The sequence below is a fragment of the Butyrivibrio sp. M55 genome (genome assembly GCF_900116865.1).
GTDB lineage: Bacteria > Bacillota > Clostridia > Lachnospirales > Lachnospiraceae > Butyrivibrio.
On sequence record NZ_FPCD01000003.1, the window covers coordinates 1 to 57,671 of the forward strand.

The following is a 57,671-nucleotide window of genomic DNA, read 5'->3' on the forward strand; positions in this document are numbered from 1 at the left end:
ATACCACCGGAGTTTTTCACACTGTATCATGCGATACCGTGCGCTTATGCGGTATTAACAGTCGTTTCCAGCTGTTATCCCCCAGTATGAGGCAGGTTGCCCACGCGTTACTCACCCGTCCGCCACTAAGATTTAACAAGAATCCGCCGAAGCCTCATCAGCGTTAAATCTCCGTTCGACTTGCATGTGTTAGGCACGCCGCCAGCGTTCATCCTGAGCCAGGATCGAACTCTCACGTTTAAAAGTTTAATCCGGCTTAGAACTTAAGCTTGGCTTTTCGTTCTGTCCGTTAATTTACATTTTTCTGAATTATTCTCTTGGAATCTTTCAGGGTTGCATTACTGTTTATTTGTCAAAGTGCTTTGTTTGCGCTGTCCTCAGCGACAGCTTACTTAGAATATCACAGGGTATAGGCCGTGTCAACACCTTTTTTAAAAATTTTTGATTATTTTATAAAACTTTTTAAAAATTGGTCTTTAAAACTTCCAAAAACCTCTCCCCATGCGGCTTGGAGGGTTGTCAAGAGTTTTATATCAGTAATGTATTCTATCAGGTATAAAATCGCAATTGCTTCAATCAATCCAAGCACCGCTCCAAGAATCCTGTCAAAGCTTCCCAGCACAGGTATTTCCTTCATTTTCCGAAGGTTTTCACCGATCGCGGTCATTACTCTGTAAACAACGAACGCCACAATCAGATATCCAATCTTTGGAATTATGCCTCCAAAGCTCTTATCCAGGACATTTTCCGTTATGCCCATAATAAAATACACAGATGCAAATGTCGCCAAGACAGCAATTAAGCCTGCCGCTTCCGCAACCAGGCCAACATTTGATCCGTATGATATTCTCCATAAAATAATACAGACTACCGCAACTGTAATTACGATCTGTGAAATGTCTATGCTCATAATAATCCTCTGTCCGTGCTTCTTATAAAAGCACAACAATATAAACTCACTTAAGTACCAATGTATCAATGCTTTCTCTTGTTGCCAAAATGAAATTGCTCTTTGAACCTGTAGGTATCATTGTCCTTACCGGTTCTTCAAATGTTCCCTGATACTTGACTCTTCCGTTCATATCTTTTATCAGATAATCATTTTGATTATAGATAACAATCTGCTTATTACTAAAAATAATATCCGCACCGTCGATATCATAATATGTGGTCAGCACGTGATTTCCCGCCGTATTATATACCTGAAGCCTGTATGCTCCCTTATCGGAACCTTCGGCAAACACAAGTCCGACATAAGAATCACTGTAGCGCACAGATCTTATTTCATCGTTCTCTATTGCTTCCTCCGCCTGCTTCTCAGGTTTCTGCGAGCCCGAATAGAACATGATCCTGTCATTGGAAACCGAAAATGACTTATCAGAGTCAAAAAACTGAACAAAAGGAGCAACGGAATTACTATAATTGTACGAGCTGACCAGATGCTCATCTACATTTTTTCCAACATCGCCAAAATTATAAAAAGCGACTTTCGATATTATATTTCCATCTTCAGGTCCGAGGTACGATACGCACACAAGCTGACCGTTCGGAGAAATACTGATCTTCTGCGGATATCCATAATCTTTCATTGTTGTTCTGAATCTGGCAAGTTCTTCACCTTGCGCGCTGTAAAGATATATCCAGGCAACATCTTCGCCGTCAAGAACCGCAGCAACCACACCCTGCGATGACACGCAAAAATCTCTCATAGGCATGTTTATATCCACTTTTCCCAACAGACCGTTGATATCGCCCACATAGATCTCGTGGCCGTTATCATCTCCGATAGCTATGGTATTAGCGCATGTTCTGGCTTTTGGATTCTGCATCTGATACGGCTGAGTCCAAAGCGCCTTTCCGGATGAATCATAGCAACTCACACCATCCTTACTGCACCGTACCATGTGTCCGCCGAGACTAACTATCTTAGTATCATCTTCAATAGATATAGGCACGCCTTTTACCGTAATCGCTTCAGAATACACCTTGTCACGCCAGCTTATGTATATGACCGAGATCATAACCGTGCAAAATACGATAAGAACCACCGCTCTTATAAAAACTTTAAGCTTGTGGCTCCTGATTTTTTCTTTGTAAGAGGTCTGCCTGTCAGATGCACCGCTCTTTTTCCTGCTATTCAATTTACCAGCATATGTACTAAAGTCACGTACTTCTGCCAAGACAAACCTCCATAATATCAGCTTCGCAAAAAAGCTTTTTTCTAATTATCAGAATTATACGAACTGATAGATTGTTGTTGTATCATAAACCTTATCAGGGCCAAAAACAGGCTTAGGGAAGCCTTCCTGATTGATAGAGTTGGGATAGAACTGTGTCTCAAGACACACTCCTTCTCTGCTCTTATAGCTTACTCCACCCTTGCAATTTTCTCCGCTAAGGAAGTTTCCTGCATAGAGCTGAACACCCGGAAGATCGGTGAAGCACTTCATTGTGATACCAGTCTGAGCTGATGAAAGAACAGCAATCTCATTGATAGAACCGTCAGCATTATCAACAACGTAGTTGTGATCGTATCCGCCAACAGCCTTAAGCTGCTCGTTATCTGCATTGATATCTTTTCCGATAGTCTTCTCTACAAGGAAATCAAAAGGTGTTCCGACAACACTTGCAATCTCGCCTGTAGGAATAGCTGCAGAATCGATTACAGGTGTATAGTGTGACGCATTGAGCTTAAGTGTATGATCAAGGATCGATCCCTGACCGTTCAAGTTAAAGTATGCATGATTTGTCATGTTGATAAGTGTATTTGCATCACTTGTTGCATTGTAATGGATAGACAATGAATTGTCGTCTGAAAGAGAATATGTAACTTCAAATACTCTGTTTCCGGCAAATCCAAGGTCGCCATCCTCTGATTTAAGAGTAAATTTAACGCTGTCATCGCCTTCTACGGCATCCCATACTCTCTTATGGAATCCGTTATTCATATCTGTGTGAAGGTTATTGGGTCCGTCATTAACAGGAAGAGAGAATTCTTTTCCGTCAATCTTATACTTAGCTTCGCAGATTCTGTTAGCTGTAGGTCCTACAGTCGATCCAAGGAAGCATGAGTTCTCAAGATATCCGGCAAGATCGTCATATCCAAGAACAACGTCAACAACCTTTCCATCCTTATCAGGTACAAAAATATTCTTGATAGTAACTCCGAAGTTGATAACAACAACCTCAACATTGTTCTTGTTTGAGATATGATACTCAAACACCTGCTCCTTATTTGGTGTCTCTCCAAATAACACTTTTTTTACTGCCATTTTTTACATTACCTCCATAATTCGTGAACATTACAGTTCTGTTCTACCTTCCAAAGCCCTGAGCAAAGTAACTTCATCAATATATTCCAAGTCTCCGCCTACAGGAACACCACTGGCTATTCTCGTAACTTTAATGCCTGTGGGTTTGATCAGCTTACTTATATACATTGCTGTTGTTTCACCTTCAAGACTTGAATTGGTCGCTACAATAACTTCCTCAACATCTTCTGTCTGAAGCCTCTGCATAAGCTCAGCCAGTCTTATATCCCCCGGACCAATTCCCAACATCGGGGAAATCGCACCATGCAGTACATGATACACCCCTTCGTACTTCCCGGTTTTCTCATATGCCGCCAGATCTCTGGCATTTTCCACAACCATAATAATCTTGTGATTTCTGTTCTGATTACCGCATATAGGGCAGATGTCTTCATCGGTAAGAGTACAGCACACCTTGCAGTAATGCACATTTTCTCTCGCACTTGTTATTGAATCGGCAAGCTTTTTTACCCTGTCCTTAGGGAGATTGATTATATAAAAAGCAAGCCTCTGCGCCGATTTGCCACCTATTCCCGGCAGGGAAGCAAGTTCATCTATCAGCCGATTAATATGTCCGCTGTAAAGATCCATCAGAAAGGAAATCCTCCGCCTAATCCGCCTGTCATCTTGCCAATCATGGCTCCGCTTGCTTCGTCAGCCTGCTTCATAGCCTCGTTAACTGCGGCAACTATCATATCCTGAAGCATCTCAACATCATCGGGATCAACCGCATCAGGTGATATAACAACGCTCTTTAAAGTCTTATTTCCGTATACAGTCGCCTCTACAGCACCGCCGCCGGATTTGGCAGTGAACTCTTTGGTCTCAAGTTCTTTCTGACTCTCCTCCATCTGACGCTGCATTCTCTGCGCCTGTTTCATAAGATTGTTCATGTTTCCGGGCATTCCGCCTCCGGGGAAACCGCCTCTTTTAGCCATTTCTAGTTCTCCTTTTCATCATCTTCTGTAACTATATCAAAATTTATAGCTTGCAAATTTACGAAGTTTTCTTCAAAAGTCTGCTGAGGTTCCACGTAACGTGTCTCAAATGTCACATGTTTACCGATTGAATTGTCCAGAACATTTTGAAGATCCTCAGCCGATTGTCCCGAAGAATACTTATCGGCAAGTTGCTTGTTATCAAATACAATCTGCAGTGCATCGTTGTTTCCAAGGCTCAACTTCGCTCTCTGCAGGTAGGTCTTCATGGGATTTTCCATTCCCGCGATAACTCTCGGCCAATTCGAAACAATTCGCTTTATATCATCGGGAACCGCCCTGTCCAGCACCTTCTTTTCCCTTACAATATCAGGACTCCCGGAACCGGCCGCAGCACTCGTTGTAACAGCGATCTGTCCGCCCTGAATTCCCTTTAACAGCTTCGAATTCTCTTCGGCATTCTTCTCCAGGATCCTAAGCCTGTCCTCGAGCGAATCTTCGCCCGGCTCCATCTGCGGCTTACACATCTTGATAAGAGTTATTTCTATAAGTACCCTCTTCTGCGTAGCAAAGCGCAGCTGAGAAGAAAGTTCGGAAAAAATTCTGATATATCTAAGAAGAACGTCCACATCAACGCCTTCTGCCTGTTCCTTCAGCACTTTCAGGTTATCGGTGGAAATATCAACAACATCCTCCATCTGATCCGAAGCCTGAATAAGCATGAGATTTCGCAGATACCAGACAAAATCATTTACAAACTGCGAAAGCTCTCGTCCCTGAACGACTACATCTGCCAATATCTTGAGTGCTTCATCCGCGTTCTGACTATATATTGCGGAAAAGAGCTTGCTAAACACCTCAGTGTCAACGGCTCCGAGCACATTCAGCACCTTATCGTAGGTAAGCTCCTCACCATAATTAAACGCAACGCACTGATCAAGTAGACTCAAAGAATCTCTCATCGATCCGTCTGCAGTCTTTGCAATATATCTGAGTGCCCTCTCCTCAACCGTGATTCCTTCCGAATCAACAACTTCTCTGAGACGCTGCTCAATACTGTCCACTGTAATCCTATGGAAGTCATATCTCTGACATCTTGAAAGAATTGTGATAGGAATCTTATGAACTTCCGTTGTTGCCAGAATAAACATTACATATGACGGAGGTTCCTCCAGAGTTTTCAAAAGCGCGTTAAAAGCACCCGTAGACAACATGTGAACCTCGTCTATGATGTACACTTTGCGCTTTCCCTTTGTGGGCGAATAAGAAACCTCGTCTATGATCTCTCTTACGTTATCAACACCGTTATTCGACGCAGCATCGATTTCTATCACATTCATGCTGTTTCCGGCGGCAATTTCCCTGCACATCTCACATTCACCGCAAGGGCTTCCGTCTATCGGATGTTCACAATTTACGGCTTTTGCCAGAATCTTGGCAACAGAAGTCTTACCTGTTCCGCGTGTTCCGCAAAACAGGTAAGCGTGTCCGACTCTGTCAGATCTGATCTGATTTTTCAGCGTGGTTACTATATGATCCTGTCCTTTTACATCTTCAAAAACAGGTGGTCTGAATTTTCTGTATAATGCAACATAACTCATCTAAAATAATTGCTCCAAACAAAACTTTTTATTCCTTAATCTCCGAAGCAAACTCCCAAAGCCTTGGCCTCTTTGATTATTCCGGCATCAGGTGCCACAGATTTAAGCTTGCCCGCAATTTCCTTAAGCGGAACCTTAACTATCTCTCTGTTCTTGTAAGCCACCATATATCCGTACTGCTTCTTAAGCACAAGCCAGCCAGCTTCCGCACCGAGTCTCGATGCAAAAACTCTGTCATAAGGATCAGGCGCTCCACCTCTTTGCATGTGGCCGGGAACGGTAACTCTTACTTCATGTCCGGTCTTTTTCTGGATTGCATCGGCAATCTCATATGAAACAGAAGGATATTTGCGGTTTGCTACCTTCTCTTTATATTCTTTCTTGGAAAGTTTGGCGTCCTTCTTGGAAATCGCGCCCTCTGCAACAGCGATAATGGTAAATCTGCTACCGTGCTCATCACGAGCTCTTATCGCATTGCACACCTTGTCTATATCATAAGGAATCTCAGGTATAAGGACTACATCCGCTCCGCCCGCAATTCCTGCGTTAAGAGTAAGCCAGCCTACCTTATGTCCCATTACTTCAATGATAAATACTCGTCCGTGCGAATCGGCCGTAGTATGGATGTTATCAATTACGCCCGTCGCAATATCAACCGCACTCTGGAATCCGAATGTCATATCCGTTCCCCACAGATCGTTGTCGATAGTCTTAGGAAGAGAAACAATATTAAGTCCTTCTTCGCTCAAAAGATTCGCAGTCTTCTGTGAACCGTTTCCTCCGAGTATCACGAGACAATCCAGCTTTAACTTATAATAGTTCTGCTTCATTGCCTCAACTTTATCAAGTCCGTTCTCATCCGGATCCTTGATCGTCTTAAAAGGTGTTCTCGAACTTCCGAGTATTGTGCCACCTTTTGTAAGTATGCCCGAAAAATCCCTGGAAGTAAGCATACGAAAATCGCCGTATATAAGCCCTTTGTAGCCATTCAAAAAACCGTAGAACTCAACTTCTTCACCACTGTTGGCGATGCATTTAACAACGCCCCTCATAGCAGCATTCAAAGCCTGACAGTCACCGCCGCTGGTCAACATCCCGATTCTAATCATAATGAATAGGCCTCCTCCTATTTTTTATCGCATACTACCGTTAATTATACAAAATAATATTCCCAATGCCAAGTTAATACCGATTGACGAAGGCCTGTATAATAAGTATAATGTAAAACGTTCTGGAGTCGTATCAAAGTGGTCGTAATGAGGCGCACTCGAAATGCGTTTGTCCTTTTTGGGCACGAGGGTTCGAATCCCTCCGACTCCGCTAAATATTTATTTATGCAAAATGAGAGGCCTTGCAAAATCTGCAAGACCTCTCATTTTTATAATGGCAAAAGCACACGTCCCTTCGCATTCATGCGGACTACTTAAGGAATGCATCGGGAATGTACAATTTAACTGAATTAGAATAAATAACAAATAAAATGATAAGGAACATCAAGATTACTGCTGAGTAAAGATACAGCATAGCGTTCTTGTTTCTCTTATATTTCTCAAATACGATACCAAATACCATGCAGAGCACTACTATTCCAAAGATTAAGTAGATGCCGATTCCAAGCATTGCTTTTATCATTGTAAAGAATATCGCAAGTATTATGCAGGGAATCATAAATGCTGACTTGATACCCGCAATCGCAACAGCTTCCTTAAATTCGATATCAATATTCATTGCTCTTCCTGCGGCAAACATAAGAAGTGCAAATACTACCGCAAGCAAAGCAGAGAACAACATGGCAAGGATAAAAGATCCTCCTGCCGAAAATGTATATCCCGACAGATCCATGAACGGAAAAACCTGTTCCTGCATCTCATTGTTTATCTTACAAATAACTACAGCCACAAAAATTGATGAGAATATAATCTGAGCAACCATAAATATAAGTGCGGAAGTAAAATTCTTTCCTGCGGCAAAAGTTGCACCGTTGGTAACGGGCTTGCTGAACAAGTCAACAAATCTTGCAAATGCTTCAGATGCGTCCTCTTTGATCGCAACAAAATCAACCTCAGGCTTCTTTGCAGAACGCTCCTTTTTACTCTTTACTTCCTTCTTTGCAGGTTCTTCCTTAACTTCCGCATCCGGAACAACGCTGAATATCGGCTTGGTATTAACTAATCCTTCAGCCTTTGTTTCTATTGCCTCTTCAGCTTTTGCTTCGGCAGTCTCTTCTTTTACTTCAGAAGTTTCTTCTGTTGTTTCAGCTTTCATCTCAGCCTTCGGCTCTGCTTTAGCCCTTGCTCTTGTCTTTTTTACAGCCTTCTCTTCAAGTTTTTCCTCTGATGATTCGTCAAATGTCTTCATCTCTTCGGCAAATGTTTCGCTCTTCTTAGCACGTGTGGATTTTCTCTTAGGCTTAGCCTTACGCTCTTCCTCTCCGAATTCTCTTTTATCCATCATATCGAAAACTTTTCTAATCTCGTCATTGGCTTCACGTTTATTCTGCGCTTGCGCACATGTACAAAGTTCTCCGTCCGCAAGTTCTTTTCCACAGTATTCGCATACACCCATCTGTATTACCTCCTGCTATCCATCCCCCTCTATCGCATGCCTTGAATAAAGTGTCTGATAGCCTGTTTCTAAATTGATAATTATACTTTACTTGCAAATTAACATTCCAAGTATACTTATGTTACCATTCTTGTTACCATTACGTCAATATGTATTTGTAATAATCTACGAAAAATAATACCGATCACAAGTAAATTCGCTTATAATCGGTATTTTAATAAAATTTTATTCTGTTAAAAAAGTGTTATCTATGTTTCTTCCACATGTCGCTTATAAAATACATCAGCGCCGACCACGTATATACTGAATAGAAGTGTCCTCTGTCATCCATTCCTTTTTTCAAAAGATCTTTTGCCTTAGCTTTATCAACAAAAACAAATCCGTCAAAACACTCCTGTCCTTCAGCTCCCGACTGCGTAAGATCAGACAGATCGTGTCCCTTCAAAACGACTCCGACAAGAGCATTGCTCTCATCCGTCATTCCGGGAGTGCTGAACAAAAGCGGATTGATAACGAATACTTCATCCCTTGATTCATCGACAACAATTCCCGTCTCCTCGTGGATTTCCCTAATCGCGGTAGTGATAACCGGAGAACCGCCGTCCTTATCTTCGGGATCTACAAGTCCCGCAGGAACTCCGAGCAAAAATCTTCCGACAGGATATCTGTACTCATATGAAAGAAGGAGCTTTGGCTCATCGCCGTCTTCAATAACCACTACGCAGCTGACGGCATCGGGAACCATTTTCTTAAACTCTTCATCACTCTTAATAGAAGCAAGCTCATCAAGTGGCCTTCTTGTCGCATTAAAATAATGTCTTCCTTCATCGTACTGAAGATCAAAAACCCTGATAAACTTTTCATCGAATACGGGCTTAACTTTTTCTTTTGTAATCTTTGGTCCTTCCATAACTCTCCTCACATCTGATGTCTTACGACTTTATATTCATCATTGTCCTGATAATACGGACAGTCCTTGTTATTGCCGGACATAAGCCTATAGTAATCATCTTCGTCCATATTTACCATGCACGTATAACATTCCCAGTCTTCGTCATAGACATAATTTGCACAAGTATCACAGATCATACAAAATCCTCTCTCATTGGATTAAAGATATCAAGAAGAACACCCTTCTCAAGACACACGCATCCGTGCTCGACGCTGTCTGTCTTAAGCATGGAATCTCCTGCTTTAACCACTTTTTTTACACCCTCGATCTCAAATTCAAATTTACCGCTCACAACATAAGTTATCTGAGTGTGCGGATGATGATGAAGTGCGCCCACTGCGCCCTTTTCAAACGTATTCTCGACACACATAAGATCCTTACTGTACGCAAGCACCCTTCTCACTACGCCGTTCCCCTGATCCTCAGGCTTAACGTCATCATAAAAAACCCATCTATCGTCTAACATGAATATACCTCCAAGATATTTTTTCGTAACAGACCTATATTCTAAGATAATAAAATTTATAAATTTGTAAACTACTATCTATCTAGTTCTGCCAAGATTTCTAAATTAGCTTTCTCATATGAATTTAAAGCATTTAAATCAAATGCTTTTTCTCTATTAGGAACATACCATAATTGCATTTCAAAATAATCCTGCAACTTATCATCTTTAAAAACATATCCATGTCTGGCATATATTTCATTTTTGACAATATGTATCATCAATTTAGGCATTTCTTCAAATTGTTCCTTTGAATATACGATACTGTCTGTAGAAAGTAATGGTTCAAGAATCCACGAACCATCCGTAACCTGCTGACTTTCTTTATAATCATTTACAAATTCATAATATTCCTTATCATCAACTATACTCTCTCGCTTGCTCTTTTCCTCCATAATCTGCTCAGCAGACCAATAAGATTGATATTTTTCCGCCTCTTCAATCTCATGCTGTTTGCCAGCATTCAAATTAGCTGTGTTCATTCTTTTTAACGAAAAAGTACCATCTAACGCATATTCACTATTAACTTCATAATCTCTATCAATTTTCACAATTACTTCTTCTTGTGAAAGAAGCACTTCTATTGATCCATTATTCCCCCATCCATCATCTGTATAATCAAACAGAACTTTTCCATTCTCTATATCCCCGATTATATTTTCTATAGTAGCCACTCGCTTGCTCTCTGCTTGTTGATAAAAAATGTCCCCATCAAATCCTTCATCTCTGCTCATATCAATCGTGAATATCATTCCACCATTATCAATAATTTCTTCATAAGACTTTCCTTCTGTACTCCAAAGCCCCTCATACATAGCATATACATCATATATTTCAGTATTCTTTGACAATTCCGTTTCTTTATCATGTTGAGCAGTATAAATGCTCATTCTTTCTGAACATCCTGCCAAAAATAACAAACTCATACATCCAACTATCAATGCTTGTTTTCTCATGATTCTTTGTATGATGTCAATCAACATATATCAAGTACGCTTCACCTTTCTTTAAATAGCAAAACACTTACGGATTATACAGCTACATATCTTTGTTTACGCTATGATATTAAAAATTCATAGCCTCTACAAAAGAATCATCAAAGTCTTCTTTATTCGCAAGAACAAGTTCTGTTGCGCGTTCTCTTATCGTATTTAACTCGAATAACGCCTCATCTTTTTTTTCTAATAGAATCTCATCAAGCAGTTTTATCGCGCCCTTTAATGCACTGTTACCAATACTTTCAACCTTGTCCTCAAAGCCCTCAGGAAAAAGCCTGATATACCTTATCCTATCATAATCAAGATTTGTTCCAAAACCGCCTGCCACGTACACTTTATCGGGCTCATCATCCCCGACAAGTTCTCTAAGTCCCGTGTTCACTGCGCCCTTGGCGAGCTGGATATTTCTTATGTCCTGCTGTGAAACGCTGACTTTCCCGTCATCCGTAAGGGCAAAGTCCTCGTCAAAAAACTCATCTGCAAGAAGCCCGCTCTTATCGGTAATCCCGTTTCGCACAAGTTCTGAGACCGCCTCCATGACTCCTGTTCCGCAAAGACCTATCGGCGCCTTGTCTCCTATCGTCTTAACCTTTGTAAAAAAGCCGTTTTCAAAATTCCCTGTCACGTCAACGTGGCATACAGCTCCCGGAACGGATGCCACTCCGCACGATATGGTACCACCCTCGAATACAGGCCCTGCTGCAGTCGAAGTCACCTTAAGATTTTTCCCGTCAAAAAAGGCCATCTCTCCGTTGGTTCCAAGATCTAACAGAAGTTCTTTCCTGTTCTCTTTATTTATAATATCTGAATAGTAAATTCCCGAAACAATGTCCGCTCCGACAAATGCGGATATCCCCGGCATCATCACAAGCTGTGTGCCGAACATCTCAGTTTCATATATATCAATATCCACCGGAGTGTACGGATATTTCCCGAGGCTCTCAACATCAAGACCTCTGAATATATGAAGCATAGTGGTATTTCCCGTAACCACTATCATATCCACATCTCCGTCAATGCTCATCTCAAGTTCCTCAACAAGTGCCGAAACATCATTTATCACAAGCTCTCTTAGCTCTTCAAGCTTTGCTCTGTTTAAATCTCTGTCCGCTCCCGAAGCATACGCGATCCTTGATATCACATCCGCTCCGACGCGCCTTTGGTGATTCACGCAACTTGCGGTATCTATGATTTCTTTTTCACCATCGCCACAGATTCCAACCAGTGCCGCCGCAATCGTCGTTGTACCGATGTCGACAGCTATACCGTACTTATCATATTTTTTTCCGGAAAAAGAACTCTTTGCCGTCTCCGCCACAATATCCTCTTCGGCAAATCCAGCGCTATCGATGCACACCTTGCAATCCGTTTCAAGACTGCACCTGCACAAAAGTCTTACGCCCTGCGCAGTTTCTTTTTCACTTAAAAAACTCTTATCGAGTGTATTCGGAGAAGGCGCGCCCTCTGTGAATCGCACTTTGCACTTTCCGCACCTGCCCACTCCGCCGCACGGATAAGATGCCTCAAGCCCCGCATCTGCAAGAAGCCCTTTTAACTGCTTTCCTTTAAGGGCTTCAAGAGTAACATTATTATTTTTGTATTCAATGCTGACCCTGATTTTCTTCACTCTTACCACCGCGCAAACTGTTTTTCTACTTTAGAGTATCATACCATTATTTTCCCGATATTATAGTTTTTTAGGATTAAATGTGCGAAAATATTACTTGTAAACTCACAAAAAATCTAAAATGAACAGAGGTTTTCCACAATACACTCTGAATTTTAGTTATGAAAGGAGACAGTTATGGGGCTTATTCAAGCAGCAATGGCAGCCGGAGGCAGCGTACTCGCCGATCAGTGGAGAGAGTATTTTTACTGTCCTTCATTATCAAACGACACATTACTTACAAAAGGTGAAAAAAAGGCCGGAAGAGGCTCAAATAAAAAAGGATCCGACAACGTGATCTCAGACGGATCAATCATCGCTATCAACGAAGGTCAGTGCATGATCCTTGTTGATCAGGGACAGATTACCGAGATCTGCGCCGAGGCAGGCGAATTCGTATACGACGTTTCAACCGAATCTTCAATCTTTTACGGAAACTTAAGCGAATCTATCGTAAACAGTTTCAAGGAATTCGGAAAAAGAGTCGGATTCGGCGGAGTTGCTCCCAAAGACCAGCGCGTATATTTCATAAATACAAAAGAAATCCTCGGAAACAAATACGGCACGGTTAATCCCGTTCCATTCCGCGTAGTTGACACAAATATCGGCCTTGATATGGATGTAAGCATCAAATGTCACGGCGAATACAGCTACAGAGTTGTTGATCCCGTTCTTTTCTACAAGAACATCTGCGGAAATGTAGAGGGATCTTTCACCAAGGAAAAAATTGATTCTCAGCTTAAGAGCGAACTTCTAACAGCTCTTCAGCCCGCATTTGCAAAGATCTCCGAGATGGGCATAAGATACAGCGCACTTCCCGGTCACACAACCGAGATCGCAAACGCTCTCAACGAAGTTCTTTCAGATAAATGGGCAGGATTCTACGGAATCACCATTACAAGCTTTGGCGTAAGCTCTGTAATCGCAAACGAAGAAGATGAAAAGACAATAAAAGAGCTTCAGCGCGCAGGAGCACTCAGAAATCCCAACATGGCCGCTGCCACTATCGCAAGTGCACAGGCACAGGCTATGCAGGATGCAGCAAAAAACACCGCAGCCGGCCCTATGATGGCATTCGCAGGAATGAACATGGCTCAGCAGGCAGGTGGAATGAACGCAAACCAGCTCTTTGCAATGGGCGCACAGCAGCAGGCTCAGCCCGCTCAGACACCTGCAGGATCGTGGACATGTTCATGCGGTTCTGTAAATACAGGTAACTTCTGCTCTAACTGCGGTGCCAAGAAGCCTTCAACTTCATGGACCTGCTCTTGCGGAACTGTAAATGAAGGAAACTTCTGCACAAGCTGCGGTTCACCCAAAGCAAATTGATTTATTGAGGATAATATGGCTTTACAAGAATATGAATGCCCCGCCTGTGGCGGGGCTATGGAATTTAATCCCAAAACCCAGAAACTGAAATGTCCATATTGCGATTCTGAATTTGATGTAAAAGACTATGTGGCAAACCACAACTCAAGCAGCACCGGCACGCCGACAGAAAGCACTTCTTCCGAGACCGGCGAAAGCGAACCTCTTTTTATCTATTCATGCGGTTCCTGCGGCGGTGAGATCATCACTACAGAATCACTTGGCTCTACCAAATGCCCTTTTTGCAGCAATAACATCGTAGTAAAAGAGAAATTCACCGGAGAATTCAAGCCGGACTACATAATTCCTTTTGCCAAGACAAAAGAGGACGCGGTAAGCACCTACAAAAGCTATGTAGCTGAAAGAAAGCTGGTGCCGCCCGTTTTTGCGGAGAAAAATCACATCGATGAGATACGTGGAATCTATGTCCCTTTCTGGCTCTACGATGCTACCGAACATTTCAGCGGCGAATACAAAGCAACAAAGCACAGATCATGGTCCGATTCAAGATATTATTACACGGAGACCAAGTACTACAGTGTGCTTCGTGAAGGTACCGAAAGTTTCAAACAGGTTCCCGTTGATGCTTCAAAGGAAATGCCTGACGACCTCATGGATTCCCTTGAACCGTTTGACAGAAGCAAGATGCTCTCGTTTAACATGGGCTATCTCGCCGGTTTCCTTGCAAACAAATACAATGTAAGTTCCGAAGAATCAATATCCAGAGCCCTGTCACGAATGGAACATACGACTACCATCGACTTCCAGCAGACAGTTTCAGGATATGACTCTGTTACTCCCGTGAATGTTACATGTAGTACGGTTAACTCTTCCCACAAATATGCACTCTACCCCGTGTACATACTTAACACGAGCTGGAATGGCCAAAACTACCTTTTTGCCATGAACGGACAGACCGGTAAATTTGTAGGAAAACTTCCCTTTAGCTTCACACAGGCTTTGAAGTACTATATACCGTTTGCACTCGGATTTACCGCACTTGCATATATTGCCATGTTCTTTTTCATGTAACTTCGCTATATCAAAAGGTTATTACAGTAAAACAATATGAAAAAAATAATTTTTATAAACAAACATATACATATATTGGGACTTCTTGTTGCAGTATTTATCTGCTTTTTCACAAGTCTTCCTGTTCATGCCGACCAGACGCCTCTTTGGGACGATTACTCGATTCCCGCAACGAGGCAAAAAGAAAGGCTCCTTGACCAGGCCGAACTGCTTAGTTCATCCGAAAAAGCCACAATACTCAGCAAACTTAACGAGCTCAGCGAAAAACAGCGCTGCAACATAGTCATACTGACCGTAACTTCCCACTCGGGAAGCATTGAAGCTTTTGCTGACGATTACTTTGATTACAACGGATTTGGTGCCGATTACAACGATGCCGGAGTTCTTTTTGTTCTTTCCATGGATACAAGAGAATGGGCTATAAGCACATCAGGTGACGGAATTTCTGCTTTCACCGACTACGGCCAGGAAGAAATGACCGACGAAATGCTGCCCTATCTAAAAGACGGCGACTACTACGGCGCATTTGAGGTCTATATCGAGAAAGCCGATCATTACCTTGATCTGTTTCACGCAGGAACTCCGTATGACATCGAAGAGGGCTCGGGAACTTCGTATGATTCCGGAAGCACCTACGATCCTAAGAGCCACATTTTTTTGAGCATTATAATCGGACTTGCAACCGCGATCATCCCTATTGGCGTTATGGCTTCCAAGCTAAACACCGTTCACATCAACAACAGTGCATCGGAATATCGCACCCATGACGGAATTCATATGAAAGTTCATACCGACACTTTCATTACAAGCAGCGTATCAAGGGTAAGAAGATCCGAAGACAACGGCTCCAGAAGCCACTCCGGAGGCGGCAGCACCTTCCACACATCAAGTTCCGGACATTCTCACGGAGGAAGTCACGGACACTTCTGATATAATCTGTATATTTATTTTTTATCATTTCTTTATTAACTGTTTTGTGTAAATTAAGTCTTCTTTGAGCTATACTAGATATAAGTTCAAAGGAGGCTTTTTTTGAAAACAGGTGCAAGGATGCAGGCAGCCATTTTAGGTATATTGGCTATTGCCATAATGACTACTGCTATCTTATTTCTCGGATCACCAAAACTGAATACTCCGCCCAAAAAAGCCTTGGTTCAGCTGGATTCCGGTTGGACTATTTCGCATGGCCACAAATCTTTTACGGCCGTATCCCTAAAAGAAGCCAATCTCGGCATGGTCAATTACAAAGAAATTGTCACTCTGGAAAACACCCTTCCCGAGTCAAACATATATCCGGCATCAATCCACTTTCGTTCAATACTTGCAACGGTTGACGTATATATCGACAACGACCTTGTCTACACCTACGGCCATCTTCTTGCCGACGATAATAGGATGGTCCCAAAAATGCAGAACTTTATTTCTCTTCCCGAAGACTACTCCGGAAGAAAAATAAAGATAGTAATGGTATCCTGCGAAGATGAAGCCTTTTCAGGGTTTTCAGAAATATACTTCGGAACATTCGGCGACATATCAACATATCTCATTCAGAAAAACAGGCTGTCCCTCATAATAGGTGCCTTTCTGTGCATTTTTGGCTTTGTACTTGCCATACTGGCGCCAATCCTTATTTTCTCAGACTTTCATGATTACAGTATTATCTTCAGTGCCCTTATATCGCTTGCGATCGGCATATATGTCCTTTGCTACAACGATATATTCTGGTTTTTCACAGATCACGCCAGCATAGCCAACTTTTTGGAGTATTTTTCTCTCTTCACACTTCCCGCTTCTATCGCAGGATTTGTCATGTCCTCCAAACAGACCAAGCATATGTTGCTTTGCAAAATATTTTTGATAGTTGACACCATTTTCATTGTTGTGACTTCAACTCTACACATTTTAAATATTATTCACATATGCAAATTCATACTGTTTTTGCATATACTTGCCATATTTGAAGGCGTGACCATTATAAGTTCCGTGGTAATAACGGTAATATCAAGAGCCAAAGCCAGAAACGAGTTTGAAACAAGAATCTATTCCACCAATCTGCTCATTATCGGATTTATCCTTTTGCTCGGCTGTGCAATGATAGATATCATCAAATTTAATGTCCTTAAATACTTTAAGATGGGCGAGATAAATGCCACTATCAACTTCATGACAATAGGCTCGTTCTTCTTCATGCTCTGCCTTTTGGTCAACTACTTCTATCACTGTATCGAATATATCAATGAAGCAACCGTACAGAGCCAGCTTGAAGGTCTTGCATACACAGATTCCCTGACAAGACTGTCAAACAGGGCTAAATGCGAGCTGTCCCTTGCCAATACAAGAGGCCGCTACACAATAATAAGTGTTGACCTTGATTATCTCAAATACACAAATGATAACTACGGCCATTCCGCGGGCGATACCTTGCTTAGCGGTTTTGCAACCATGCTAAAAAGCAGTTTCATAGACGCTTCACTTGTCGGAAGAATGGGCGGCGACGAATTTATAGTCGTGCTTCCATATATTGATGCGCCAAGAAGAGACACCGATCTGGCAATCCTTGAAGACCTGATGAGCTACAGAAATGGCAAAAGCAGTAGAATACATTATTCTGCCTCCTGGGGATACGCCGAAAGTATAGATCCCTCGCTAAATAACCCTTCTGCTCAGCTTGTATACCTGCTTGCCGATAAGAGAATGTATTCCATGAAAAAGAAACATCACAACGAATCACTCGGCAGACTATACAATGACCTCATGAAAAACCAGGCCAAAAAGGAGGTGAGCACAAGTAATGCGTAAACGTCTTCTTTCAATCATTGCGCTCAGCGGCATAACCGTCGTCGTAATATTCCTTGCATGCTTTTGGTTTCTTGATATGACTCACGACTATCCTTCTGTTCAGTTCAACTCAAACTGGACCGTAAGAGTAGGCAATGAAGAATTTCCGCATGTAAAGCTCACAGAGATCAATACTCTTTTCTCCGTTCCTCCAAAACGTGGTGACACAGTCATCATGTCGCTTAACATGCCGTTTATAGGTGATATTCCGCTTCCCGCAATTGTTTTTAGAACCAATTATTCTGCGATTAAGTGCTACCTTGACGGCAAACTCATATACGAGTACGGAATGGATAAATTTGATAACAACAAATTTGTCGGAAGAAGATATCACTTCATAACAATTCCGCGCAACTATAGAAAAAGCTATTTAACTTTCAAGCTCACAGCGTGTGAAAAAGATGCATTCACCTTCTTTGACCCGGTATATTTCGGAAACTATCCCGACCTTTTGACATTCATTATCAGCAATAACCAGTTTGTCATTCTGATCGGAATGTTCCTGTTTACTTTCGGTCTCTTTTTGCTGACCCTGAGCCTTTTGTTTGTCACGTACCTGCCGGAATTAAAAATACAGATATTTGCATCACTCCTATGCATAAACATAGGCTTTTATCTCATGTGCTATTCAAATATGCTTTCGCTGTTTATAAACACCGACATTGAGACCGAGCTGGAGTATTTCACACTATTCCTCTTTGTTCCGCTATGCTACATAATCTTGTACTTCATGAATGAGATCAAACTGAAAAAGACAATGATCTGCCTGTTTATCGCAAGCATAGTAGTGCCTATTCTTCAGCAGTTTTTGTACTTCATGTTTTCCATTCACTTAAAGCGCACCCTTGTACTGTTCGACATTAATGCGCTTATAATCTACGTTTTGATTGTCTATTGCTTTGTAAGGACAATTGTAAAAAAGAAAGCTCTCTTTATAGAAAACCTGCAGATGATAGGCATGTTCGCGCTTTCAACTTCAGGCTTCATACACCTTATAGGATATACACTGACAACCATTCGCGTTTTGCCCGCGCAGACGGCAACCTTCCCGATGATAGGTCTGGGCGCGATTATTTTTGCAATGTCACAGCTTGCATACTACCTGCTGTACATCACCAAGACTTTTGCCCAGAAAAAAGAGCGTGAATCACTTGTCCACCTTGCTTATGCGGACGGACTAACAGATCTCCCCAACAGGGCAAGTGCCGACAGAGAAATGAAGGCACTCGACAGATCCCAGCGTGACTACTGCATAATCAGTATCGACTTAAACGGGCTTAAACCCGTAAATGACAAAATGGGTCACCCCGAAGGCGATAAATATATTTTGGATTTCTCAAAGATACTCACCGGCACCTTCGCCCAACATGGAATGTGCGCCAGAATAGGCGGAGACGAATTTCTTGTAATAATAAAAGACGCCGTTTCACTCGACATCGATGATCTGATAAGTCGAATGAACAGCGCCCTTGATGTTATGAATGCAATCTACCCTGATTACGTACGAAGCGTTGCAGCAGGTTACGCATACCGGCACGAATGCCCCGAAAAGGGCTCGCACGAGGTATACCTGCTGGCCGATCGCCGTATGTATGAAAACAAGAAGATCATGCATGAAAAACTTGGAATAGATGCCAGACTATGATTCACATAGTTTGGCATTTCTAAGTGTGCAATACTCATACTCACCCTCTTTATACAGGTCAAAGACTCCTTCTACCGTTATCGGGTCCTCTTCCTTCGGGTAATTATCGGGATATTTGTAATCACTTGTAAGTTCAAACTCAACTCCCTGCGAGCAGCACGCCGTGGCATCTTTTATAATGCAGGCAAAGTAGCGCTTCCCCGTATCCTCGGCAACATACTCAGTATAATTTCCGGTCATCTTAATTGTCTTTCCAACAAAATTTTCAGGATAATACATCATGTTATAGACTGTTGTATATATCATTGTAGCCGACTGTTTGGTCAGATCGACGTAATCTCCGTCCACCTTAATTTCTTCCGCGGTATGAAAACTTGTTGCAGCCGCCGAGTTGTCCGAAGCGCCCGAAGTCTCACCATAAGAAGCATCATCATCCTCTTCATATTCTCCGTACTCTGCAATCAAAGACGACATATCACTTGCCGCCATCTGCTCCGCGATCACATCATCAACAGTCTTTGCACCGCTTCCGGGCCTTGAGCTTACCGCCTTTGAATCATCTGCGCATCCCGAAGTAATAAGCACAACCAACGTCATCACTGCTATATATCTCATTTTTTTCATCATGCTTTTCCTCCTGTTCCTTTTCCGATAAAATAAGCCACCGCAAATACAAAAACATCAACCGCTACAATAGTAGATCCGACAGGTGTTCCGGCAAGCATCGATATGAGCATTCCTGATATTGCACATATAACGGATGAGATTGCCGAAAAAATCGTAACGCTTTTGAAATTCTTTAATATACTCATGGCAGAGAGCGCGGGGAATATCACAAGCGCCGATATAAGCAGCGAACCTACAAGATTCATGGAAAGCACTATTATCACTGCGATCATTACCGCAATGATAAAGTTATAGGCATCTGCTTTTACCCCGGTAGCCTTTGCAAAATCCTCATCAAAAGTAACCGCAAATATCTTGTTGTACATAAAAAGAAATAATGCCACAACAATGATCGACAACACCACACATACCATAACTTCCGACATCGTAAGTGTAAGTATCGACATCGAACCAAACAATGTACTGCACACATCTCCCGAAAGATTAGCGGAGGTTGAAAATTTATTTACGATAAGATAACCAAATGCCAGCGCCCCGACTGAGATCATCGCTATCGCGGCATCGCCCTTTATCTTTGCGTTATTTCCGCTCCTTAAGAGGAAAACAGCGCAGATAACGGTTATCGGCAAAATAACGGCGGTCTGGTTTGCAATCTTTAATACAGTTGCAATCGCCATCGCTCCGAAAGCAACGTGCGAAAGTCCGTCACCGATAAACGAATATCTCTTAAGAACAAGCGTCACTCCAAGAAGCGACGACGACAATGCTATAAGCGTTCCTACTATAAATGCATAGACAACAAACGGATATTGGAAGTATTCCACCAACTTATCTATCATGCAAGCTCGCCTCCTTCCATATTCATAAAGAACTTTCCGACATTACTCGATACATACTCATCCTTGGTTCCAAAAAACAAAGTTTTCCCGATATGAAGTATGTGGCTTGCATACTTAACGGCAGCGGCTATATCATGCGATACCATGATTATCGTAACTCCGCTGTCATTTAGTTCTTTTATCAGTTCGTACATCTCAAACGTAACTTTGGGATCAAGTCCGGAAACAGGCTCATCCAGAAGAAGAACTTTTGTGGTGGCACAAAGAGCCCTTGCCAAAAGAACTCTTTGCTGCTGCCCACCGGATAACTCTCTGTAACACCTGTTTTTAAGATCGGTAATGCCCATCCTCTCCATATTCTCACGGGCAATCTTCCTTTCTTTTTCCGTATAAAAAGGTCGTAGTCCCATATGAGACTGACATCCCGAAAGAACAATCTCAAATACGGATGCCGGAAAATCTCTTTGAACAACCGTCTGCTGAGGCAGATAGCCTATCTCATTCTTTTTAAGCCCATCACCGAACAGAATCTGTCCACCAATAGATGCCTGTAATCCCAGCATTGTTTTCATGAGAGTTGTCTTACCTGAACCATTCTCTCCAACAATACAAAGATAGTTTCCTTTTTCAACTATGAAATTCAAATTATCTACAACCACAGTTCTATCGTATCCAAGCGACAGATTCTGCGCGGAAATGAACGACATTATAACACCTCCCGCCTTATTTAAGCGCTTCCTTAAGTACTTCAAGATTTCCTTCCATTACAGAAATATAAGTTACTCCCTTTGCTACATCATCAGAAGTTGTTGACTGCAAAGAATCCATTGTAAGGATGTTCTGATCCTTCTTTGCTGTGTTCTGCTTTACAGTATCGGCAATCTTCTTGTCCTTTCCTTCAATGGTCAGGATGGAACCAAGTCCGAGTTCATCTACTTTCTTTGAAAGGAATGTTATTGTTTCAAAACTTGCTTCAGTCTCTGCTGAGCAACCTACAAATGCTGCATAATATTCAAGTCCGTAATCATCAACAAGGTAACGGAACGGGAAACGGTCTGCGAAAAGAACTGTCTTCTTGCTTCCTGCCTTAACCACATTCTCATATTCTGCATCAAGAGCTTCAAGCTTTGTAATGTAGTCGTTTGCGTTCTTCTCATAAACGTCTTTGTTAGCTTCATCAACAGAAACCATCCCGTCTTTTATGGCACTGCAAAGTTTAGCCGCATTCTTAAGTGAGAGCCATACGTGCTCGTCGTATTCTACTTCTTCACCTTCTTCGCCCTCTTCAGCCTCTTCCTCTTCGGCTTCCATTCCTTCAACAACCTCTTCTTCCTTGATGTCATCGCCAAGTACGTCGAGAAGGTTGATAACTACCATATCTTTATTGGTTGCTTCCTTGAGCGCATCATCTACCCATTCATCCGACTCTCCGCCAACATAAATGAACATGTCGCATTTTGAGATCTTAGCAATATCTTCTGCTGTGGGCTGATAGCTGTGAAGGTCTACACCGCTATCAAGAAGCATTGTGATGTCTGCATTTGCAGGGTTCTCTCCTGCTATATTCTTAACCCAGTCATATTCAGGGAAAATAGTTGTCACAATGCTTATATCACTGTCGCCTGCTACCTCAGATACAGCTTCCGAAGCATTTCCTGCTGATGTTCCTGCAGCTGATGCATCCTGAGCATTTCCATTTCCGCATGCGCAAATAATGCTGCTTGCCATTACGGCAGCAACCAAAACTGAAATATATTTCTTCATAATATTCCTCTTTCTTATTCATTTTTTATTATTGTATTGGATAAAAAATATGATCATGTAGCAGCAAAACGCTACACAAAAGAGGTTGCTTCAATTATCGAGACGTACCTTGAAGCTGACAAGTGTAGGATGAGAAATGTTCTCATTTTCTTTTGGCAAAATAATCGAGACGATCATTACTGCAACTACACTTATAGCAAGATGTATAAGACCTGTAGAAATCTGATTAAGAAACTGCTCGCACCTTGCGATATTGTGACATACGGGACACTCTACGCCATGGCACTCATGATGCTGTTCCTTAACTATATAAATTGTGGAAAAGAGCATGGTAAAGCTGAGTGCTACCGCTACAAATACCGCTATCACTCTGCGCACACTATTATGTTTCTCACCTGCGCCATTATAATTCATGCTTGCTTCTCCTAAAACTTCCTCAAGTTTAGTTCATTGTTTGCAAAAATGTCAAGCAGGAGTGACCGGAGGTATTGCAGGCGGAGGATTGTGCCTTTAATAAAGGGGATGGCAGGCTATAGGGCAGGGATTTTCAGTGGTTTCATACGTTGACATTCAAATACTGAAAATCCCTGTCCTATAGCCGATTATCTTTCTTACTTAAGGATCAAAGATCTGCCATACTAAGGCCGGTAGTATTAATTATCAGCGAAGTGGTATAGCACTATGAACCATATAATTACACAAAAGTAAAATAATTGATCCAGCATAGCATTAATCCTCGTTTTCTGTAACATTTTCTATAATCGCATCAAATTCAAGAATTACCTTAAAGAAATCACCGTCTATGAAGATGTTCATAGTTCCACCCATTGCCTCGGTGAGACTGTGAGCTATAGACAGGCCGAGTCCGTTTCCGTCTGTATATCTTGATTTATCTCCTCTGACAAATCTTTCCATCAGTTCTTCAGGTGAGATGTTTAATTGTTCACGTGATATATTTCTAAAAGTAAATCTAAGTTTATCGCCATCCTTTTCAAGGTCTACATAAGCTCTTGTATCTGCCTGAGCATATTTGACAATATTACTCATAATATTATCGAACACTCTCCACAAATACCTGTTGTCTGCCATAAGGCGCACTTCACTGTCACAGCTGTTAACAACGACTTCTATTTTCTTTTCCTTAAGTCGTTCCGCGAATTCTCCGATAGACTGGTCAAGCAAAACCTCCGCATTTACTTCCTCCATGTTCAATTCAATATTTCCGCTGGAGATTTTCGATGCTTCAATAATATCTTCAACAAGTTTTTTAAGTCGAAGCGACTGTCTGTTCAAAACTTCAAGATATTCTTTTGCATTCTCGTTTTCAAGGTTCTCTTTATTAAGAAGATCAACGTAATTTATTATGGATGTGATAGGCGTCTTAATATCATGAGATACATTTGTAATGAGCTCCGTCTTCATTCGCTCACTCTTTGTGCGCTCCGCCAAAGCAATCTCAATTCCCGCCTGAATATCGTTGAGGGCTGTTCCGGTTTCTTCCATAAACTGCGGCATTCCCCTTACATCAACATGTGCTGTCATATCTCCCGCCGCAAGTTTTTCTGCAGAGTCTTTTATCTTCGAATAGCTTCGAATTCCCCAGAATATAAAGGCTGCGAGTACAACCTTATCCATAAAATAAACACACAAACCATCAAACCATACACCTACATACATTTCTAAAGCTACATTTATCACTATCAAAATTAGAGGTATTAAAACATAAGCAATCCATATCCGCGTCTTCCATCCAACTTTCATCATTAGCTTTATAATAAACATGTTCTTGTGCAATCTATGAAGCTTGAAATTAACCGCAACTAATGAACAGAAGCAAAGCCCTACTGCCATTCCAAGTATAAAGCTTCCCCCTATACCAATTAGCACCTTATAATACGACCAATAATCCAATCTATTTTTCAGCTCAACTATTATTGTTAAAAATATAAGCTCCAAAGCTACTGTCGCAATAAATGCTAAATCTACCGGAATCCAATCAAACGGACCTGCCACAATTTTTTTGCTCTGTTTTGTATGGCCTGCTGCTTTAATAAATAACCCAAAACATACCCATATCATTACAAAAGAAATAATACTGACTATAGGAATAAAAGGCTTAATCGTATATGCTACGCTGACAATCTTCTTAGCTTTTGCATAATAATCGTTTGCATGACCTTTAGCGGAAAGTTTAGCTTCATTTGGAAAACAAATGAAAGTAAAGTGCTTATTTTGGGAATCTTCTACATTTGTTCTGATTTTCGGAAGATCATTTAAATAAGTAAAACGTGTTCCAACCGCATCAAAAGAGTCCATGTCTTTTAAAGTATCATGAATCGGAGACAGATCCGCCACATACTCCCCATCCAATATGCTTTTTTCGCCATTGGAATTTTCAGGATTCAAACACAATTTATAGTCTTCGATAGACTTTGAGATGGGATCATATGCATTTCCTGCAACATAAAGTTTATCATTTTCTTCAGGGCTGTCTTCTTCTCCCGGTTTATTCATAGACCAAAGTTTGCGAAAGGTGTTATCCACATTTTGGGCATTGGCAAAAGAAAAATCATCCCCTACTGTCTCATACCAAAATGAATCCAGCGCAATAAATCGATCATTGGCATATACATATGCTTTACTTCCCAAGGTATCGTATCCTATACCTTGAACTTCAAATACTTCCTCACGTCTGCTTGTATCTGTACGTATGTAATTCTGCTCCCCGAACATTTCTAAGAATTGTCCACTGCTATAAAAAGCTGTTTTGTCATTTACTGTATATGACTCAATAAATAATTCATTATTCCATGATGGCACGGAAACACCGTCAAAATTTCGATAAAGGTATATTCTGTTATCATTTAAATCTGCATCTACCGATATATCTCCGTCAATAACTCCATAGTAACAATTCATCCCGTTCAAAAGATCGGTATTGAAGCCGGAATCATATTTAGAAAGAGCTAGCACAGCATATGCTTTTCCCGCATCATCAAAAACTTCTTTTCTAAATGAGTATGTCGTTGCACCATCACTAAAATCTGTTTTTGCACCAATAATATAACTTGCAACTATACTCACTAAAAAACACACTGTAAAGAATATGCATGCTATTGCCAATAGTATTTTTGCTTTTATACTGTAAAATCGTTTCATCTTTTTTCCTCAATCCGTCACAAACGTGTCATAGCATTGTTTGAGTAAGTAATTGCTGTTACCACGCGATTTTTTTCATCTATGTCAAATGAAAGTGAGCAATTTTTATATTGATACATAATTTTTGATGCAACATCATCTGTACTTGTCGTAGCTATATCACCGTATGCGGCGATCAAGTCATCATAAGTGCTCCCTACTCCGATTCCTCTGGAAGTTTTTACATTTGAGTCATGGATTACCACTGACTGTGTTTTATCATTAATGGTTAATAGCTCTATTGAGTTCGGTTCACTTCCAAATACATATGATTTATCAATTTCATTATTTGGTGAAGTCTGTTCTTCACTTGGATTGCCGAGAGCTTCTATATTTTTCTCTGCATCATTTTTGACAGATACTTTCTTTCCGTTATAGTCAAAAGATAGATCTGATGACCTTAATTTGCCTGATGCACTTCCGCAGCCTGTCAATCCGCCCCCAACAAGTGTAAGCACCATAGCAGATATTATTAAAAAACCAGTTCTTTTTTTCATTACACTTTCCTTTCCCGAGGTGTTCCCTTATCAATCTTATATCCTCGTCCCCAGACAGCTATTAAATATCTGGGATCTGTACTGTCATATTCCAATTTCTCTCTTAGATGTCTGATATGAACAGCCACCGTACTTTCGGCGCCTATCATGTTTTCTTTCCAGACACTTGTATATATTTCTTTTGGAGAAAAAACTTCACCCGGATGAGTCATCAATAGTTTCAATATGTCATATTCCAATGGAGTGAGCGAAACAGGATTTCCATCCAGCGTTACTTCTTTTGCCTTATCATTTAATTCGATACCGCCGATAGTGATCATGTCTGTATTTGTTATTACTTCCGAAGTCCCTTTAGCCCCAAGCATTGTATAACGACGAATCTGGGATTTTACTCTCGCCATCAGCTCAACCTGATTAAACGGCTTGGTAACATAGTCATCTGCTCCGACCGTCAGCCCCACAACTTTATCTGCATCCTCACTTTTGGCAGTGAGCATGATTATAGGCACATTGGATATCTTTCTGATCTCTGCCATTGCAGTTATTCCGTCCATCTCAGGCATCATCACATCCATAAGGATAAGATGAATGTCATTTCCGATAGGACTCTGCATTATTTCAAGCGCTTCTTTTCCGTTATAAGCTGCCGTAACACTCATGCCTTCACTTTCAAGGTAGATTCTAAGCGCGGATACGATGTCCTTTTCATCATCACAAATAAGAATATTGTTCATTTTTTCTCCCGTATATTTTCAATGATTAATCATAGATACATTGTATTGAAAAAATTTTTAAGTTCCAATAGGGGAAATCTTTAAGAATTGTTTAAGATGGGGAATTACGCTTATTTGATCAAAAAAAGAAGGGATAATCAGCTATAAAACACTATAGCAAATTATCCCTTTCATAAATGGTCCACTATCCCCGTCCCTTTGGACCATATTGCTTTTCTCTTATGCTGCTTGAGTCTCATCTTGCTCCGCAGGCATAGACAGTTCTTTTACCTGTTTACTTCTTGAAAGCAACATGCAGCTTGCAAATCCTGTAATGCCGGTACACAAGAACATAATTGCCATTCCGGTTCCGTCTGTATTTCCAAGCAAACGTACAATCATAGAAGAAACTTCCGTTCCACTATTTACAAATGGTTCAAAGAGGTACTCAGACAGCGCGCCGCCCAGCAAGATTCCCATAGGGATTGCAGCAAACTTCATCGCATTCCTTACCGCAAACACTCTGCCCTGTATGTCTTCGCGCACATTGGTGTATATCAGTCTTGTTATTCATGTCGTCCCCCTGTTGTCTAAGATGCCTCACTATTGTAGCATCCGATATCTCATCATTCAATTACTGGGGAAATATCGACAAGTATCCGATTACGCTTTCCTAGCTTTTATGAACCATATCATATGAGTATGCTCAGATTTCACTTCTTAATATGTATTATGTTTCAAATTATTACCGAAATTTATCCATCTAAATACACTAATACATATTAAAGTATTGTATATCATATTCTTCATATGTCTTTTTATGCCGAATATAAATGCCCCCATTAAGAAAATAGCTTAAAATGCATATTAGAATTCCCAAAGCATCGCCTTTAATATGACTTTCATCCAGAAAAACACTCAACAAACTCAAAAACAGTTCCTTAAAGACATATTAAACACACTATCATAAAACATTTAATATGCTTTCTCATTCAACGTCTTCCCTGCAAGCCCTCATCTTGCTCTTATCTTCGCATTTCCACTCGAAGTGGCTCCATCTGCAACCTTCTTCGGCATTTTTTGCGCGAGTGAATACTTCCCATGATCTACCAACAGTTTTTCTCGCTCTATGCTAGGTCCGATAAATACTGATTGGAAGGGCTCTTCTCCGCCTGTGATCACGTATGAATTGTCGGCGATGTCGAAACGAAGGGCTTCATCGCCCACTTTAACAACGCCTTTGGCGCGAGCAATATCACCGTAATTCCCCGAAAGCAAGCTCTCGCAAAATCCCACAAATTCACCAATCGCAGGAAATTCGATACATCCAAATGTCATCTGCTCAAAAGCCTGCTGCCCACTATTATCTTCACCTTCATCCACGCCGGCACCAACTGCGTGCGCTTCCTCATCCGACATAACCTCTGTCCACCAATCCTCACTCTTGCCATCATGATAGGATTCCGTTATCTTCGCATCGGGATTTATCTCTCTTATCTGCTTCTTTACTTTTTCCAGCTCATCAGAATCCATTCCCTCAGTCTTTGAGAAAATGACATGACCGGCATTAAGAATCTGATCATTCATAAGCTCCCTGTACTCATGAAGATTTGTGGAAAAAGACTTCGCAGATACTATTACAATCGGACTTACGGGAATAATTTTCTCGTACCTGACTTTTTCAAGGCCGGCAAGAATATTGCTCAGTTTGGCAACGCCCGACGGTTCTACGATCAGATACTCGGGTGCGATTCCCGTTGATACTGTAAGGATTGAGTACAAAAAAGAATCTTTCTTGCTGCAGCAAACACAGCCTTCCATGAACTCAAGAACCTGCATATCCTTATTATCTGTCGAACCTGAAATTTCGCGGCTGTCCAGATTCGTATCGCCGAATTCATTCTCCAGAACCGCAGTATAGCGCTTAGTATGCTTTAACAACTCTTTTATAAATGTGGTCTTTCCGGCTCCCAAAAAGCCTGTAACTATCAGTACTTTCATATAATCATCGCCGACGCGTCGGCGTATTCTCCTTCTTAATAAGGGTGTAAGGAACTTCCGCTCTCACTTCGTTCGCCGGAAGACGTTCGAACCAGCCTCGAAAGGACCTCAACAGGTTCTCTCAGCAAGAGCAGTCGCAAACTCTAAAAATCTGCGACTGCCCTATATTTTTTAATAAAAAATAATCATTACTCTTTTACGAGCTTTACAACCGGCTTGATAAGATCTGCCGGCTTATCTTTCATAAGCTGCAATGCTTCGGGTATGTGTTCCCATCCTTCAAATACATGTGTTGAAAGCGGGCTTACATCAAGTCTTCCGGAAGATACCAGTGCTCCCAGTTTCTCCATACGAAGTCTTCCACCGGGCATAAGTCCTCCGCGGATCTGCTTGTGTCCCATTCCAACACCCCAGTCAGTTCTGGGAATGCTGATATAGTCACCGCTTCCGAGGTAGTTAACGTTACCGATAAGTCCGCCGGGCTTAACCGATTTAACTGCCGACTCAAAAGTATCGACATTACCGCCCGCGATAACTACTCTGTCTACACCTTTTCCGCCTGTCAATTCCATAACCTGATCTTCGATAGATCCGTTTTTATAATTGATAAAGTCGGTTGCACCGTACTTTTTAGCTGCTTCGACACATTTAGGACGTGTTCCTACAGCAATGATTCTTGATGCACCACGTAGTGACGCTCCCGCCACACTCATAAGTCCTACAGGTCCGATACCGATTACAAGAACGGTATCACCAAACTGAACGTCTGCAAGCTCTACTCCGTGGAATCCTGTGGGAACCATATCAGAAAGCATACATGCATCTACAATATTGATGTTTTCCGGCATATGTGCAAGGTTTCCGTCCGCATCATTAACGTGGAAAAACTCAGAATCCAAGCCATCCTTAAAGTTGGAGAACTTCCATCCTGCAAGCATTCCACCTGAATGCATGGAATATCCGGCCTGAGCCTCAAGCGAACTCCAATCGGGTGTGATAGCAGGTACCAAAACTCTGTCACCGGGCTTAAAGTCCTTAACAAGTTCACCTACTTCCACAACTTCCGCACAACCTTCATGACCAAGGATCATGTTATGACGATCACCAACAGCACCTTCCCATACTGTATGTACATCTGAAGTACATATTGCAATGGCAAGCGGTTTGCAGATTGCATCGAGCGGTCCACACTTCGGAACGTCTTTTGTAATCCATCCAACCTCACCGATCTTAAGCATTGCAAAACCCTTCATTGTCTTCTGCTCCATAAGATGTTCTCCTCCTTTATTAAATTATGCAAAATTGAGTGTTGATATCATCTTATATGAAAAATGCACATACAGTCAATCATTATCCGTATATTTATGTGCACTTTTCTGTATTTTTAAAAAAGAGCCCACAAAAAAAGGAAGCTCTTTTCACAAAGCTTCCTTCTACTACCATTTCTTTTTTATAAAAAAGTATAACCTCAGGCCGTCAGTTACCCAGCGCAGTGTTAAGCACATCAGCGACGCTCCTGTATTTCTTATTCGCCTTATCTCTGCCAAAGCCTGCATTATGCCCGCCGGCCAAATGCTTTATCATATCCGTCTTTATCTCTATATAGCTGCTGCCTGAATCGGCTGCCATCTCGGAATCTGACACTTCACCGGGCAAATAGATAAACTCCGTCTCATTCACTACGCTTTGGAGCTTCTCCCAGTCCTGTTCGGTTATCTGCTGCCTTTCGCTTGAAAATCCCCCTTCAGGGAATTTGCCTTCAAAGAGCTCCTTGATATCAAGATCATCGGTTGCTCTTATCAAATAATGTATCACCGAACAATCCGATGACACCACATACATATCGATATCCTGGCCGTCCACCGGGCAAACAACGTAGCTCACCTTGCTAAGATAAAGATCTTCCGCTCCGCCGTTCCCACATCCTGCGAACAAAAACGCGCATGCTACCGATATAAGAAGCATTGTAATGATATACTTCTTTTTTACTGTCCTATACATAATTTCACCCTTTCCATTAACCAATAAGCCGGTTCCCCTACCGTTATTCGCTTATTTTTTTACTATTCTGAACACCCATATATTTCGGCAATTATGTGACCATTCTGTATAGTTCTATTTTTCTCAAAAAATATTTTGCCAATATGTAAAGCGGCACACTAATAAAGAAAAATGCAACAATAAACGATAATACAAATACAAGATCCTGAGGCATAGTTATCCTTTTTATTACGAACAAAAGAAGCATATGGCCCACGTATATATCCAAAGTATAGCTTCCCATCCGGTACAGTATATCAAAAATTCTGAATCCGGCAATAAAACGGCTCACAAAGTATATCGTAGTCATACCCAAAAGTCCGCATGCCCAGACAGAAAGTTCAATCCCAAACGTCTTAAGCGAAAATGGCATATCGTCAAAGCCGTAGACCAGGTCCGTTGAATACCATCCGGAAGACAGAACCGTAACCGCTATCCATCCTACAAGGCAAAAGATAAATATCGCCCCCCGCATTTTCGGCTTGATCGTTCCAATCTTAGGGAGCACATCATATTCGCCGCATACATATCCCAGAAGTAAAAAGCCATACAGCCATTTAATTTTCCACATACAGAAAATTTCCGTAGTGCAAAAGACAATCAAAAGCGCCCATATACCTATATTCAAAGCCGCTCTCAGTGCCTTCTTGTCCGTCACTTTGTGAATCAGTATAAAAAGCATATGTGCAAAAAAGAGCTGAATAAAAAACCACACACTTCTTGCATATATAAATATCTGCACGGCGTCATCCATGAGAATGCCCATATCCATGCCTTTTCCCGCTACTGTTACCACAGCGTTTGCCATAAAGGCGACGAATGACCATGTAATATACGGAACGATCAATCGCAAGCACTTCTTTTTCACAAGCTCTTTTTCCGAATACTTCTTAAGTTCCTTATACAGGAAAAATCCGCTCACAAAATAGAAGATCGGCATGTGCACAAAGCTGATAAAACCCGAATACACTCCTACTGTATTTGAAGCTACATGACCATAAACAACCATGATGATCGCTATAGCTTTATATATATCCATTTCTCTTAATCTGTTTGTTGCTATCTGTTCTTTCATTGGTACTTCTTGTTACTTTTTTGTTGCACTATAATATGCAGATTATTCTATCACCCCCGCATCTCATATTCATTAAAATTTTTATGAACATTCTATCAAATATTATGCATATCTTGTTATTTCATAATGCGGATATCCGTAATTGCGACTTCATCACCCGTAAGTGCCACATAAACTTCATCATATTCACCATGGAAGGTGGTCGTATTTTCTATGGCAATACCAAGATTTTCCGTCTTCGTTGTAATCTTATTTCCATGTCTTTCAAAGAGCACAAAACAGTCTATGCCATCTTTCGTCGCTTCTTTCCACTCATCCCAGCCTTTGAAATTCTCATTTTTCTTCATAAATACTTTATTTTCCGCAATGTCTTCATCACCCGACACTTCGCCGTTTATCTTTATCATTGCGTATTCACGATATCCCTCGCCGCCAACTTTTCCGTCCGAGGAATAAAAAAGCAAAATATAAGGGCAATGCCACACAAGATTGGCTGACGGAAGGCTCATGGAATGGAAATAAAGCCTTACCTCGTCTTCAAGCTCTATTCCTTCCGTCGATGCAGACCTTGTCCTGTCAATCTGGATATTCGGAAGATCCGACTCGATACGATCTGTATATCTTATGACATCTGAAATTCGCTCTATATCACCTTCGCCGATTTTTTTGCCGGTCTCTTCAACAATAATATTTTTTATATGACAATTCTCACCCGTAATGCCGATATATGCCTCTTTGGTATTGTCGGGAAGAGAGATAACCGCCTTGACCTTGTGATTCATGTACTTCATCTCAAGCGTTATGTGATCGTCATATTTGGCCATTCCTATCTCATACTGCCCTTTTTTCTTATCTTTATTTACAGCCCTTCTCTTTTTCTTTTTTTCCGGAATCTCAACAATTTCAATCTTCATATTCCTGGCCGCAGTGGAAACATAATGTCCGTCCGGCCAGATTTCTCCGTACTCCAGATATCTGTATGCGTTTATTGCTTTTATGCTCTTATGAAATCGCTTGTCATAGGAATCAAACAAAATAATCGAAGGCGATGAATACTCCCCTTCCTTAAGTTCAAGCTGATCGCAGTCAAAATATATCTTTTTAACAACATCGGTTATATGAACCCCAAGCGTAACCTGCTCCTTGTATTCCTTGCAGACAATCTCCGATTCCATAACCCTTTCATCTTTTTTATTAGAGTTTTCTCTATCCATTATATGGAGCATTATCTTGGAAAAGACAGGATCGAACTGCGTTCCGGACATCTCAACAAATTCCTGCCTTACCATGATATACGGAAGCGGTTCACGATATCTTTTATTCGAGGTCATGGAGACATACGCATCCGCAACTGCAATGATCCTTGCAACATCGGGAATTTCTTCTCCCTTAAGCCCCTCGGGATAACCACTGCCGTCATACTTTTCATTACTGTAAAGAACTCCGTCCCGCAGATACGGATATTCCTTGATATCTGCCAAGATCTCGCCGCTTATTATCGGCTTCTTTTTAAGTATCTTTTGTTCATCCTCTGTAAGATTTTTCTGCTTCTCAATAATACTGTCAGGAATACCTACCATGCCTATATCGTGTAGAAGCGCTGCATAGTACACGCCTTCACACTTCTGTTCATCCATGCCCGAGCGCATTGCGATCTCTTTTGCAATATCGGCAACTCTCTGGGAATGGCCTTGTGCATATTCGTCTTTATTTTCTATTGCTTTTACAAGAGCTGATGTTGTCTGGTCAAACAGACGCTTCATGCGCTTCTCTCCGTCCTTCAGCTCTCCTATCTCGATCTTGTGTGCCCTTATTACCGCACGGTTTACATCAATATAGCTAAATACATACAAGAAGATCGCAACCAGAACCATGAAAATATCAACAATAGATATTCCAAACGCAAATATCTGAATAATTCCCGCTATGATAGGCGCAAATATGCAGGTCACGATAGAAACGCGTGCCAGTCTGCTTATAGCCTTTCTAAACTGCATTATGACCGTGAACTGTATAATCGGACAGGACACAGGCATAAGATAGCACAGCAAAAAGAGCGGACCTCTGTGATAAAAATTGTTCTCATCAAAGTAGTAATACATTTTGGTAAACTGCGAGATTACTACAAGCACTATCTCAACGACCGACGCTATATTTACAAATTTAAGCCTTTTGAGCACAGTTTTTTGATTTGCCTCAACCCTCAAAAGATCTGTAATGTAAAGATTCAGTCCCATAATAACCGCAGGAGTCATCGCAAACACAAGGAAATTACTTACTCTGACCATAACATATCCGGTCCTTGTCACATTCCCGGAATACACGTACGACAAACGATCGAAGAAAAGAAGAATTGCTGCACTGGCTTCTACCATAAAGATTATCAATCTTCTTTTTTTCTCCAGAAACTGCGTAAAGAACAACAGAAATGCAAATGCCATACACGTAGAGGAAAGGCCCAGCATAATATCCAGTTGATACTTCTCTATAATCTCAAACATTTCCACCTGCTCCTTGTACTATACTCCATGCAGAACAAAAAACTCTTTAAGCTTTTCCAAGAGCTCCTCTTTCTTTATATTCTTCAAAAAATATCCCTCAGGCCTAAGTTCGACAACCGCCATAACGCTTTCCTTATCGCTTTTTCCCGTAAGGAAAATAACAGGTATCGAAGATGTCTCCGGATCGCTCCTTAACATCTCAAGAACCTGCGGCCCGCTTGTTACCGGCATCTCATGATCCAGAAGTATCAGATCCACCTTGCTTTTGCCAAGATACTTGATAGCCTGAAGCCCTGAATTAGCCATAAATACTCTGTAGGTATCTTTCAGCCACTGTCTTACAAGAGAAAGATACTGCGGATCGTCATCAACGATCAGTATGCTCTTCCTGTACTCTCCCGATTCGGATTTATCAAAAAATTCCCTTATGGCTTTAATGAATTCATCATTATTGACGGGTCTTGAAAATGTCTTGTACAGCAGATCCCCGCTTAAATGCTTCGCTGTATTGTTAAGGTCTATCTGCTCGCCTATAAGGATCAGCTTACTGCCGTTTTCTTCCATGGTATCGATCAGGAAGTGCAGTGCATCTTCTCTGGGATTGACCTCTTCATCCATATAGAGGATGTACAGCGATATGTCTTCTCCCGAAGCATTGAGGGCATCGACGGTAAAAGGGACAAACGCGCACTCAAGCCCAATTGCCTGTACCTTCTCGATAATGGCTCTCAAAATAAATGTCTCTTTTTCTCCGGTGAATATGATTTTTTTGCCTGATATGATTTTTCCCATCTTGCTCCTTTACTTTGAAGCGTCGATCAGTGCTTCCATTCCATCCCAGTCAAACAGTTTGAATAGCCTTCCAAGTTCCTTGAAAAACTCTGCATCCTTATCGGGAAGCGAATACTTCGATATACTTTCCAAAATCATTTCAACAGAATCATAGTCCATCTGCGGTATAAGATCGGCCAGCGCTCCGTATGCATCTTTTAGCTCATCCTCAGGTATCATATCTTTCGAAGAATCTGATACATTGGCCTCCTTAATCCGTCCAAGCTTTTCTTTATAAGAAGCATACTCTTTCATGAGATCGTCTTTATAGCTGTCAATATAGACTCTATCGTTGTTATTGCCCGCCTCTTCCATCTTGGCGGCAAGTTCTTCAAGTCCGAGTGCGCCTATGATTCGTGCAGAACTCTTAAGTGCATGGACTTTGATCGTAAACAGTCTTATATTTCCCTCATCATATGCATCATTTAATATCCTTGAGTTCTCATCAATTGTTTCAAAGAAAAGATCCAGTCCGAAAAGATAACTCGAAATTCCTCCCGAGTTCTTTATTCCTTCGGGAACAGATATATCTTTTACATCATATATCCACAGCATATCCTTAGGCAGTTCGGTAAGTTCTTCGGTCGCATCCACAAGCTCCGACTTTTCCATCTTGTTCTCGGGAATGTGCTTCATAAGGGTTGTTTCCAAAGTCTCTATATCCACAGGCTTTGCAAGATATCCGTTAAATCCTTTCTCCTTATAATATTCCTCACCGGAAACGGAGTTCGCAGTAAGTGCATATACGGGAAGATCGGGCTTTATTTCTCTTATTTTTGCGAGCGTCTCTACTCCGTCAAGTCCCGGCATCATGTGATCCAAAAGAACTACATCAAAATCGCCGTCTTTTATCTTATCTATAGCATCCGCGCCGCTTTCAGAAGTTGTCACAAATACCTTGGTCGCCTTAAGAAGTCCCTTAATAACGCTCAGGTTCATAGGATTATCATCAACAACCAGAATGTCGGCATCGGGAGCAATAAACTTAGGTACATACGGTCCACCCGCCTTGCTTTCATCATGCTCGATAAATATGCCGATCGATGTGGCATCTACAATCTTCTGCGATATTATAAAGATAAATTCAGACCCTTCTCCATATACGCTGTCACAAAAGATAGTTCCTCCCATGAGCTCCGCGAATTTTCTCGAAATATCCAGTCCAAGGCCTGTTCCTTGTATACCACTGTTCTGTTCTTCATCAAGTCTTTCATATGCTGTAAAAAGTTTGTCCATATCTTCTTTTTTTATTCCTATTCCGGTATCTTTTACCGAAATGCGAATAACTGCCTCCCTGTCATTGCGCTCTTCCATCGACACGTTTAGTGAAAAGCCTCCGACTGCAGTATATTTCACGGCATTGGTAAGGAGGTTGAGTACTACCTGTTTTATTTTCTCGGCATCTCCATACATCCTCTTGGGAAGAATCTCATCAATAACCACGTCAAAGCTTAGCGCTTTTTCCGTAGCCCTTATTCTGATCATTGATACAATGGAACGCAGAAGTTCCTGTGTGTCATATTCGCGCTCCACAAGGTGCATCTTTCCCGACTCTATCTTGGATATATCAAGAAGGTCATTAATAAGACCAAGCAGCGATTCTGCAGCATTCCTGATATCAAAAGCATAGTTCATGACCGACATGAAATACCCTTTGGGCACACTTGTCGGATCTTCTCTCATTATCATTTCATTCATTCCCATGATGGTATTGATAGGAGTTCTGATCTCATGGGATATATTGGCAAGGAATCTGGACTTTGCCGTGTTCGCGTTCTCCGCCTCTTCCTTCGACTTCTTTATCTCTTCATACTGAGTCTTTATGACAGTAAGTCTCATTACCTGCCATACGATAAAACCGGCCAATGACGCAACAAGTATCAAAAGAATGAGTCTTACTACCACCAGCTCTAAAAGTCTCGGAGCCTTTCTTATATTGAATACATCTTCCTGAAGTACATCACTTCCTCCGGCTCTCAAGATCTGGACATGTAATTTATAATTCCCATACGGAAGTCCCGTATATTCAAGAGCTGACAACTTGCTCCTTTGAGTGACGATTCCATTATCGGGTCCGTCTTCCAGATACAGATGCACATCGGGATTCATCATGGAATAATCCATTACCGACGCAGCTATCTGTACACGACCGTCCGAAGCAGGTATCTGATAAACTCCGTTTTCATCCTGCTCTATTTTTTGGTTATCGCAATATATGGACTTTACATCCATCAAAACTTCGAGAGTTCCGTCATAATACTTATTGATATTTACTTTGGCCACGCCATTTCTTCCGGCCATATAAAGATTTCCGTCCTGATCCTTATATCCAAAAGAGTTACTTGTTATGGCATAGGGAAGTCCGTTGGCTATCGTATATATCTTAAAATCAGATATCGCATCTTTTTCCATATCATCGGCATTTACCACATAGACACCGTAAGATGACAATATCCATGCATTATCGCTGTTATCAAAATACATGTCATAATTGTTGTTATAAGGAAAAGATGTAACATTCGTCACCAATCCGTTTTTCATATATTCAATGGAATTAGACGTGACGATCCAAGCAATATCTCGCTTTTCATCCTTTACAATCCTCATGACGACATCACTTGTAAGACCGTTATCTCTTCCGATTTTTTTGATACGGTCTTCTTCAATTACATATATTCCATCGCCATCGGTACCTGCAAGGATTGCACCTTCATCATTTTCTACCAGGGTCAAAAAAACTGTATCCTTAGCGCCATCGGAAGCACCTACCGTACGCACAATCTCAAAATCTTTTATAACGGCGAGTCCGCCGTTCGTACCTACAAGAATACTTCCGTCTTTTCCGATGGTTATACACCTTACCTGATTGCTGGGCATTCCGTTTTCTGTCGTATATGAAATAATCTCTCCATTAGTTTCATAACACACAAGGCCGAGGTCATGCGTATATGTGGAAACCCACATATTTCCATCGTTATCCTCCGCAACACTTCGAATTCTTGCATCACCAAGATAAAAAGTCAGGTCATTCTCTATTGGTTCGCCGTTTCTTCCGATAATCACAAGCCCCGTCTCTGTACCGATGTAAATATCCCCGTCATGCAGAGCAACAGCGTTGGTAACTCCCGTCGTTACTCCAGCCACATGAGTTATGTCGATAAAGTTATTGGCAACAACTTTCATAACTCCGAGAGTAGACGAAGCTACCCACAGATTTCCCTGATAATCGGACGTAACCATCTCAATTCCGCTGTTGAAATCAACATTTGTAAGTTCTTTAAAAGAACTGTCCGTGTCAATGTAACCTATCATACTTGTCGATGAAACCCAGACTCTGTTGCAGTCATAATTAAGCCAGTGTACGTTGCTTAGCGGGTCCACCGATATTCTTTCCAAATTATTGGCCGGCTGTCCAAATCTTCCGTAATATATGACGCTTTCATCCGTTCCAAAGTATAGTTTTCCTGCATCATACGGATCGGCAAGGATAGTTGTTATCTTTCCGATTCCAAGATCTGAGCTTTGATACAGCTCTGTAATCTCGCAGTCATCTATCGCAAATACTATACCGTTTGTTGTCTGCCCGTATATTCTTCCAGAAGTATCTTTGTCCAGTTTAAGGACTCTCTCTTCAGATATTCTTTCATCGTTAAGAACGCGAAGCGTATTGGTCTGATCAACATAACATACTCCGGATGTCGTTCCGATAAAGACATTTCCGTTGTTATCTTCCTCAAATATTCTGATCGATGATGAAGACAGACCTTCTTGGTACGAATAATGTGTGCTCTCCGCACCATCAAGAACCACTACACCGTTATCGTTTGTTCCGACCCAGATTCTACCCTTACTGTCTTCAAAGAAACCTCTTGCACTCGTAAGATATGAATGCGCATCAATCCTGTCAAAAGTCGAACCGTCGTAGCGAATAACTCCGCTGTAGCCGCCAATCCATATATATCCATTTCTTGCACCCATGAGAAACATAGCATCGGAAGTCGGAAGACCATTCGATGCATCATATATTTCATAAGAATACGAGACACCCGGAATCTGTCCGGTTACCGCATATCCTCCGCCATAGTAAGAATGGGTGCCGACTACCGTGTCATACTTAGCATATACGTTTATATGCATCAGCATCATTAGGCAGCCTGCTACTATAGCCATGAATGCTATTTTTTTGTGTACATTCTTCACAGGCAACCTCCATCAAACCTTCTGATTATATTTATTAAGGATTACCTTTATCTCAGGGATTGAATCCATAAATACCTCTACACACTTGGGGTCAAACTGAGTTCCCGCACCCTCGCTTATGATAGCCAGCGCTTTATCCAAAGGGAATGCCTCCTTATATACACGCGGCGAAGAAAGCGCATCAAAAACATCTGCAACAGCCATGATCCTTGCAGACAGCGGTATAACTTCTCCGTGTAGTCCTTCGGGATAGCCTTTTCCATCCCAGCGCTCATGGTGGTATGCAGCCATATTTCTTGCTTCTTTAAGATATACCTCACCTTTTACCGTATTGATTGCCTTCTCGATTATCTCTCTACCTGCGGTGGTGTGAGTTTTCATTATTTCAAATTCTTCAGGTGTCAGTTTGCCGGGTTTATTAAGAATCTTGTCGGATATATTGATCTTACCTACATCATGAAGCGGCGCACTTCTGACAACGTCGGACTTAAACTTGGCACTGATCTTTTCGGGATAGTAGCCTTTCTTTTCAAGGCCTTCCACGATTATCTTTACATATTCGGAAGTTTTCTGAACATGCGCACCTGTATCGGAATCCCTGTTCTCGACAAGATCCGCCATTGTGATGATAAGTCCGTCCTGCATCTTCAGCGTTGCTTCTGAAAATCTTCTTACACTACGGATCTTCTCAGTCTGATTGAGCGCCATATCGCATATTATCCTGTACATTTTCTCAATCTCGTCGCCTGTCTGAATATCAATGGCTCTCATCTGTCTTACCGCTTCATCAAGTTCCACCTGGTTGTCCCCTGCCTTGATGAAGTTCTCAACACTCTTTTCTATGCTGTTTATCGGGTATACCATACCTGTTCCGGTACTCCACAGACCAAACGCTATTATCAGGATAAAGAAAGATGTCATTATGAATAACACACGTAGCAAAAATCCCTGCATATAGTCTGAAAGAAACGCAAGTGATGTCTCCGCTACCGCGTAACCCATGCAGATTCCATTCTTGTCTATGATCGGACAATATGCGCTCATAAACCAACCGGAACGCGACAGACTTTCAACAGGCGCAACCTCTTCTCCTTTAAACAGCGCTCCGACATACGGCTGCATATTCTCATCAAATTTCTCTTTTTCGCCCGGAATGTGCTTTCTTACGCCATCCGGAACTATATCAAATACGATGTACCAGCCGTCACTACTGAGCTTATTTATATAGATACGGTCAACTCCCGTAACTGCTTCTTTGATACTGATAAGTTCTCTTTCCGTCCCCTCATATGCATCCGCATATATGCCCTTGGCAATACATTCATCTATGATATTGGGATCGACTTTTTGAGCTGCGAAACGTGCCACATTTAAGGCAATTTCTGCCTTTTCCGCTTTTGCATTTTTAAAGTACAGAGTTATTCCAACGATTCCCATTATCACGGTAAGTGCCAATGAACATCCGACAAGCATCACTGTTATTCTTATCCTAAGAGAATGTATCGAAGAAAAACTAAGTGAACCTATCCTTTTTACTTCACTTATCGATAGCGGCTTCTGTTTCCACCCACTGTTCCTTATCTTTTCACATGTTCTGTCAGGAATAAAATGTAACAAAAGAAGCGCCACAAAAATTGAAACGCCCTTATCCAGAATATTCAGCAAAATATCGATGATGAAATAGGACCAAAAATCGCTGATTCCAAACTGTATCGTAAAAGCCTCGACCAAAGCTTCAAACGACTGGGTTTGCGGTCTCCCCATTGCGCCCCACTGAATAGCCGCGCCAAGAGCACCGCTTCCTATTCCAACGGTAAATACAAATATAAGTATCTTTTTTATATGATCGAACTTTTTTTCTCTTACAAACCACGCTGTATAAATTGCCACAAGCGCGCTTATAAAGCCAAAATAAATCGCCTCTCTGTTAAATATAGTGCTGACCGCATTCGTCAGTACCGCAGTTACTATTCCCGGAAAAAGACCTCCAACCAGCGATACAAATATAGTTCCGACAGCATCGAGGTAAATCGGCAGATCATACTTACGGGCAATAAATGACATAGCTACATTCATTGCGATTCCGAAAAAAATGGTCAACACGCGGAGTAATCTATTATGACTTGTTTTTTGTAAAGTAATTTTCAACCCCTATACCTCCAAAAAACGCAAAATGCCAAAAGATGGAACAAATGTCTTACATTCTCCATCTCTTGGCATATCATAATCATATATAACAAATCGCAAGATTCGACTCTGAAAAAACAACATAACTTCGTCACCCTAAAAAAATGCAACATAAAAAAACTGAAATAATCAACTTTTCGTAAATATTTTAGCACGTTTTGGGTTATACAACGAATACTTGCTGTATTCTTTATCGTTATTTAATATTTGTACATTGTCATCAATTACTCCACGACTCGATCCGAGACGCTTAGATGTCTCAATCCGCTCATTTACCCTGCATACGACTTCTAGCTTCTTCCATAGTGATACATTTTGCATATCTTTTCGGCCACATGAATTCGTTGTAGTAGCGGTAGCACGATGCCCTGTCCATAAACTCATTGTCATAGGTCGAATTGGTATATTCGGGAACCAGAACCTCAAATCCGTTGTCAAAACCTGTTCTGATCGTCGCATCTATGCAGAAGTTGGTCATGATGCCCACCATCATCACAGTCTTTACACCTTTTTTCTTAAGATAATCCAAAAGACCTGTCGACGGGTGAAGTGCACTGTTTACGTTCTTAGTAAATATCTTTTCCCCATCGTTTGGAGCAAATTCATCGAATATCTCAAAATCTTCGTCCCCTACGCTAAATCCCGTTCCGGGTCCGTCATCATGCTGAACAAAGATTACTTCTTTGTTGTTCTCTCTTGCAAGAGCGATAAGCTCCTTGATGTTGGATTTTAGCTTTTCAAACTCATAGAGCCTGTCATCTGTTATCCCTTTTTGCGTGTCGATTACAAGTAGTACCATGGTGTCCTCCCTTAAGGTTTATAATTTATATCAACTCCATCTCTGCATTCATAGGCACAAAGCCATACTTTTCATAAAGTGGCCTGCCCATGTCCGTTGCTTCCAGCGATATCTGCATGATTCCGCGTCTTTTGGCATCCTGTACAAGCATATCCAGGGTCTTAAATGCGATTCCCTGCCTGCGATATGCGGGATTGGTATACATATTCATAATATAGGCTTTCTTACCGCTTGGATTGTGATATGTCGGCATGACTTCATAGTAGCTTACCCCGCCTGCGCCGACAAAAGAGTTGCCGTCCATAACCAGGATTGCTGTGTGTGTGCCGTCCTGCAGTGCTCTTTTATAATATTCTCTTGAAGAAGTCTCTACTTCTGACATATCTACTGAATCATCAAGCTTATTTGCTGCACGCAACACATCAATTCGCGAAGAAGTCAAAAGCTCGATGTCATCAAGTTTCGCTATTTTATATTCCATGAAACAATCCTTTCTGTCGTATCTTTTATCTCTTTATAATTCTCCACGCCTCGACCAGCTTATCCACATTCCACGCCGCATTGGCAGGGCTTGTGGATGGCAGGCAGATTGCGGGTCTTTCTATATTTTTTTCGGTGTATTTCTTGTAATATTTCTCTGCAGTCTTACCGTTTACGTATATTGCTTCAATATCAGCGTTTTCAAGGATTATCTTAAGATCATTCGCCGTGACGTTCTTTATGCTGGAGTCCGAGGATCCCGTTATATCACACGAATGAATGACATCCCAGAGCGCTATGTTGTTTCGCTTAAGAAGCGCTTTCTTCTCATCTATTGTCTTCGGAACTTCCTCATCAAAAATAGCCGCAATGACTTTCCAAAATCTATTTTGCGGATGTCCGTAGAAAAACTGCGCTTCTCGCGATTTCACCGAAGGAAAGCTCCCAAGAATAAGCACTCTCGAATCCTTGTCAAAAAGAGGCTGTATCGGATGTACTATCATCTAAATTCCACCACCTCGTCAAAACTCTTCCTAGGTCTGGGATTCGGCGTCTCATCCGGAACCCCCACTATAACAGCACTGATAAGCTGCCCGTTAATTCCCAGATATTGTGCCAGTTCCTGATATGCATAGAAAGTATTAGCTATCCAAAGAGTTCCATATCCAAGTTCTGTTGCGGCAAGAAGCATATTCTGAATTGCCGCCCCTATGGAAAGTGAATCAATTATCTCCGTAATTCTGTCATTAACGTTGATATCCACAAAAGGAATTTTCCCGTTGGAGTTTTCCACAAAGATAACCACAGGAGCCTGCCTCATTATCCTCAAAGTGTTGAAAGCATCTGAAATAAGCGGTTCAATTCCGGGCACATCCTTAAGCTCTTCACGTGACCTTTCAAGCCCCTTCTCCATAACATCAAGCGCTTCCTCTTTTTTCTCACCTTCCATCACAATGAACTTCCACGGTTGTCTGTTCTTCGCAGAAGGCGCCAGAATACCCGCTTCGATTATCTTTTTTATATCATCCTTATTGACCGCATCAGCCTTGTATTTCCTGATGCTGTGTCTTGCCGCGATTTCTTTCATGTGTTTGTCCTCCCATACCGGTAATGTTTTGTCACCTACAATATTCTCACAAATCTATCTCACATTTAAAGTACTCATTTTCTTCAGCCGAGAACTTCACGGCGTATTTATATTTTTTTGCCACCTGCTTAACAACGCGGATTCCAAGGCCGTGCTCGGGAAGATATGCGTTCTTTATTCTTTCGTTAAGTGCCTTGATCTTCTGCTCAGGTGCACCCTGTCCGTTATCACATATAGTAAGTTTAGCCTTACCATTACCGCGCTCAGATAACGTAACTTTTATCTCACAACCTTTTTCGTTATGAACAATCGAGTTGGTAATAAGGTTCTCGATCATGCGCCTGATCAGCGTTACATCCGCCTGAATACCGTAATTCTCAAGCCGCTCGTCCACTTGCAGGTCAAAAGAATATTCCTCGTAGGTATTTATATAATCGCACAATATATCCCTAAGAAGCGATGTGAGATTTATCTTTTCATTACTCCACTTACCCGTTCCCGCTTCCAGCTTGTTCTCGGTGTTAAGATTCCCTATCAGGTCTCTTATCTTAAAACACTGCTTTTCCTCGATGCTTCCCTTTTCCACAGATCCCATAACTATGCTGAGCGGCGTCCTTATATCATGCGAAACTCCGGCAATCCACTCAGTCCTTGCTTTCTCTCTTGCAAGCATCCACTTTCGCGTTATCAGAACCGGCAACAGCATCAGGATAAGCATATTTGCAACAAGCATATACGGGCCAAATCTGATCATGCTGTCCATGGTTTCCATATTTATTTCCAAAATGTACTTCCATATGCTGCCCTTGGGATGTCCGACCACCAAAATGCCGTCGTCCCTTGCCCAGTTATAAATGGGATAATCATTCAGATACCAATGTGAAAAAGAAGCCACCTCTTTTATCCCATAGGAATCCGGAATTTCCGCCGGCTTGTTATAATTCCAGATCACATTCCCGGAATCATCGATTATCATAGCAAAAGAGCCTGTTCTGTCCAAACGGTCATATACGGATTGGTCTACATTATACACACCGCCTTCGTTAACGATCTTCTCCGATACCTTTTCTATTCGATACGTATCCAGGTATTCCTTCTCTTTCCGCACACATATAAAGAACATCACCAAAACATCGATCACTATAAGCGACACCAGAACCAGCATCATGGAAAAGATGTATCCGGATATTTTTTTCATTACTTTCTTCCTCTTATATTCAGCCTGTATCCAAGTCCACGAACCGTCTGAAGATACTCGGGGCTCGACGGATCTTCTTCAATTTTTTCCCTAAGTCTTCTGACGTGTACTATAAGCGAATTCTCAAGTCCATAGCTCCCATCCGGCCATAGTGTATCCATCAGGACATTCAGCGACACAATTTTCCCCTGATTATCATATAGTTTGGAAAAGAGCTGAAACTCTTTTGCGGTCAGCTCCGCCTCTCCGTCAGGTCTTATCACGATTCCCGAGGAAAGATCCACTCTCACTGCCCCGAGATTGACAATCTTATTCTCCGTCAGGTGATACGTCCTTCGCAAAACTGCTTTTATCCTAAGGAGCAGTTCCTCAGGCGTATAGGGCTTTGTCACATAATCATCGGCACCAAGTCCGAGTCCTTTTAACCTGCTTGTCTCCTCATCCCTCGCGGAAAGAAAAATCACAGGTATATTAAGTCCTCGCTTCGTCCACTGCTCATAGAGCGAAAGTCCGCTGATATCAGGCATCATTATATCCAGGACAACCAGATCCACCTGATTTTTTCCCATAATCTCATCTGCTTCTTTCCCGTTTGAAGCGCGCAATATATTCTTAAATCCATTCTCTGACAGGAGCCTATCGTTAATCTCCAATATCTGCTTTTCATCATCTACGAGAAGGATGCTGCAATCTGTTAAAACCATAGTTTTTCCCTCTTTTTATTTTCAATAATTAGTATACACACATATCTTTTGCAATGAAATAACCGCGCCCACTGCGTAATGTAATCGTAATGTAGCTGTCATGTTCAGGTAATCTAGCCTTTTTATACTGTATTCATCAACAATATGCGGAGGAAAAATCATGAAGAAATATATAATCGAAACCTACGATCTATGCAAAAAAGGCGGTCATAAATTCAGGGTAAAAGATGTAAATCTGGCGGTTCCAAAAGGATGTATATATGGGTTTCTCGGGCCCAACGGCGCGGGTAAAACCACAACAATGAAGCTCCTTCTCGGACTTATACAGCCCGATGGCGGCGCTGTAGAAATCCTTGGTCAAAAGATGTCTCCCAGAAGCAGGTTCGATATAAACATGCGAACGGGAAGCCTTATAGAAAGCCCCGGATTCTACGGGCATCTCACCGGACAGGAAAACCTTGAGATAATCGCTCGTTATAAGAATCTTGGCACCGCTGACATAAAAGAGGCGCTTAACACAGTCAGTCTCTATGACAGAAAAGATGACAAAGTAAAAAACTATTCGCTTGGAATGAAGCAAAGACTTGGCATCGCAATGGCTCTTATGGGAAAACCCGAGCTGATCATTCTGGATGAACCTACAAACGGTCTTGATCCTGCAGGAATAAACGAGATCAGAAATCTGGTAAAGAGCATTCCCGAAAAGTATGGTTCAACGGTTATCATCTCAAGTCACCTTCTCTCTGAAGTTGAGCAGATTGCCGATTATGTGGGCATTATAAATAAAGGAAAAATGATCTACCAGGGACTCTTATCAGAACTTGAAATCGGAGATGCTTCTCTTGAAGAAGTCTTCCTCGAAATGACAAAAGGAGCTTAAAAAATGGGTATTGTAGGAAATCTTTTTATCGAACTCAAAAAACATAAACGCCGCTGTAATCTACTGTTATTCATTGCGGTGATCGTTGCCGAGATGGCGTTTTTATACGGAAATTTCCATGGAAAAGAAGCTGCTTCCGCCGGATGGATGCTCCTCTTTTATAATATCCCCATCATAAACTGCGTGTTTTTCCCGGTCGCGATCGCTGGATTTGCTTCCAGACTAATGGACATTGAGCACAAGGGCGAGATGCTGAAATGCCTATACACCTTTTCCACACCGCAAAAGATCTTTTTCACAAAAAATCTTTATGGTGCGATATGCACACTTATCCTGGTCACAATGCAGTGCGGCTCAATCATACTCTGCTGCAGAATTCTTGGTTTTGACAGCAACTTCCCGCTTAAATATCTGCTTATACACGGAGTGATCACTTATATAACCTGCATGACTCTGCTAAGTATACACCTGCTTTTGTCGTTTTTTTACAGAAATCAGGCTCTTAGCATTTCAGTGGGAATTCTTGGTAGTTTCACTGCATTTTTCTCATTGGTCCTTCCCGAATCAATTATTCAGAAGTTCCTTCCCTGGGCAACTTTCGTGACATCAGGCTTTGTCACAATGGACTGGAATCGCGACACGAGAGAAGTAAAATACGCGCTTGGAACCCCCGACTACACATCAACAATCATATGCATTGGATGGATAGTTCTTTTAACCTGTATCACACTTATGATGCTCAAGAAATCCGGTGTTGAAGAGGCGGAAAAAATAAAGAGCAAGCGAAAGACAACGAAGATAGTGCTTCACAAACGTCCTGTTGAGATTCTGAAATTGAAGGGATCACCTGCATGGATTGCCTTTTTCATAGTTCCTGCAATATCGGCGGCAATCGGAACCGTGAACTATCTCGCCAATCTGAGCATCTTAAAAGAAGGCTGGTACTCATTGTGGACTCAGCACACGCTGTTCTTGTGCTATTTCTTCATGCCTGTCATCATTGGGATCTTTACAGGTTGTATCTGGCGAGTTGAACACAGCGGAACAAATATGAACATTATAATGAATCATCAAAGGCCTGCAATGATAGTACTCGGCAAATATACGGCTACTTGCTTTATCACTTCTGTTTCACTGATCTGGGTCGTTGCCTTGTATCTCATTGCCGGATCAATGATTCACATAGACGGAGAATTGCCTTCGGGAATCATTCAGTGGATGGGCTTGGGAATCCTCAGTTCGTGGGTCATTTGCGCCTTCCAGGTTCTTGTTTCGCTTGTTATTAGAAACTTTGTCCTTCCGATAATTGTCGCATTCCTTGGCGGTTTCGCAGGTCTTTCCTGTATTGCAAAGGATATGCCTTACCTGACACCGTTCTCCTTGTTCGACCTTGCCATGAATCAGCGGGAATTGGGAGATGCGAATATCGGCGCATTTACACTCTCGTCTGTGATATTTATTGCGGTGTTTATTATGATTTCTATTGTGTATCTGAGCCGTAGCGATGTCAGATCTAACGAATGAGTTTTATCCATAGCAATGAAAGATCCAATAAATAAAATTTGCTCGAGAAAAAAGAGTCGCTTGTGCCTCTTTCGTTCTCGAGCTTAACTGCAAAACAATTAACGTCCTCTCTGTACGGCGTCCGTTTGCGAAGCGTTTATTTTTCAAGAATTTCCAAAACGCTTTTTGCAATGCGTTCAGCACTGCTAATTATCGCATCAATACTCTCTTTGCTGTCTTCATCAGGGTCTTTTTCCAAGAGAAGATCTGCGTTTCCCCTGATAATAGTAAGCGGAGTTTTAAGGTCGTGTGCTATCTGTGCCATCTCCTGTTTTGTCTCATAATCTTTGCGCCACTTTTCCTCAGCCAAAGTATAAATGAGTCTTTTTAGCCTGTTTATCAGAACGACAGAAGGAACCAGGATAACCAGAATATATGCCAAAGCCGTAAGTCCAAACGCCGTCCACTCTCCCGAAACGCCAACGCTGTAGTGGATATAGATTATAGAATCGCCTATCTTTTTGGCCATATAAGCTTCCTGACCGTCAAGATATTTTTCTTTTCCATTCGATTTATACTGTGAAATGTACTTTCTTAGCTTCTCTTCATTTCCGTCATTGATCCCTGAAGCAATTTCTTCGCCGTCTTTTTCGGCAACATAATCCGCGTTTTCGGGAAAAGAATTTGTATCAATTTTGCCCGTAGCTTCAGCATTTTTAATCCATGTCTCAACCTTCTTTTCGGTATCGTCTGCCCTGACCGCCGTTATATTTTGAAAGACGATTACGGCAACTACCGTCACAACACATAATAAGCTTGAAATTATCAAAAAATATATTCCCAAAATTCCGCTGAATTTTACATCTGTTTTTTCCATCGATAACCAACACCCCACACCGTTTCTATAGGTTCAATTTCGTACTGTTTAAGCTTTCTTCTGAGGTTCTTGATATGTTCCGTAATGGCCGATTCATCGCCGTCCTTGTCATATCCGTAAATGATCTCATAAATCTGCCCCTTCGAAAAAACCTGCCCTTTGTTCTTAAACAGCAGTGTCACAATATCAAACTCACTTTTCGTAAGCTCCACGAGTTCGCCTCTAACCTTCAAGCGGCACTCATTTGGATATAGCAAAACATTCTCATCCCTTAGCACCACGCCTGCAGAATCCCTGTTGTCCCTTCTGATATGAGCCGCAATTCTGGCTCTAAGCTCTGCTATGGAAAAAGGCTTCCTGATATAATCATCCGCTCCTATCGAAAGCCCGTATACTATGTCTTCTTCCAGCGCCTTCGCACTAAGGAAAATAATCGGACAATCCACTACTGCTCTTATCTTCGCCAGCAGATCGTATCCGCTTTCGACGGGCATCATAACATCCATTATTATCAGACTATATACAGACAGATCCTGCGGAAGAGCCTGAGTCGGAGAAAGGACAGTATCTACCTGATACTGCCCTCTTAATGCTTTTTCTATAAGAATCAAAATTTCTTTTTCATCATCAATTGCTAAAATTCTCATTGCATCACCATGTAAAGAATAAATGATAGTCCATATAAAACATAGACATGTGCGGGATAAAACCAGTAGAACAACTTGGCATTTCCCTTTCCACGCTCACCATTGTAGCATAACATGAGTATTATTGAAAAAACGCTGAGCCATTCATATGCATCAAAAAACAGTGTCTGCACATTCAGCTGCATTCCCATTACCGCAAGAGCGCCCACGTTTATTAAAAGGCACATAACCGCCCATGCATAAATGCGAATTTTCTTATTCTTACAATAGCTGAAAAGAAGAAGTATTATTCCCTCAAGTACTGTGATAGTTCCGCCATCAGCAATTGCAGTATGCATAGGCAAAAATGAAAGTGCACACATATTTGCCAAAGCCAATCCGGTACTGTTATTCGCATTCATTAATGGCACAAACACGCAATAATATGCGATTATCGGCCATATCAAAGGCACTATCAAAGCTGTCAGGCCTTTTACCCATTTCTTTTCCCTGATCCACTCTATTCCCTGCATTACAACAAACAGTATCGCAAAGCTTGATAACATCCCGTTCTGCGGAAAGAATCCATCGCCTCTGACCGCAGGCGACAAGGCGAAATAAAATCCGGACTGAATCACTCCCATTACAACTGATATCAGATATATCTTCAAAAAATATTTCTTTCTATCGTGCGTGTGAATAAATCCTTCCACGAAGCAAAACAAGAACAGCGGCGCCGCCAATCGTCCTATCCATGAAAACGCGATCGGCACCTTTCCCGTAAATTCAAAAAAGTAATGAATATGATCCAGCACCATAAACACCAGCGCAAGATATTTCAAACCAAAACCTGTAAGACCTTTTTCCTTGATATTAAACATTTCCGTCATCCTCCTGTTGAATACAGGATAGATGGTAATTATAAGGAATTTATAAGGATGGGAAAAATTCAATTTAAAGCAGCATAAATCTCCTCTATCACAGGCGACTTATGCTCAATATATTTATCGATATCATCGGGATATAGCTTTGCAGCTTCAAGTTTTATATTTCCATATTTTTCCTTGTCATCCGGATGACTTCTCAAATAATCCCTAAACGCAAGATGTCTTTTAAGCTCTGCAGAATCTTCCGGACATACATATAAATGATGTGTCTGCAAATGCTCTTTTCCCTCGTATGCAAAGGCTTCGCGCCCTTCAATTCCGAGATTACCTTCATGTGTATATCCGATGGTTTCAAGCGCCGCGATAGCTCTGTCAACATCCTCCGCCTTTACAACTGCATCAATATCAATAACCGGTTTAGCCGCCAAACCTTCAACTGACGTGCTTCCAACATGCTCAATAGAGATTGCAACTTCGCCAAGCACCGCTGACAGCTCATTCTTTATATCTATAAAATCTTGCTTCCACTTCTCGTCATACGGAAGCACTACTACGTGTTTTGTTCTCATGGATGTCACCTCTCAATTGCTTAATCTTTACCATCTCTCCATATTCTTTTTGTACTTTTCGGAATATGACTGTTTCAGTTCTTCTGCAGAAATGCCATAACATAGCTGAAATTAAGTTCCTACCTCATTTTTTATAACCATAAGAAATCACATGACATCGCGCAGCAAAGTATACATTTGAATCAGCATATTTTTCATCTACTCCGTGGTCAATTATGAATCTTCTCTGCTCTGATTCAAAATCATCAGTACCTGCACTAATGAAATCAACATAATCATTGATTCTGACTCCGATATTCTTTAGCCCAAGTTTCTCCATGAAGCCCGGCGCTTTCATACCAATTTGATAATCTCTTCCACCGGATTGTTCCTCTGATAGCCACCTCTGTTTTAGAAAATCATCGTTTTCAAACGGATCATATGTCCTATTATCTATATAAATCCCAGCATTCTCCATACGCCTGCTTGGTTCGATACATATTACCAATCCGTTCTCTTTTACAGCCCCGATCATCTTCTTCATTATATCTTCCGGTTTTGTAACATGCCGAAGTACAGCCTGGCATATAGCTATATCATATTCAGCATCAGGCTCATACTCATTTAAGTCTGCAACTTCAAAGCATACCTCCTTGCTGCCAGAAAAGATTTCACGCGCTTCATCGATAAGATCTTCAGATATATCAACTCCCTTATATAAGCTTTCCTTCGGGACTAACGGCAACAGCATCTGCGCCAAGTATCCATATCCGCAGCCAAAATCAATTATTTTCACCGGCTTATCTATCTTCCATACGCATTTTACAAGGAACTCCAAATAATCATTATTCCACAGGTTCTGCCTTGTACTATGTAAATATACCTTTTCCAATCCCCAATCTCTGGAACCATCTATTCCTGATGCTTTTTTCATAAACTCCCCCGCAAATGATTTATAGCTTTTTCAATCCGTTCTTTCTAATGTTGTCCAATTCCTCTGCATTCAGGCAACCGCTCTGATAAAGTCTCAAATACTCCTTAGATACATCTGAATCAAAGATCAACACATCATCGGAATTAATTGTCACATCAACACCGCTACGGTAAAGTTCCGCAATTGGATGAGTTTTAAAGTCTTTAACTCTTCCAAGAAGATAGTTACTTGTAGGTGTAATGTTTAGCCTGATATGATTATCCGACAGAAAACGAATCACAGAAGGATCTTCCACCGCCGCAATTCCATGCTGTATCTCATCCATGGAATTAAGCGGCTTTGTGATTGGTTGTATATCTTTTCCTGTCTGTTCTTTTAAAAATCTTCTGCTTCCTCCAAGCACAAAGTGGTTGTGTAGATCAGCCTTTGGGCATTTGCGGATATCATCAAGTTTTTCTTGTTTCAATGCCGTCTGAAAGTCCATCGTTGCTCCTTAATCAAGCTTATTTCAAATATTGTTCAATCTTGCCCTTTATTATATTGGAATTTAGCGGAACCTGTGAAGACTCAAATGTCAAAATCATGTTTTTCCCCGCATGATAACCATTTTGTTCATAGCGGGAAATCTTTTTAATATTCTTATTTGCATATTCCGGATCATCCATCATTCCAAAATGTTCCCAGACATATTCATTTCTTGTCCTTGCGTTGAGGCATAAAAAATCAGGTCTTACACTCATTTTTCCCAAAGAAAGCGGATATTCATATTTATAAGGAATTCCATATTGTTCAAGCAAATTTGCTATTATCACTTCTGACTTAGATCTGACACGTATACCACTTGCCGAATATATTTCACTTGTATCATCATTAAATTCAAATATCGCATATTCCTCATTTTTCCAAAGCTCTATATATTTCTCATCTGAAATACTAATAGGATCGATTAGCTTTTTTCTACCTTCATTAAATAGTTCTAACGCTGTTTCAATCGATGTATTATTTAATAAGCACTCATAGGAACTTAAGATATTAAACTCCTCTTTTGCAATATCAAGAACTTTTTGCTCATAATCTCTCTGCGCAAGTCTACGTGCACTTCCAATATCACTTTTAGGAATGTAGACACCATTTACTTCTTGAGAATTTTGCCTCCAATAGTATTGAAAATAGTTTTTTCGCTTTAATACTCTAAGCCCGCCTTTAGGTGCTGAATCTAACTTTATTTCAAGCGCTTTAATTATTTTATTTATTGCAATCTTTCGCTTCTTAAGTGCATTAAGAACATCTCTGCTCGTTGATACTTCGTTATTATCTAACATCTTATTAAATCTTCCCTCCGTTATATTTATCACTCCTGCTATTTATTGATAATCATTAGGGTTCTTTTCCATATGCTTTCTTATCTTTTCATATGAACTTGTTATTTTTATCTATTCAATATGCCTTATTTTGTATGTTTCTTCTTTTTTCTGCTCACTAAAAAACTAATTTGCATATTAAACAATCATCACGCAATTCTTTAATATGCCTTTATTACGAAAAAAATCGAAGTCGCTCTTAAAACGAGCACGTAAACGCATATGAAAATTATCCTAAAGAAGTTTTAATATGCTTTTGACATATAGAAAGCTTGCAGATAGATAATCCCCTACGCAGAAGGCATATTCGCAAACCCCAATAAGCACTTTTCATATGCGCCTTCCTAAAAGGCAACACTAAAATCACAACACATCACATATCAAGGATTTTCGTGGTAAGACAAATATAACCACTTAAAGAAAATTTATAGAAATCCTGAAACTGAATAAGAATATACTCCAACATATACAAAAAAGCAACCACAAGTTTTCGGCCCCGCAACAAAAGCCACAACAAAAAGCCCGCAAATGCCGGTGTTTGCAGGCTTTGCTCCTTTACTCCTATAATAGAAATCGCTTGAAATACAGCGATTTCTATTATATAAATTGTCGACGGATGCTTCGATAATTTATATGAAAATCTCTTCGGAATTTCGCGCACAAAATAGGAGGCAGGACATAAATGCAAGCATTTGTCCTGCCTCCTATCTTATGCTAAAACACTACGTGTTTTTCATTTAAATTGTCTCGTGCTCGGCTCGTTATCACTCCAGTTCGCAAATACAAATTTGCTATGTGGTGTAAAACATGATGTTTTCGTTACTCATCAGTTCAATATTGAACGGTTCGAACAGATTCAATACCTTTTTCTTATTTTTTATTGTCATTTTATTGTCACGCTGACAATGTGATTGTAACATAGCTGGAGGCAAGTTCCCACCTCATTTTTTATAACCGTAAGAAATCACATGGCATCGCGCAGCCAAGTATCCATTTGAATCAGCATATTTTTCATCTACTCCGTGGTCAATTATGAATCTTCTCTGCTCTGCTTCAAAAGCATCCGTACCTGCACTAACGAAATCAACATAATCATTGATTCTGACTCCGATATTCTTTAATCCCATATTTTTCATGAATACCGGAACTCTCACTCCGACTTGAAAATCTCTACCGCCAGATTGTTCCTCTGATAACCATCTCTGCTTTAAAAACTCATCGTTTTCAAACGGATCATATGTCCTATTGTCTATATAAATACCCGCATTTTCCATGCGTCTGCTTGGTTCAATGCATATTACCAATCCATTCTCTTTTACAGCCCCAATCATCTTCTTCATTATATCTTCCGTTTTTGAAAGATGTCGAAGCACAGCCTGGCATATAGCTATATCATATTCATCATCAGGCTCATACCCATTTAAATCTGCAACTTCAAAGCAGACATCCTTGCTGTCTGAAAAGATTTCACGTGCTTCATCGATAAGATCTTCAGATATATCAACTCCCTTATATACGCTTCCCTTAGGAACTAACGGCAACAACAACTGCGCCAAGTATCCATATCCGCAGCCAAAATCAATTATTCTAACCGGCTTATCTATCTTCCATACGCCTTTCACAAGGAACTCAAAATAATCATTATTCCACAAATTCTTCCTTGTACTATGTAAGTATTCCTTTTTTAATCCCCAGTCTGTATTATTATCAGGCACTTTCCTTCAATCTCCTCTTTGAGAACTTTTTCACTATCCTAAGTGCCTTGTTTGGGGCATTTATAAGATGAGTTACTGTGTACCTGCTGCGTACAATAGAAAGCTAAGAGCTACTGTATGCGTCTGTTAGCAACTTTAAGTAATATTCTTCATATTTTTTATATACATAAGTTCCCTATAGTTTTTTGGAAATCCTATAAGGCTAAGATCTATATCCTTCTCATATTTCTTAACTATTCGATTAAGCTTATCTCTAAATTGCCTTCTTTCATCATCAGAAGGTAACCTCTTAATCAGCATAAGTATATACGCAAACAGAGAATCATTCCTTATTGCTGGGTTATTCCTCAAAAAATTCTTATTGAACTTTACTGGAGGATTCATTGTAGAATTATACAAACGCACTCCATGAGAGCACTTATTTCTGATTACAGATAGAGCATGTAAATGATTCTCCAGTGTTGCTGTACTTATGCCAACCTGCGTTGCTATCACATTTTTATCCGACAAATACAACGCATGATAGAATAATGAAACGCTTGAACAAGTCATCAATTCCAGCATAACCCATACAGGCATCTTATCGGCATATTTGTTGAAATGGTGCTTAACTATTGCACTGTCCTTATAATATGATTTTTCTTTGGTGAAGTTCTGCAATGTCTTTGTAATTCCAACTTTATCATAATAGTTCTTCACATCATAATGCTGATCATATGGTGGAGTCTGACATTTTAGCTCCGCAAATTTATTTCCTATCAAATCTTTGTAAAAGAATTCCGCTTTTTCAATGTACTGTCTAAGCAATAATCTGATTTCTTCATCAAAACAATAAACTGTGTAGATATTTTCAAAACGAATACCTTTAATCATCTCATGACTATCAGTTGACAACCTATATTGCAACATATATCCCGAAAGTCTATAATAGCTGACTTTCTGAAGTACATTTCTTGCAAATGCCTCATCAGATATTACTACTCCATGATCTTTTAGCTTTTTTATCTGTTCATCTAATGTATAAGGTTTCTTTAAATCCATATAATCTCCATAAAGTAAAAAAGCCAAGCTCAACGCTCGGCTTGGTCCCAAGTGTTATTCGCACCTGGCAACTCTGTTAATCATATAATATCATATTTTACCTTTTTTTCAAGTCAACTTTTGAAAACAAATGCGCCTTCGCACTTGTACCAAATATTAGTTACTTACAAACAACAAGACCAGCAAACCGATCAATCCCACCTCGATAATAGCGCCCATAATACTTACTATCTTAACCTCATGCCCTCTAGAAATTTTTCTAAGCAGGAAATATATTACTGTCCCCACAACACCGCCTGCAGTATTTGTAATCAAGTCTGTTATATCACTCGAACCAATCGCAAATACCCATTGTAGAACTTCAAAGCTCAGGCTCAGAATAAAGCATCCACCTATTCCCGAAATGATTTTCTTCTTTCCCAACGCAGCAAAATAAAATCCAGCAGGAACAAACACAAGCATGTTGTATAAAATATCAAATAGTTGAAACTGACTTCCATTAAACCCCCCATAGTAAAATGGAACAAGATTAATGCTTCTCCTAGAAGGTATCTTATCAAGAATATCAGCTATCTTAAAAAGAATTAACCAGCAAAGAAACAATAAATATATTCCCATTACAACATAAGCAAATACTTTTCCCTTTTTACTTTCTTTTTCCATCTGACCTTCCCCTACATTCATAGTTCATTTCAAAATAGAAACAGTTTCATTATACTTTACTAACCAAGTCACTTCAACAGAAAGCAAGGGCGCTTTCACGCCCCTGTCTACTGCTATCATGGTATTCATCTCTCCGGACCAAGATTATTTCTATTGAGATTTGGGCCCTGCTGTTCTTTCCTCTGATCTACGATTGTCTGGCTCTCTCTAAGTTTTTGTAAGAGACTTGTCCTAGCCTTTTCAGCTACCTCAGGCTTCTTGGTCTTATCCCACCATTCTTTGAATGTTTTAAAGGCTTTTGAGACCAGTTTTCCCAATGTAGTCTTGGGATTTTCAAGTGTTGCGTATCTCATGAATTCCTTCTTCATTTCCGAATTCACTACTGAGTCCACATATTGGTCGACCTTACTTTCGATATCCTGCTTCATTTCTTTAGCCGTATCATCCAAAGCTTCAATCTGTGTCTCCTTCTCCTG

54 protein-coding genes, 1 tRNA gene and 1 rRNA gene (1 of these 56 running past the window's edge) are annotated in these 57,671 nt (G+C 41.0%); 8 read left to right on the forward strand and 48 right to left on the reverse strand.

Annotated elements, in window-relative coordinates; all coding sequences use genetic code 11:
• From BM398_RS04255 to BM398_RS04290, 8 genes are all read right to left on the reverse strand, one after another.
• Nucleotides 1-240 (reverse strand): 16S ribosomal RNA (locus tag BM398_RS04255); the annotation flags it as partial.
• 205 nt (nt 241-445) lie between these two features.
• The gene (locus BM398_RS04260) at nt 446-910 is read right to left on the reverse strand and encodes a CvpA family protein (RefSeq protein WP_092336575.1); all 465 of its coding nucleotides are present in this window, start codon (nt 908-910) and stop codon (nt 446-448) included.
• A gap of 46 nt (nt 911-956) precedes the next feature.
• Nucleotides 957-2,180: a DUF5711 family protein gene (locus BM398_RS04265; RefSeq protein WP_092336576.1), complete on the reverse strand. Its 1,224-nt coding sequence runs from the start codon at nt 2,178-2,180 to the stop codon at nt 957-959.
• A 54-nt stretch (nt 2,181-2,234) separates the two neighbouring features.
• Entirely contained in the window at nt 2,235-3,272 is a 1,038-nt protein-coding gene (locus tag BM398_RS04270; RefSeq protein WP_092336577.1) for an aldose epimerase family protein, read from the reverse strand.
• Nucleotides 3,273-3,302: 30 nt separating this feature from the next.
• Nucleotides 3,303-3,902: a recombination mediator RecR gene (recR, locus tag BM398_RS04275; protein WP_026656492.1), complete on the reverse strand. Its 600-nt coding sequence runs from the start codon at nt 3,900-3,902 to the stop codon at nt 3,303-3,305.
• The gene (locus BM398_RS04280; protein WP_026656491.1) at nt 3,902-4,249 is read right to left on the reverse strand and encodes a YbaB/EbfC family nucleoid-associated protein; all 348 of its coding nucleotides are present in this window, start codon (nt 4,247-4,249) and stop codon (nt 3,902-3,904) included. Before BM398_RS04280 ends, recR begins: the two co-directional genes overlap by 1 nt.
• 2 nt (nt 4,250-4,251) lie before the next feature.
• Nucleotides 4,252-5,850, reverse strand: a complete 1,599-nt coding sequence (gene dnaX / locus BM398_RS04285; protein WP_092336578.1) for a DNA polymerase III subunit gamma/tau — start codon at nt 5,848-5,850, stop codon at nt 4,252-4,254.
• Between the two features lie 35 nt (nt 5,851-5,885).
• Nucleotides 5,886-6,959 carry a 6-phosphofructokinase gene (locus tag BM398_RS04290; protein ID WP_026656488.1) on the reverse strand — a complete coding sequence of 358 codons (1,074 nt, stop codon included), beginning with the start codon at nt 6,957-6,959 and terminating at the stop codon, nt 5,886-5,888.
• Between the two features lie 124 nt (nt 6,960-7,083).
• Between BM398_RS04290 and BM398_RS04295 the strand changes: the two genes are divergently transcribed.
• Nucleotides 7,084-7,170, forward strand: a tRNA-Ser gene (locus BM398_RS04295).
• A 99-nt stretch (nt 7,171-7,269) separates the two neighbouring features.
• Here the strand turns inward: BM398_RS04295 and BM398_RS04300 are convergent.
• The 6 genes from BM398_RS04300 to BM398_RS04320 form a co-directional block, all read right to left on the reverse strand.
• On the reverse strand, nt 7,270-8,415 hold the full coding sequence (locus BM398_RS04300) for a Yip1 family protein (protein WP_092336579.1): 1,146 nt from the start codon (nt 8,413-8,415) through the stop codon (nt 7,270-7,272).
• 244 nt (nt 8,416-8,659) lie between these two features.
• Nucleotides 8,660-9,325, reverse strand: coding sequence for an NUDIX hydrolase (locus tag BM398_RS04305; RefSeq protein WP_092336580.1), 666 nt, complete (start codon nt 9,323-9,325; stop codon nt 8,660-8,662).
• 8 nt (nt 9,326-9,333) lie between these two features.
• Nucleotides 9,334-9,504 carry a DUF6472 family protein gene (locus BM398_RS17095; RefSeq protein WP_175531841.1) on the reverse strand — a complete coding sequence of 57 codons (171 nt, stop codon included), beginning with the start codon at nt 9,502-9,504 and terminating at the stop codon, nt 9,334-9,336.
• The gene (locus tag BM398_RS04310) at nt 9,501-9,833 is read right to left on the reverse strand and encodes a cupin domain-containing protein (RefSeq protein ID WP_092336581.1); all 333 of its coding nucleotides are present in this window, start codon (nt 9,831-9,833) and stop codon (nt 9,501-9,503) included. The genes BM398_RS17095 and BM398_RS04310 overlap by 4 nt, the downstream gene beginning before the upstream one ends.
• A 74-nt stretch (nt 9,834-9,907) precedes the next feature.
• The gene (locus BM398_RS04315) at nt 9,908-10,855 is read right to left on the reverse strand and encodes a YARHG domain-containing protein (RefSeq protein WP_092336582.1); all 948 of its coding nucleotides are present in this window, start codon (nt 10,853-10,855) and stop codon (nt 9,908-9,910) included.
• A gap of 82 nt (nt 10,856-10,937) precedes the next feature.
• A complete protein-coding gene (locus BM398_RS04320) occupies nt 10,938-12,497 on the reverse strand; it encodes an ASKHA domain-containing protein (protein ID WP_175531842.1) in 1,560 nt (519 codons plus the stop codon).
• Nucleotides 12,498-12,674: 177 nt separating this feature from the next.
• On the opposite strand from BM398_RS04320, the gene BM398_RS04325 reads away from it, so the two are divergent.
• The 5 genes from BM398_RS04325 (at nt 12,675) to BM398_RS04345 (ending at nt 19,419) form a co-directional block, all read left to right on the forward strand.
• Complete coding sequence (locus BM398_RS04325; RefSeq protein ID WP_092336584.1) at nt 12,675-13,865, forward strand: SPFH domain-containing protein; 1,191 nt, start codon at nt 12,675-12,677, stop codon at nt 13,863-13,865.
• A 15-nt stretch (nt 13,866-13,880) separates the two neighbouring features.
• The gene (locus BM398_RS04330) at nt 13,881-14,936 is read left to right on the forward strand and encodes a TFIIB-type zinc ribbon-containing protein (RefSeq protein WP_092336585.1); all 1,056 of its coding nucleotides are present in this window, start codon (nt 13,881-13,883) and stop codon (nt 14,934-14,936) included.
• Between the two features lie 36 nt (nt 14,937-14,972).
• On the forward strand, nt 14,973-15,866 hold the full coding sequence (locus tag BM398_RS04335) for a TPM domain-containing protein (RefSeq protein WP_092336586.1): 894 nt from the start codon (nt 14,973-14,975) through the stop codon (nt 15,864-15,866).
• 102 nt (nt 15,867-15,968) lie between these two features.
• Nucleotides 15,969-17,735, forward strand: a complete 1,767-nt coding sequence (locus tag BM398_RS04340; RefSeq protein WP_092336587.1) for a GGDEF domain-containing protein — start codon at nt 15,969-15,971, stop codon at nt 17,733-17,735.
• Entirely contained in the window at nt 17,728-19,419 is a 1,692-nt protein-coding gene (locus BM398_RS04345) for a GGDEF domain-containing protein (RefSeq protein WP_092336588.1), read from the forward strand. Before BM398_RS04340 ends, BM398_RS04345 begins: the two co-directional genes overlap by 8 nt.
• On the opposite strand, the gene BM398_RS04350 is transcribed toward BM398_RS04345, so the two are convergent.
• The 23 genes from BM398_RS04350 to BM398_RS04460 form a co-directional block, all read right to left on the reverse strand.
• Complete coding sequence (locus BM398_RS04350; RefSeq protein ID WP_092336589.1) at nt 19,414-20,046, reverse strand: hypothetical protein; 633 nt, start codon at nt 20,044-20,046, stop codon at nt 19,414-19,416. The genes BM398_RS04345 and BM398_RS04350 overlap by 6 nt on opposite strands.
• Entirely contained in the window at nt 20,043-20,885 is an 843-nt protein-coding gene (locus tag BM398_RS04355; RefSeq protein WP_092336590.1) for a metal ABC transporter permease, read from the reverse strand. The genes BM398_RS04350 and BM398_RS04355 overlap by 4 nt, the downstream gene beginning before the upstream one ends.
• Nucleotides 20,882-21,592, reverse strand: a complete 711-nt coding sequence (locus tag BM398_RS04360; RefSeq protein ID WP_092336591.1) for a metal ABC transporter ATP-binding protein — start codon at nt 21,590-21,592, stop codon at nt 20,882-20,884. Before BM398_RS04360 ends, BM398_RS04355 begins: the two co-directional genes overlap by 4 nt.
• A gap of 16 nt (nt 21,593-21,608) precedes the next feature.
• Nucleotides 21,609-22,649, reverse strand: a complete 1,041-nt coding sequence (locus BM398_RS04365) for a metal ABC transporter substrate-binding protein (RefSeq protein WP_092336592.1) — start codon at nt 22,647-22,649, stop codon at nt 21,609-21,611.
• A gap of 90 nt (nt 22,650-22,739) precedes the next feature.
• The gene (locus BM398_RS04370; protein WP_092336593.1) at nt 22,740-23,063 is read right to left on the reverse strand and encodes a hypothetical protein; all 324 of its coding nucleotides are present in this window, start codon (nt 23,061-23,063) and stop codon (nt 22,740-22,742) included.
• Nucleotides 23,064-23,378: 315 nt separating this feature from the next.
• On the reverse strand, nt 23,379-25,808 hold the full coding sequence (locus tag BM398_RS04375) for a sensor histidine kinase (protein ID WP_092336594.1): 2,430 nt from the start codon (nt 25,806-25,808) through the stop codon (nt 23,379-23,381).
• A gap of 17 nt (nt 25,809-25,825) precedes the next feature.
• Nucleotides 25,826-26,344, reverse strand: coding sequence for a hypothetical protein (locus BM398_RS04380; protein WP_092336595.1), 519 nt, complete (start codon nt 26,342-26,344; stop codon nt 25,826-25,828).
• Nucleotides 26,344-27,078: a response regulator transcription factor gene (locus tag BM398_RS04385; RefSeq protein WP_092336596.1), complete on the reverse strand. Its 735-nt coding sequence runs from the start codon at nt 27,076-27,078 to the stop codon at nt 26,344-26,346. Before BM398_RS04385 ends, BM398_RS04380 begins: the two co-directional genes overlap by 1 nt.
• Nucleotides 27,079-27,297: 219 nt before the next feature.
• On the reverse strand, nt 27,298-27,603 hold the full coding sequence (locus BM398_RS04390; RefSeq protein WP_092336597.1) for a hypothetical protein: 306 nt from the start codon (nt 27,601-27,603) through the stop codon (nt 27,298-27,300).
• 468 nt (nt 27,604-28,071) lie between these two features.
• Nucleotides 28,072-29,058, reverse strand: coding sequence for a GTP-binding protein (locus tag BM398_RS04395; protein ID WP_092336598.1), 987 nt, complete (start codon nt 29,056-29,058; stop codon nt 28,072-28,074).
• A gap of 188 nt (nt 29,059-29,246) precedes the next feature.
• Nucleotides 29,247-30,326, reverse strand: coding sequence for an NAD(P)-dependent alcohol dehydrogenase (locus BM398_RS04400; RefSeq protein ID WP_330390543.1), 1,080 nt, complete (start codon nt 30,324-30,326; stop codon nt 29,247-29,249).
• 208 nt (nt 30,327-30,534) lie between these two features.
• Nucleotides 30,535-31,059 carry a hypothetical protein gene (locus BM398_RS04405; protein WP_139233782.1) on the reverse strand — a complete coding sequence of 175 codons (525 nt, stop codon included), beginning with the start codon at nt 31,057-31,059 and terminating at the stop codon, nt 30,535-30,537.
• Nucleotides 31,060-31,150: 91 nt separating this feature from the next.
• Complete coding sequence (locus tag BM398_RS04410) at nt 31,151-32,173, reverse strand: acyltransferase family protein (protein WP_092336599.1); 1,023 nt, start codon at nt 32,171-32,173, stop codon at nt 31,151-31,153.
• Between the two features lie 116 nt (nt 32,174-32,289).
• Nucleotides 32,290-34,674 (reverse strand): HD-GYP domain-containing protein, encoded by a 2,385-nt coding sequence (locus BM398_RS04415; protein ID WP_092336600.1) that lies wholly within the window; start codon nt 34,672-34,674, stop codon nt 32,290-32,292.
• A gap of 18 nt (nt 34,675-34,692) precedes the next feature.
• Nucleotides 34,693-35,466 carry a response regulator gene (locus BM398_RS04420; protein WP_092336601.1) on the reverse strand — a complete coding sequence of 258 codons (774 nt, stop codon included), beginning with the start codon at nt 35,464-35,466 and terminating at the stop codon, nt 34,693-34,695.
• A 9-nt stretch (nt 35,467-35,475) separates the two neighbouring features.
• Nucleotides 35,476-39,705 (reverse strand): hybrid sensor histidine kinase/response regulator, encoded by a 4,230-nt coding sequence (locus tag BM398_RS04425; protein ID WP_242949757.1) that lies wholly within the window; start codon nt 39,703-39,705, stop codon nt 35,476-35,478.
• Nucleotides 39,706-39,717: 12 nt separating this feature from the next.
• The gene (locus tag BM398_RS04430) at nt 39,718-41,781 is read right to left on the reverse strand and encodes an HD-GYP domain-containing protein (protein WP_092336602.1); all 2,064 of its coding nucleotides are present in this window, start codon (nt 41,779-41,781) and stop codon (nt 39,718-39,720) included.
• 379 nt (nt 41,782-42,160) lie between these two features.
• Complete coding sequence (locus BM398_RS04435; protein ID WP_092336603.1) at nt 42,161-42,691, reverse strand: cysteine hydrolase family protein; 531 nt, start codon at nt 42,689-42,691, stop codon at nt 42,161-42,163.
• 25 nt (nt 42,692-42,716) lie between these two features.
• Nucleotides 42,717-43,172 (reverse strand): GNAT family N-acetyltransferase, encoded by a 456-nt coding sequence (locus BM398_RS04440; RefSeq protein ID WP_092336604.1) that lies wholly within the window; start codon nt 43,170-43,172, stop codon nt 42,717-42,719.
• Between the two features lie 25 nt (nt 43,173-43,197).
• On the reverse strand, nt 43,198-43,674 hold the full coding sequence (locus BM398_RS04445; protein WP_092336605.1) for a DNA-deoxyinosine glycosylase: 477 nt from the start codon (nt 43,672-43,674) through the stop codon (nt 43,198-43,200).
• Nucleotides 43,671-44,258 (reverse strand): nitroreductase family protein, encoded by a 588-nt coding sequence (locus BM398_RS04450; RefSeq protein ID WP_092336606.1) that lies wholly within the window; start codon nt 44,256-44,258, stop codon nt 43,671-43,673. The genes BM398_RS04445 and BM398_RS04450 overlap by 4 nt, the downstream gene beginning before the upstream one ends.
• A 46-nt stretch (nt 44,259-44,304) precedes the next feature.
• On the reverse strand, nt 44,305-45,456 hold the full coding sequence (locus tag BM398_RS04455) for a sensor histidine kinase (RefSeq protein WP_092336607.1): 1,152 nt from the start codon (nt 45,454-45,456) through the stop codon (nt 44,305-44,307).
• Nucleotides 45,456-46,160 carry a response regulator transcription factor gene (locus BM398_RS04460; protein ID WP_092336608.1) on the reverse strand — a complete coding sequence of 235 codons (705 nt, stop codon included), beginning with the start codon at nt 46,158-46,160 and terminating at the stop codon, nt 45,456-45,458. The genes BM398_RS04455 and BM398_RS04460 overlap by 1 nt, the downstream gene beginning before the upstream one ends.
• A 160-nt stretch (nt 46,161-46,320) precedes the next feature.
• Between BM398_RS04460 and BM398_RS04465 the strand changes: the two genes are divergently transcribed.
• Together BM398_RS04465 and BM398_RS04470 are read left to right on the forward strand one after the other, a co-directional pair.
• Entirely contained in the window at nt 46,321-47,040 is a 720-nt protein-coding gene (locus tag BM398_RS04465) for an ABC transporter ATP-binding protein (protein ID WP_092336609.1), read from the forward strand.
• A 3-nt stretch (nt 47,041-47,043) separates the two neighbouring features.
• Nucleotides 47,044-48,564 (forward strand): ABC transporter permease, encoded by a 1,521-nt coding sequence (locus tag BM398_RS04470; protein ID WP_092336610.1) that lies wholly within the window; start codon nt 47,044-47,046, stop codon nt 48,562-48,564.
• 136 nt (nt 48,565-48,700) lie between these two features.
• On the opposite strand, the gene BM398_RS04475 is transcribed toward BM398_RS04470, so the two are convergent.
• From BM398_RS04475 to BM398_RS04535, 11 genes are all read right to left on the reverse strand, one after another.
• The gene (locus BM398_RS04475; protein WP_092336611.1) at nt 48,701-49,420 is read right to left on the reverse strand and encodes a histidine kinase dimerization/phospho-acceptor domain-containing protein; all 720 of its coding nucleotides are present in this window, start codon (nt 49,418-49,420) and stop codon (nt 48,701-48,703) included.
• Entirely contained in the window at nt 49,402-50,067 is a 666-nt protein-coding gene (locus BM398_RS04480) for a response regulator transcription factor (RefSeq protein WP_092336612.1), read from the reverse strand. Before BM398_RS04480 ends, BM398_RS04475 begins: the two co-directional genes overlap by 19 nt.
• The gene (locus BM398_RS04485; RefSeq protein WP_092336613.1) at nt 50,064-50,927 is read right to left on the reverse strand and encodes a TraX family protein; all 864 of its coding nucleotides are present in this window, start codon (nt 50,925-50,927) and stop codon (nt 50,064-50,066) included. Before BM398_RS04485 ends, BM398_RS04480 begins: the two co-directional genes overlap by 4 nt.
• A gap of 68 nt (nt 50,928-50,995) precedes the next feature.
• The gene (locus BM398_RS04490) at nt 50,996-51,502 is read right to left on the reverse strand and encodes a GrpB family protein (RefSeq protein WP_092336614.1); all 507 of its coding nucleotides are present in this window, start codon (nt 51,500-51,502) and stop codon (nt 50,996-50,998) included.
• Nucleotides 51,503-51,626: 124 nt separating this feature from the next.
• Nucleotides 51,627-52,415: a class I SAM-dependent methyltransferase gene (locus BM398_RS04500; RefSeq protein WP_092336615.1), complete on the reverse strand. Its 789-nt coding sequence runs from the start codon at nt 52,413-52,415 to the stop codon at nt 51,627-51,629.
• Nucleotides 52,416-52,434: 19 nt separating this feature from the next.
• On the reverse strand, nt 52,435-52,899 hold the full coding sequence (locus tag BM398_RS04505; RefSeq protein WP_092336616.1) for an amidohydrolase family protein: 465 nt from the start codon (nt 52,897-52,899) through the stop codon (nt 52,435-52,437).
• Nucleotides 52,900-52,918: 19 nt separating this feature from the next.
• Nucleotides 52,919-53,737 carry a hypothetical protein gene (locus tag BM398_RS04510; protein ID WP_092336617.1) on the reverse strand — a complete coding sequence of 273 codons (819 nt, stop codon included), beginning with the start codon at nt 53,735-53,737 and terminating at the stop codon, nt 52,919-52,921.
• A gap of 980 nt (nt 53,738-54,717) precedes the next feature.
• Nucleotides 54,718-55,491, reverse strand: a complete 774-nt coding sequence (locus BM398_RS04520; protein ID WP_092336619.1) for a class I SAM-dependent methyltransferase — start codon at nt 55,489-55,491, stop codon at nt 54,718-54,720.
• A 135-nt stretch (nt 55,492-55,626) separates the two neighbouring features.
• Nucleotides 55,627-56,532 carry an Abi family protein gene (locus tag BM398_RS04525; RefSeq protein ID WP_092336620.1) on the reverse strand — a complete coding sequence of 302 codons (906 nt, stop codon included), beginning with the start codon at nt 56,530-56,532 and terminating at the stop codon, nt 55,627-55,629.
• Nucleotides 56,533-56,688: 156 nt separating this feature from the next.
• A complete protein-coding gene (locus tag BM398_RS04530) occupies nt 56,689-57,195 on the reverse strand; it encodes a VanZ family protein (RefSeq protein ID WP_175531843.1) in 507 nt (168 codons plus the stop codon).
• Between the two features lie 125 nt (nt 57,196-57,320).
• Nucleotides 57,321-57,671, reverse strand: the final stretch of a protein-coding gene (locus BM398_RS04535) for a plasmid recombination protein (protein ID WP_092336622.1). 729 nt of this gene lie beyond the right edge of the window; 351 of the gene's 1,080 nt are visible here — the last part of the coding sequence; its start codon lies off the right edge, out of view — the gene reads right to left on this strand; it ends in the stop codon at nt 57,321-57,323.

What these genes read in the sequence shown, in the direction of transcription:
- BM398_RS04260 (WP_092336575.1), bottom strand. Translation starts at nt 910, where the DNA reads ATGAGCATAGACATTTCACAGATCGTAATTACAGTTGCGGTAGTCTGT.
- BM398_RS04270 (WP_092336577.1), bottom strand. Translation starts at nt 3,272, where the DNA reads ATGGCAGTAAAAAAAGTGTTATTTGGAGAGACACCAAATAAGGAGCAG.
- recR (WP_026656492.1), bottom strand. Translation starts at nt 3,902, where the DNA reads ATGGATCTTTACAGCGGACATATTAATCGGCTGATAGATGAACTTGCT.
- BM398_RS04280 (WP_026656491.1), bottom strand. Translation starts at nt 4,249, where the DNA reads ATGGCTAAAAGAGGCGGTTTCCCCGGAGGCGGAATGCCCGGAAACATG.
- dnaX (WP_092336578.1), bottom strand. Translation starts at nt 5,850, where the DNA reads ATGAGTTATGTTGCATTATACAGAAAATTCAGACCACCTGTTTTTGAA.
- BM398_RS04290 (WP_026656488.1), bottom strand. Translation starts at nt 6,959, where the DNA reads ATGATTAGAATCGGGATGTTGACCAGCGGCGGTGACTGTCAGGCTTTG.
- BM398_RS04300 (WP_092336579.1), bottom strand. Translation starts at nt 8,415, where the DNA reads ATGGGTGTATGCGAATACTGTGGAAAAGAACTTGCGGACGGAGAACTT.
- BM398_RS04305 (WP_092336580.1), bottom strand. Translation starts at nt 9,325, where the DNA reads ATGGAAGGACCAAAGATTACAAAAGAAAAAGTTAAGCCCGTATTCGAT.
- BM398_RS17095 (WP_175531841.1), bottom strand. Translation starts at nt 9,504, where the DNA reads ATGATCTGTGATACTTGTGCAAATTATGTCTATGACGAAGACTGGGAA.
- BM398_RS04310 (WP_092336581.1), bottom strand. Translation starts at nt 9,833, where the DNA reads ATGTTAGACGATAGATGGGTTTTTTATGATGACGTTAAGCCTGAGGAT.
- BM398_RS04315 (WP_092336582.1), bottom strand. Translation starts at nt 10,855, where the DNA reads ATGTTGATTGACATCATACAAAGAATCATGAGAAAACAAGCATTGATA.
- BM398_RS04325 (WP_092336584.1), top strand. Translation starts at nt 12,675, where the DNA reads ATGGGGCTTATTCAAGCAGCAATGGCAGCCGGAGGCAGCGTACTCGCC.
- BM398_RS04330 (WP_092336585.1), top strand. Translation starts at nt 13,881, where the DNA reads ATGGCTTTACAAGAATATGAATGCCCCGCCTGTGGCGGGGCTATGGAA.
- BM398_RS04335 (WP_092336586.1), top strand. Translation starts at nt 14,973, where the DNA reads ATGAAAAAAATAATTTTTATAAACAAACATATACATATATTGGGACTT.
- BM398_RS04345 (WP_092336588.1), top strand. Translation starts at nt 17,728, where the DNA reads ATGCGTAAACGTCTTCTTTCAATCATTGCGCTCAGCGGCATAACCGTC.
- BM398_RS04350 (WP_092336589.1), bottom strand. Translation starts at nt 20,046, where the DNA reads ATGATGAAAAAAATGAGATATATAGCAGTGATGACGTTGGTTGTGCTT.
- BM398_RS04355 (WP_092336590.1), bottom strand. Translation starts at nt 20,885, where the DNA reads ATGATAGATAAGTTGGTGGAATACTTCCAATATCCGTTTGTTGTCTAT.
- BM398_RS04360 (WP_092336591.1), bottom strand. Translation starts at nt 21,592, where the DNA reads ATGTCGTTCATTTCCGCGCAGAATCTGTCGCTTGGATACGATAGAACT.
- BM398_RS04365 (WP_092336592.1), bottom strand. Translation starts at nt 22,649, where the DNA reads ATGAAGAAATATATTTCAGTTTTGGTTGCTGCCGTAATGGCAAGCAGC.
- BM398_RS04370 (WP_092336593.1), bottom strand. Translation starts at nt 23,063, where the DNA reads ATGAATTATAATGGCGCAGGTGAGAAACATAATAGTGTGCGCAGAGTG.
- BM398_RS04375 (WP_092336594.1), bottom strand. Translation starts at nt 25,808, where the DNA reads ATGAAACGATTTTACAGTATAAAAGCAAAAATACTATTGGCAATAGCA.
- BM398_RS04380 (WP_092336595.1), bottom strand. Translation starts at nt 26,344, where the DNA reads ATGAAAAAAAGAACTGGTTTTTTAATAATATCTGCTATGGTGCTTACA.
- BM398_RS04385 (WP_092336596.1), bottom strand. Translation starts at nt 27,078, where the DNA reads ATGAACAATATTCTTATTTGTGATGATGAAAAGGACATCGTATCCGCG.
- BM398_RS04395 (WP_092336598.1), bottom strand. Translation starts at nt 29,058, where the DNA reads ATGAAAGTACTGATAGTTACAGGCTTTTTGGGAGCCGGAAAGACCACA.
- BM398_RS04400 (WP_330390543.1), bottom strand. Translation starts at nt 30,326, where the DNA reads ATGGAGCAGAAGACAATGAAGGGTTTTGCAATGCTTAAGATCGGTGAG.
- BM398_RS04405 (WP_139233782.1), bottom strand. Translation starts at nt 31,059, where the DNA reads ATGTATAGGACAGTAAAAAAGAAGTATATCATTACAATGCTTCTTATA.
- BM398_RS04410 (WP_092336599.1), bottom strand. Translation starts at nt 32,173, where the DNA reads ATGAAAGAACAGATAGCAACAAACAGATTAAGAGAAATGGATATATAT.
- BM398_RS04415 (WP_092336600.1), bottom strand. Translation starts at nt 34,674, where the DNA reads ATGTTTGAGATTATAGAGAAGTATCAACTGGATATTATGCTGGGCCTT.
- BM398_RS04420 (WP_092336601.1), bottom strand. Translation starts at nt 35,466, where the DNA reads ATGGGAAAAATCATATCAGGCAAAAAAATCATATTCACCGGAGAAAAA.
- BM398_RS04430 (WP_092336602.1), bottom strand. Translation starts at nt 41,781, where the DNA reads ATGAATGTAGCTATGTCATTTATTGCCCGTAAGTATGATCTGCCGATT.
- BM398_RS04435 (WP_092336603.1), bottom strand. Translation starts at nt 42,691, where the DNA reads ATGGTACTACTTGTAATCGACACGCAAAAAGGGATAACAGATGACAGG.
- BM398_RS04440 (WP_092336604.1), bottom strand. Translation starts at nt 43,172, where the DNA reads ATGGAATATAAAATAGCGAAACTTGATGACATCGAGCTTTTGACTTCT.
- BM398_RS04445 (WP_092336605.1), bottom strand. Translation starts at nt 43,674, where the DNA reads ATGATAGTACATCCGATACAGCCTCTTTTTGACAAGGATTCGAGAGTG.
- BM398_RS04450 (WP_092336606.1), bottom strand. Translation starts at nt 44,258, where the DNA reads ATGAAAGAAATCGCGGCAAGACACAGCATCAGGAAATACAAGGCTGAT.
- BM398_RS04455 (WP_092336607.1), bottom strand. Translation starts at nt 45,456, where the DNA reads ATGAAAAAAATATCCGGATACATCTTTTCCATGATGCTGGTTCTGGTG.
- BM398_RS04460 (WP_092336608.1), bottom strand. Translation starts at nt 46,160, where the DNA reads ATGGTTTTAACAGATTGCAGCATCCTTCTCGTAGATGATGAAAAGCAG.
- BM398_RS04465 (WP_092336609.1), top strand. Translation starts at nt 46,321, where the DNA reads ATGAAGAAATATATAATCGAAACCTACGATCTATGCAAAAAAGGCGGT.
- BM398_RS04470 (WP_092336610.1), top strand. Translation starts at nt 47,044, where the DNA reads ATGGGTATTGTAGGAAATCTTTTTATCGAACTCAAAAAACATAAACGC.
- BM398_RS04475 (WP_092336611.1), bottom strand. Translation starts at nt 49,420, where the DNA reads ATGGAAAAAACAGATGTAAAATTCAGCGGAATTTTGGGAATATATTTT.
- BM398_RS04480 (WP_092336612.1), bottom strand. Translation starts at nt 50,067, where the DNA reads ATGAGAATTTTAGCAATTGATGATGAAAAAGAAATTTTGATTCTTATA.
- BM398_RS04485 (WP_092336613.1), bottom strand. Translation starts at nt 50,927, where the DNA reads ATGTTTAATATCAAGGAAAAAGGTCTTACAGGTTTTGGTTTGAAATAT.
- BM398_RS04490 (WP_092336614.1), bottom strand. Translation starts at nt 51,502, where the DNA reads ATGAGAACAAAACACGTAGTAGTGCTTCCGTATGACGAGAAGTGGAAG.
- BM398_RS04500 (WP_092336615.1), bottom strand. Translation starts at nt 52,415, where the DNA reads ATGAAAAAAGCATCAGGAATAGATGGTTCCAGAGATTGGGGATTGGAA.
- BM398_RS04505 (WP_092336616.1), bottom strand. Translation starts at nt 52,899, where the DNA reads ATGGACTTTCAGACGGCATTGAAACAAGAAAAACTTGATGATATCCGC.
- BM398_RS04510 (WP_092336617.1), bottom strand. Translation starts at nt 53,737, where the DNA reads ATGTTAGATAATAACGAAGTATCAACGAGCAGAGATGTTCTTAATGCA.
- BM398_RS04525 (WP_092336620.1), bottom strand. Translation starts at nt 56,532, where the DNA reads ATGGATTTAAAGAAACCTTATACATTAGATGAACAGATAAAAAAGCTA.
- BM398_RS04530 (WP_175531843.1), bottom strand. Translation starts at nt 57,195, where the DNA reads ATGGAAAAAGAAAGTAAAAAGGGAAAAGTATTTGCTTATGTTGTAATG.